Raw genomic sequence first — 57671 nt, forward strand, 5'->3', positions numbered from 1 at the left:
GATGCGGGAGCACCCAAAAGTGACTCCGAATACATTAGCGCAAACCAACCCCGTCATTAGAAATTGTAGTTGCAATAACGGGGCGGACCATACATTTTTTATTCCCGCCAGATCCCAACGAGGATACACTACCGGTAGGAAGAAAAAGGAGAATGCCCTGATGGGATGTCAAGCCTGTACACGTTCTGCCTTCTGGCAGAAATTAGGCCGATGCCGACGCTGTATCCGCCAATTGTCGGTCCTGAGCCCGCTTAGCTGGATTGCTTGGTTCATTTTCTACCGCCACCAATCCACAACCATCGAGGCCATCACCCTTTTTGTCGCGGCAGGCAGTATGACCCTGCTGCTGCTTGCCCATGGCCTACGTGCCTGGCAACTCAGGACAACTGACACATCAGAAGCGAAAAACGGATAAAAAAAGCCCGACATAGAGCCGGGCCAATAGACTAAGAGATTTCACTTGTTATTCGGAAGTTCACACGGAGGTTCACCCTCGGTGGCTTATGCCACGTTGACTGTTGGGATGACCTGCTCCTGATCCATCCGGACTTCCAATGCCACTTCATCACAAGCATGCTGGCGTGGACAACGGTCACAATCTTTCATCACCTTCTCAGGCAGCAGTGACTTCGAGGTCGGGACAAAGCCTTGTTTCATAAAGAATTCCGGCACACGGGTTAGCACAAACACTTTCTTGATGGCCATCTGCCCGGCTTTCTCTATCAAATGCTCGACAATCGCCTTGCCCTGCCCCTGATGCTGCCAGCCGGCTTCCACACCCAACGAGCGGATTTCGGCGAGGCCGGAATCGTAGACATACAGTGATGCACAACCGGTGACCGTACCGTGGTGCTCGGCTACAGCAAAGGAGCCGATATCGCGCACCAACTCGTTACGCATCCGAGGTAGGTTCTCACCCAGACCAGACCAATAGGCCACCATCCCTTCGATAGCATCGAGGTCGGTCAGGCGAGCGCCACGTACCTTGACCACCGGTGAGTAGCGTTTCTCGAGACGTTTCTCCGCCTGGTCAATGGCAAAATCAACCTGGTTTGGCGCGACCCCACCGAGGGCACAACGTTTTTCAAGGCATGACTCGATTGTCAGGATCGGATAAACATCCTCATCAATCACTTCGGAGAAGGCCTTCATTTCGGCCAGCGACAACTCTTCAAGTGCACACCCTTTCTCTATCGCGGCGACAACAGCGACACCGACGATATGGTGGGCTTCACGGAACGGGATCCCTTTAGCCACTAGGTAATCCGCTAACTCGGTAGCATTGGAGTAACCTTGCATCGCCGCTTCAAGCGTCCGGTCCTTGTTAACCTTGATTCCTTCAAAACACAGTGCAGCCATTTCCATACACTCGTACCAGCTGTCGAGAGCATCGAACAGGCCTTCCTTGTCTTCCTGCATGTCCTTGTTATAGGCCAGCGGCAGCGCCTTGACGGTCATCATCATCCCGGTCATCGCACCGTAAACCCGACCGCATTTACCCCGGATCAACTCCAGTGCATCCGGGTTTTTCTTCTGCGGCATCAGGGACGAGCCAGAAGTTACCGTATCGGCCAGCTCAATAAAGTTAGACTCACCGGAGTTATAGAAGATCAAATCTTCTGCCATCCGGGACAGGTGCAGCATAGAAATCGATGCCGTCGACAGCAATTCCATCACATGGTCACGGTCCGACACCGAGTCCAAGCTGTTGCGTGTCGCACGCTGGAAGCCAAGGCTATGGGCCAATACCTCACGGTCAATCGGGTAAGCAGTACCTGCTAGCGCACCGGAGCCAAGCGGACAGGTATCTAGCCTATCCAGCGCATCAGACAAACGTGAGTAGTCACGCTCGAACATCTCAACATATGCAAGGCACCAATGGGCAAAAGTCACCGGCTGTGCCCGCTGCAAGTGGGTATAACCCGGCAAAACCGTCGCCTGGTGCTGGCGAGCTACAGTCACCAACTGATTCTGAAGCTGGTCGAGCATCAGCAGAAGTTGCTGCCCCTGCTGACGACACCATAGTTTGAGGTCTGTCGCTACCTGGTCATTACGCGAACGACCGGTGTGGAGCTTCTTGCCGAGGTCCCCGACCTTGCCAATCAGCTGCTGCTCGACCCAGCTATGGATATCTTCAGCATCGGAGCGCAGGATCTGTTTCGGATCCTCCATCACCGCCAACTTGAGCTCATTGAGTGCCAACTCGAGGCGCTGCTGCTCCTCGTCAGTCAACACATTGACCTGGCGCAGCGCCTTCGACCAGGCGATCGAGCCGACGATGTCCTGCTCCGCCAAACGGTAATCAAAACGCAATGAGTCGTTGAACTGCTTAAACCGTGTGTCAGCCGCCTGACTGAACCGTCCGCCCCATAGTGCCATGGCCTTTCTCCTATGTATCTTGCTCGACTTGCTCGTTATTTATAATGTCGTGGTCCGGGTTATTTCTTTTGTTCGTTCAGCGCACGGATACGGCTTGCCAACGAGTAAAGGCGGATAAAGCCACCTGCATGGCTGTGATCGTAGACCTCGTCCTCACCGAAAGTCGCGAACTCTTCGGAGTACAAGCTATTGGCCGAACGCTTCTGTACCACCGTAGCTTGGCCTTTATACAGTTTAACGACAACCTCACCGCTCACATCTTGTGACAGCTCTTGCGCCGCAGCCAGCAAAGATTTGCAAAGCGGCGTGAACCAACGGCCATCGTAGATCAGGTGCGATGCTTTCAGGCCAATGCTCTCGCGGAACTCAAACGAGTCTTTGTCCAGTACCAACTGCTCTACCGCACGCAGGGCTTCATTCATGATAGTGCCACCCGGGGTTTCGTAACAGCCACGGGATTTGATGCCAACAAGGCGGTTCTCGACGATGTCGATACGGCCAACACCGTGCTCGGCCCCTTTCTCGTTGAGGTAAACCAGCGCGTTGTAAGGTGACATGGCTTCACCGTCTACAGCCACAATCTCGCCTTTTTCGACCAGGATAGAAACCTGCTCAGGTTTTTCCGGCGCATCTTCAGGATCCTTGGTCCAGACCCAACACAGTTCATTCGGCTGGTTCCATGTCTCTTCTAGCACACCGCCTTCAGTAGAGATATGCCAGGCATTGGCATCACGAGAGTAAATTTTTTCCAGCGAAGCAGTACAAGGGATATCACGCTCGGCTAGGTAATCAAGCAGGGCTTCACGGCTACGCAGGTCCCATTCACGCCATGGTGCAATCACTTCTAGCTGAGGGGCGAGTGCCGCGTAGGCGCTTTCGAAACGGACCTGGTCATTACCTTTACCGGTACAGCCATGGCAAAGGGCATCAGCACCGACTTCAAGTGCACACTCAACCTGCGCCTTGGCAATAATAGGACGGGCCATCGAAGTACCCAGCAGGTATTTGCCCTCGTAAACCGCACCAGTCTTCAAGCTTGGATAGATATAATCCTTAACCATCTCTTCTTTTAGGTCGGCGATGTAGCAAGCCGATGCACCAGAAGCCAAGGCTTTCTCCTCGATGCCTTCTAGCTCTTCTTCACCCTGACCGACATCGGCCACGAATGCCACGACTTCACAGTCATAGTTTTCCTTTAGCCAAGGAATGATTGCCGAGGTGTCCAGACCGCCGGAATAAGCCAATACCACTTTATTTACTTTGCTCATAACTCTCTCCTGATTGCCTGTTCGACGGTCTTCCCGCTCAGGCGTTATCTCAATCCGTGTGTACTAATGTGTGTCTTAATTGGTTCTTTACCGCAGGTACTAGGCCTGCGGAGAAAATTTGGTCCCGATGCTCTGGCCATCAAACAGTGCCGCCAGCTTGTCCGGGTAACGCCAGGTCGCCACTTCAATCGAGCGCCCTAGGGCATTGGCTGCTTCGAAGGCAGCGCGTACCTTGACGACCATGCCATCGGTAATCACCGCCTGGGCAATCAGCGCTTCAGCCTGAGGCTCAGTGAGTTCGCTGATCAGCTTGCCCTTACCATCCAATACCCCGCTGACATCGGATAGCAGTACCAATTCGCCATCAAGTGCTGCCGCAACGGCCACTGCTGCCTGATCGGCATTCACATTCATCAACTGGCCGTTGGCATCAAGGCCAATTGAGCTGACAATCGGTAAGAAACCCGATGCCATGATTTGGCTTACCAAGCTGCTATCACCCGGCTCCGCATTGCCCACAGAACCCAGTTCAGGGTCCAGCTCAGTGACTTTGCATAGGCCTCCGTCAGCCAAGCTCAAGCCGACAGCAGGTACACCTGCTTTTTGCGCCTGCCCTTGTAGCAATTTATTAGCTGTACCTGCCAAGGCTCCTGCGATGTAGGGAATTTGGTCAGCCGGTGTAACCCGCAACCCTTCTTTTTTCACTGTTTCTAGTTGCAACTTGGCCATCAGATCATCGACCAGGTAGCCGCCACCATGTACCAGTACCAAAGGACGCTGAGCTTGTTTCTGGTAGGCACTGATTGCGCCGAACAATTTCTCCAGGGTCTCACCGCAAGACAGTACGGCACCACCGAGCTTTATAACCAAAGGGACCTGACTCATCGCTATTCTCCTAACCTTTATACCAACGCTGTAAGCTGAGGGAAACCATTTCGAATATTTATGCACTGCATCGCTTGCGACGAGGCACCTTTTAATAAGTTATCAATCGCAGACGTTAAAATAATGTGTCCACCCTGTATCTGCCAGCCAATATCGCAGAAACACGTACCGACCACACTTTGTAGTTTCGCGGCCTGCTGGCCCAACAAACGCACCGCATGCTTGTCGCCATTACCGGCATAAGCTGCTTGCATCGCAGCTTCAACCTGCACGGCGCTAACACCGTCAGCCAACTTGGCTGTGATGGTCGCCAGGATCCCACGCTTAAAGTTGCCTAGATGAGGGGTAAAAATAACGTCCTGCCCCAGATGGGTAGCGATTTCAGGTTGGTGGCGGTGGTTGAAAATGCCATAGGCCTGCAAGCTGACTTCACAGAAACTGTTGGTCATCGACGCCTTGCGGCCAGCACCAGACACCCCGCTTACCGCATTGATCACCGGCCACTGCTGGGTATCCAATAGCCCGCTTTCAATCAAGGGCTTCAGGGCCAGTTGCGAAGCGGTAGGGTAACAACCAGGAACCGCAACCAGCTGGGCACTGGAAATAGCATCATGGTTCCATTCGGCAAGGCCATAAACCGCTTTTTCCAACCACGCCGGGAATTGGTGGTCAAAGCCATAGAACTGGGTATAAAACGCGTCACCCTGAACCCTAAACGCCCCCGACAAATCAAACACCTGACAACCAGAAGCCAAAAAGACCGGAGCCAAGTCATGGCTCACTTCATGTGCTGTTGCCAGCAATACAATGTCACCGGCCTGAGCCACATCTTGCGGCGAGCAAAGTGGTTGCAGCGGCAAATCAACAATGCCTTTTAGCTGGCCATGCAAATCACTGATAGACTTGTTGGCATCAAGGCTATTGGCAGAAACAAACAACCCCGCTAGGTTGAGTTTTGGGTGTAGGTGTACCATTTTCGCCAGTTCTGCGCCGGTGTAGCCGCTGGCACCGATAATATAGGTGTTCAACATAATCAATCCGTGTATTTAGGTTTTGGGTGCTTTGATTTAGGGGTGTAGCTAGCAGCAGGGCTGCCTCGGGATGGGGTGCGCAGAGGCACCAAGCGAAACTCAGCGTCGTCGGAGGGCGTGTTGTGATTGGCTATTCGCTTGGTTCATGGGGCTTCGTACCTATTTCAGTTCCGTTACAATTCTTGATACCACTTGGTTAACATTCCTAGTTTGCTAACCGTTTTACGATATAAATATTTTTATTCACATCTTTTGAATTAATATGTTTACCGACATTTGCTACCTGTGTCAACTCCTGAACGGCAAAAAATAATAAAAGGTGTCATCCCCAACGGCTTTACACTGCCCGGGCCCGTTCTTGTACAGCACAAAGCACTAAATCACACCGAAAATGAAAACTTTCTCGACATATTGCACAGCAAGCACACAGTTTTTGTGCCTTATCAGACCATTTTCAAGAAACTTTGTTACACCCTCCGTTTCATAACATGATAAAAATCAATGCACTGTCGTTTTCTTACTAGTTATGACGATCAATGTTGACCTCAAAGGCTGAACACGGCTAGATTGTTGTCTAATGAGTTAATTGGATGTAATAAATTTACGAGATGGATGCGATATGAACGAAAAGTACAGCGCGCTTAGAAGCAACGTCAGTATGCTCGGTCACATGCTGGGTACGACAATTAAGGATGCGCACGGTGAAGAACTACTGGGTAAAGTAGAAACCATCCGCAAACTGTCCAAGTCCGCCCGTGCTGGCAACCAGGACGATCGGGCCAAGCTGATCGACGAACTGCAGAACCTGCCGGATGACCAGTTGTTGCCTGTTGCCCGGGCCTTCAGCCAATTCCTGAACCTGACCAATATTGCCGAGCAGTACCATACCGTCTCGCGCCACAGTGAAGAGCATATCTTCAGTCCAGACTCCATCGATGCCCTGTTTGCCAAACTGGACGATCAGGACATCAGCAAATTCGATTCGATCCAGGCAGTCCGCGACCTTAACATTGATTTGGTTCTTACTGCCCACCCGACGGAAATTGCCCGTCGTACCATGATTCACAAGCTGGTACAGATCAACAAATGCCTCTCCAAACTGGAACTGAGCGAACTGTCCAACAGCGAGCGCCAGCGTGTTGAGCGCCGCCTTGAGCAACTTATCGCCCAGGCTTGGCATTCCGATGTTATCCGTAAACAACGCCCGACCCCGCTTGATGAAGCCAAATGGGGCTTTGCGGTGGTTGAGAACTCACTATGGCAAGCCGTTCCTGAGTTCCTGCGCCAGTTTGACGAAAAGCTTACAGCCCACCTGGGTGAAGGCCTGCCAATTGATGCCGCACCCGTCACCTTCTCGTCATGGATGGGGGGTGACCGTGACGGTAACCCGTTTGTGACATCAGAAGTGACCCGTGAGGTGCTATTGCTATCTCGCTGGAAAGCTGCGGATCTTTACCTGCAAGATGTCAAAGAGTTGGTCAGCGAACTGTCGATGGTCAAGTGCAACGACGAGGTCCGCGATCTCGCCGGTGACGAACACGAACCTTACCGCGCTATCTTGAAAGACCTGCGTACCAAGCTGACCCATACCCGTGATGTGCTTGATGCCAAAATCAAGGGGTTGGATGCACCAAGCTACGGCATCATTGATGATATCAGCCAGCTTTGGGACCCACTTTACGCCTGCTACCGCTCACTCCACGACTGCGACATGGGCATCATCGCCGACGGCCTGCTGCTAGACGTGCTGCGCCGCATCAAATGTTTCGGTGTCCACCTGGTTCGCTTGGATATCCGCCAGGAAAGCACCCGTCACTCGAACGTTATCTCTGAGCTGACCCGCTACCTGGGCCTTGGTGACTACGATCAGTGGAGCGAGCAGGACAAAGTCGCCTTCTTAGTCCGCGAGCTGTCCTCCAAACGACCATTACTGCCACGTGATTGGGAACCTTCTGACGAAGTCAAAGAAGTGATCGATACCTGCAAGGCGATTGCCGACCAGCCGCGCGAAGCCTTGGGTGCCTATGTTATTTCAATGGCCCGTACCGCTTCTGATGTACTGGCCGTTCACTTGTTGCTACAAGAAGCTGGCTGCAAATTCCGTATGGATGTGTGCCCGCTGTTCGAAACCCTGGAAGACCTCAACAATGCCGAGAGCGTCATCAAGCAGTTGATGAACATCGACTGGTACCGTGGCTACATCCAGAATCACCAGATGGTCATGATCGGCTACTCTGACTCCGCCAAAGATGCCGGTGTCATGGCGGCGGGCTGGGCCCAGTACCACGCCATGGAGTCATTGGTTGAAGTGTGTGAAGAGGCCGGCGTCGAGCTGACCCTGTTCCACGGCCGTGGTGGCTCAATTGGCCGGGGCGGTGCACCAGCACATGCTGCCCTATTGTCCCAACCGCCACGCAGCCTGAAAGGCGGCCTACGTGTGACAGAACAAGGCGAGATGATCCGCTTTAAGCTGGGCCTACCAGAAGTCGCGGTAAACAGCCTGAGCCTGTATGCCAGTGCCATTCTGGAAGCCAACCTGATGCCGCCACCGCAGCCAAAGGAAGAATGGCGCGAGCTGATGGATGTGTTGTCTGAAGTGTCCTGCGACGCTTACCGTGACGTGGTACGCGGTAATGAAGAGTTTGTCCCTTACTTCCGTGCAGCAACCCCTGAGCTAGAACTGGGCAAACTGCCGCTGGGCTCACGTCCGGCCAAACGTAACCCGAAAGGTGGCGTAGAGAGCCTGCGTGCGATCCCATGGATTTTCGCCTGGAGCCAGAACCGCCTGATCCTACCTGCCTGGTTGGGCGCCGGCGAAGCGATCCAATTCTCGATTGACAAGGGCCATGCTGCCCAGCTTGAGGAAATGTGTCGCGAGTGGCCATTCTTCTCAACCCGCCTAGGTATGCTGGAGATGGTATTTACCAAGACCAATATCGGTATCGCAGAATATTACGACCAGCGCCTGACTGATAAGTCGCTGTGGCCGATGGGCCAGAAGTTGCGTGATCAGCTGCAAAAAGACATCAAAGCAGTTCTGAACGTAGAAAACAGCGCTCACCTAATGGAGCAAAACCCTTGGGGTGCCGAATCAATCCGCCTGCGTAATATCTACGTCGAGCCATTGAACATGCTTCAAGCCGAGTTGCTTTACCGTACCCGCCGACAGGAAACCCCGTCGCCGATGATGGAAGAAGCCTTGATGGTTACCATTGCCGGTATTGCCACCGGTATGCGTAACACCGGCTAACAAATACGTAAAATAACCACAAAGGGCTAGCGTTTACCTGCTAGCCCTTTCTTTTTTCCGCAAAATTCCCCTCTTGCCTCACTTTTGAGACAGCCCCGCCAACCCTCGGTTAACTAAACTAAATCACATGCAGTGAAATCATTTGATGAAAAACCATTTGCATCAAAGAATGAATAGGAAATAACAGGCAATATATAGACCAGCATCACAAGACGGGCAATTGGTTGCACCAGTTTTCGTCGATATCGCGCTCCGATGTCGAAAAATAGTCCATTGATGTGTATGCTACGTGATCTCGATCAGGCACTGCAACAGCACGATTATAAAAACGCCAATGAGCGATGGGTACGTTGCGGCCGTCTCAGGCCATGCCGGTTGAGTTATTTTTTTGTAGTATTTTAACGGATAGAAGAGATGTCACTACCACACGTTATTTTAACTGTGTTGAGTAACCGCGATGCCACCGGTTACGATATCACCAAAGAGTTCTCCCATAGCATCGGTTATTTCTGGAAAGCCAGCCACCAGCAAGTATATCGCGAGCTGAACAAGATGGCCGGCAACAACCAGGTAACCTGTAAACTTGAACCGCAAGAGGGTAAACCGGATCGCAAGGTATACTCTATTACCGATCTGGGCCGTCAGGCGCTGTTTGAGTGGTTCCAGGAGCCTGCACGCAACCCAACCATCCGCGATGAGTTTTCTGCCAAGCTGGTAGTTTGCGGTGTGCACAACTCCGAGCCAATGCAGCAGCAGCTGGAAGGCCTGATTGAAGAGTCACACACGCTGATCAACCACTACAACGAAATGGAAAAAATCCATTTTGCTGACCACAAGAGCCTAGATCGCCAATCCCGTCTTGACCGTCTAACCCTTCGCCGCGCGATCCACAACCGCCAGGCTTGGATTGACTGGGCAGAGGAAGTATTGGCCGAGCTCAAGGATATGGATTCGGCAGGTAGCCCAGTTGCCCTGTAAGCCGTAACCAAAGAACATAAAAAAAGCCGCTTAAAGCGGCTTTTCTTTTATCTGTGTGATTATGCTTTGGCACGAACCCCTAGCGTGTGGCAGATAGCATAGGTCAGCTCGGCACGGTTTAGGGTATAGAAGTGGAAGTCCTTCACCCCTTCCCGGCTCAGCACCCTTACCATGTCGATGGCATTACTGGCACCCACCATCTGGCGGCTCAGCAAATCATCGTCCAGTCCTTCATACTGCTTTTCAAGCCAGCCTGGAATTTTAACATTGTTGGCATTGGCAAATCGTTTGGCCTGCTTCATGTTGGAGACAGGCAGGATCCCCGGCACGATTTCCACATCAATACCCGCCGCCACACAGCGGTCACGGAAGCGTAGGTAGCTTTCCACATCAAAGAAAAACTGGGTGATAGCACGGCTGGCACCGGCATCGACCTTGCGCTTGAGGTTGATGAGATCAGCCTGCGCACTCTTGGCCTCCGGGTGGACTTCAGGATAGGCCGCAACCGAGATGTCGAAATCAGCTTCCGAGCGCAGCAGTTCAACCAAGTCCGCCGCATACATATCTGGTTTGACACCTTGCTCAGGGAGGTCGCCACGCAGGGCAACGATATCACGGATGCCGTTGTTCCAGTAATCACGGGCAATGCTTCGCAATTCGTCACGGGTCGCATCGATGCAGGTCAAGTGTGGCGCAGCCACCAAACCGGTTTGATCCTTGATGTCCTTGATGATCGAGTGGGTACGGTCACGCTCACCCGAATTGGCACCGTAGGTCACTGAGACAAATTTAGGCTGCAGCGTTTTCAGGCGGTGAATGGAATTCCACAGCGTCTGCTCCATCTGCTCACTGCTTGGTGGAAAGAACTCAAAAGACACATTGATGTTACCGTCAATGTCTGCAATGTTCTGGTTCAGTGAATCCAAGTGGCTTGCGTATGAATACCCCATAATCCATTCCTTACTCTTGTTGGCGCTCGGCCGCTCCCTAAACTGATGACATCTGAAATAACCGTTTAGACGTCTATATGTCTACAGAATGTCTTGTAACCAATTTAATGTCAACATGATGATCATGAATATTTTTCAACTTCAAATTGCATGATCTTCAACATTGGCAGGCCATAAAAAAGCCCGCTGATAGCGGGCTTTATGGTATTTCGGTATTTTTTTGGCAACTTGAACTGGGTGGTTTTGCATAACTAGTGAATTACACCAATTACCAGCATCACCATTAGCCAATTTCACTTGCATTCATCGCCCGTAGTCCTCGGCAAAGGCTTACAGCATTGCCGCTAGACGGTTAATATCTGAGAGCAGCGCACCAGCCGTCACATCACGGCCTGCACCCGGCCCGCGGATCACCAATGGGTTGTCACGGTACCAGCGACTCTCGATGGCAAAGATGTTGTCACAAGGGAGTAAATTGGCCAGGGCATGCTCACGAGACAACGCCTCGATACCAACAACGGCCTTGCCATGGCGATCCAAGCGGGCTACATAGCGCAGTACCTTCTCTTCTTTCTGCGCTTTTCGCAGGCGCTCATGCAATAACTCATCAAGCTCGACAGATTGCTCGAAGAAATCATCGACCCCAAGTGATGCCAATGCGTCTGGTACCAGTGTTTCCACCTTGACCTGCTCAGGCTCCAATGACAAGCCTGACTCACGGGCTAGGATCACCAGCTTGCGCATCACATCACTGCCATCCAGATCATGGCGCGGATCCGGCTCGGTCAACCCCTGTTGCCAGGCCAGCTCAACCAGCTGGGAGAATGGCACTGAGCCATCATATTGCTGGAACAGCCAAGACAGGGTGCCGGAGAAGATCCCCGACAAAGCGATGATTTCATCCCCGCTTTCACGTAAGTCACGTACCGTGTGGTTAACAGGCAAGCCTGCCCCCACCGTTGCATTGTAGAGCCAGAAGCGGCTGCTCTTGGCAAAGGCATCAATCACCTGGTGATAAGCTTCTCCCGAAGCCGAACCCGCCACCTTATTAGCAGAGATCAGGTGCAAACCAGACTCCGCCACTTGTGGGTAACGCGCTGCCAACTCACTGCTGGCCGTCACATCAAGCACGATGACATCGTCATAGGTATTGTGTGCCAGCACCGACAACCATTGATCACCGCTATATTCTACTGACTCATCGTCAAAGGCATGTTGGGCACGGCTAACATCAATACCGTCAAAATCAATCCAATGACGGCGGCTATCGACGACACCAATCAGGGTAAAGCTCATACCGTGGCGCTTTTCCAATGTGGCTTTCTCGGTTTCGAATAGCTCCAGCCACCGGCTACCGATATTGCCCTTGCCACAAAGCACCAGACCAATCCGCTTCTGGGCTTGGAACAAGTTCTGGTGAATCCCCTGGATCAAGCTATCGGTATCGGCCTTTCGCAATACCGCGACCAAACTCAACCCCGATTCAGACTCAGCTATAAACTCTAGCGCCTGCCCCTTAAGTTGCTGGTAGAAGCCATAGCAATGCACCGCATTATTCACCACGCCGGCCCCTACCGCAGCGACCAGAGAGAAACCCTCGCGCAAACGCAGTTCGGCGGCAATGCCGCTATCCTGAAGCTGGGCCAGAACGCTGTTAACGACCTCGGCAGTATAGGCCAGTTGCACCCGGCCTTTATCAGGCTCAAAGCTGCTGGCAAGCGGCTGTAGTTGGGTCCGCTGCAGGAAGCGCTCGATATCTGTAGCAATAGGGGCAAAATCATGGGCGCGGGTCACCGATAGTTCGATCAGGCACACCTCATCAAGTGACGTGATGATCTTGGCCCCGCGTCCTGACGCAAGTACCCGTTCCACCCGGGTCGAGCCTTGCTCCGGTTGGTGGCTGCAACGCAATGTCAGGTCAATCGCACTTTGTGCAACGGGCTGTAAGGTACGGCTATGCAAAACAGGCGCAGCCAAGCGGGCCAGTTCACTGGCCTCATCCAAGCGTAGCAAAGGCAGTAGGCAAGCATCTGCAACCTTACGCGGGTCAGCACTGTAAACCCCAGCCACATCACTCCAGATTGTCACCCTATCAACATCAGCCAGGGCGCCAATCACGGTTGCCGAATAATCCGAACCGTTACGGCCGAGTAGTACAGTCTCGCCCGCGCCATTTTGTGCCATGAAGCCGGTGATCACGACACGCTGTTGACTGTACTGAGCGAGCTGCTCCTTGAGCAGCGGCCAAGATAGCGCACGGTCAACTTCCGGCTGTGCGGCCCGCTCGGCCCGAAGGAACCGGCGAGAATCAAGGTTGGCTGCAGGTAGTTGTTGTTTAGTTAGCAAAGCGGCCAACAAACGGGCTGACCACTGCTCACCGTGACCAAGCACCTTGGCTTGTTCAGCCTCTGACTGTGGCTTTTCGGCCATACCCGACAGAACACCTAACTCAAGGTGCAACTGGGTCAACAGTTCATCCGCTACCTCACCGTCAAGCAGCGACTCAATCAGCCCCTGCTGAAAACTACGCAGAGACTGCAAAGCCTCATGGGCCTGACGGCCATCCTTGTCCAGTAGTTCAAGCCATTCGATCAGGCAGTTAGTGGTTTTACCTGCCGCCGATACAACGACCAAATCATTTTCGCTGGAATACTCACGCAAGATCTCGGCCACCCTTAGGTAGCACTCTGGATCAGCTAAGCTGCTGCCGCCAAACTTGTGCAATTGACGCGTAACAGGATGACTCATTTACGCTACCTCCGCCGCTTTGTTGAAAGCCTGCTCCAGATCGGCAATCAAATCTTCCGGATCCTCAAGGCCAACCGATAGCCTCAGCAGGGACGGTTTCAGTCCAGCCTCGGCTTGGGCTTCATCCGACATAGCACGGTGGGTCATACTTGCCGGGTGACAAATCAAGCTTTCCGTGCCACCGAGTGATTCCGCCAATGAGAAACAGTTTAGCGTTTTAACAAATACTTCAAGCTGCGCCATACTACCGGCAATCTCAAAGCTCAGCATTGCACCGAAGCCCTTTTGCTGCTTGAGTGCTATCGCATGGCCAGGGTGCTCTGGTTGGCTTGGATGGTAAATATTCCCTACCAACGGTTGCTGCTGTAGGTAAGCCAGGATCTGACGGCTGTTTTCTTCATGCATTCTCATCCTTGGTGCCAAGGTACGCAGGCCACGCAAGGTCATATAAGCATCAAACGGCGCACCGGTGGCACCAATACAATTTGCCCACCAGGCGATCTCCTCGGCATGCTCCGCCTGCTTGGAAATCAATACCCCACCGACGACATCTGAATGACCATTGATGTATTTCGTCGTGGAATGGACAACAAAATCGGCACCAAGGGCAATCGGCTGCTGGAGGATCGGAGACAGGAAAGTATTATCAACCGCCACCAGCGCACCCACTTGCTTGGCCGCCGCACAAATCTCGGTAACATCGACAATACGTAGCAATGGGTTTGACGGGGTTTCGACCCAAATCAGCTTAGGCTTTAGGGCCAGTGCTTCGGCGACAGCTTCTGGATCCGTCTGATCAATGAAACGTACTTTGAAATCACCCTTGGCCGCACGGGTATTAAACAGGCGGTAAGTGCCGCCGTAGCAGTCATGAGGGGCAATAATCAAGTCGTCCGGGCCAATTAACGCTGAAGCCAATAGGTTGATTGCCGCAGTCCCGCAGTTGGTCACCACAGCACCCGCTCCCCCTTCCAGCTCTGCCAACGCATCAGCCAGTGTGTTACGGGTCGGGTTACCTGAGCGGGAATAATCAAATTCTGGTACCTCACCTAATTGCGGAAAGCTGTAGGTCGAGGTTAAATAGAGAGGGGGTACCACAGCGTTGTACTGGGTATCAGATTCGATGCCGGTGCGAACAGCGACGGTAGCTAGCTTCTTGTCACTCATGTTTACTTTCCTTGTCAGGGTGGCCCTGGCGAATAACTTTTATGCAACAACATAACGATAAACACCGAAGACGTCAACACTTCTAGACGTCTATATGTCTTTGCTTATGGCGGTAAATCCCGCTAAAATTCAGGCATACTATATTTCATCACTTTTATATCGCTGAGAAGGTAAAAAATGGCAGAGTGGAATGGCGAATACATTAGCCCTTACGCGGAACACGGTAAGAAAAACGAACAAGTAAAAAAAATTACAGTTTCGATTCCATTGAAGGTTCTAAAAATCCTGACCGATGAGCGTACCCGCCGTCAGGTCAACAACTTACGCCATGCTACCAACAGTGAGTTGCTGTGCGAAGCCTTCCTGCACGCCTACACTGGCCAACCGCTTCCAACCGATGATGACATCCGTAAAGACCGCCCAGACGATCTTCCAGCAGAAGCGAAAGCGCTGATGGAAGAGATGGGGATCACCTACGAAGACATCAACGAATAATCGCCGGCGACTGGGTCACCATGATGTCAGCGTAATATGACAATAAAAAAACCAGCCTTGTGGCTGGTTTTTCTTTGCTTGGCTTAATACGAAACTTATTTTGCTTCCATGTAACCAATCGGCATCTCAATTTGGGCAACGCCAGAATCTACAGCAGCCTGGGCAACGGCCTTAGCAACGCGTGGAAGCAGGCGTGGGTCCATTGGCTTAGGAATGATGTATTCCGGGCCAAATTCAAGCTTGTCTGCACCAGCGGCAGCAACCACTTCGGCCGGTACCGGCTCTTTGGCCAGCGCACGGATAGCATCAACCGCCGCCAGTTTCATTTCATCATTGATTTCACTCGCACGCACATCGAGGGCACCACGGAAAATGAATGGGAAACAGATAACATTGTTGACCTGGTTCGGGTAATCCGAGCGGCCGGTACCCATAATCAAATCATCACGTACCGCATGGGCTAGCTCTGGCTTGATTTCAGGATCAGGGTTAGAACACGCAAAGACCACAGGCTTGTCAGCCATCAGTTTCAGCGCTTCAGGTGCAAGCAGATCAGGGCCAGAGACACCAACAAAGATATCCGCACCTTCAATCACATCTTCCAGGGTACGTTTGTCGGTGTTATTGGCAAACAGCTGCTTGTACTCGTTGATATCGTCACGGCGGGTATGGATCACACCCTTACGGTCCAACATGTAAATCTTCTCGCGCTGGGCACCACACTTGATAAGCAGTTCCATACAAGCCACAGCCGCTGCACCCGCGCCCAAGCAGACAATCACCGCTTCGTTGATGTTCTTGCCCTGAAGCTCCAGGGCATTGAGCATACCCGCAGCCGTCACAATCGCCGTACCGTGCTGGTCATCATGGAATACTGGAACGTGGCAGCGCTCAATCAGGCGTTTTTCGATTTCGAAACAGTCAGGGGCTTTGATATCTTCGAGGTTAATACCACCGAACGTATCAGCAATATTGGCAACCGTATCGACAAACTCGTCAATAGTACGGTGCTTCACTTCGATATCAATAGAGTCCAGGCCAGCAAAACGTTTGAACAGCAGCGCCTTACCTTCCATTACCGGCTTAGAAGCCAGCGGGCCAAGGTTACCCAAGCCAAGGATAGCTGTACCGTTGGTAATCACGGCAACCATGTTGCCCTTACCGGTGTACTTGTAGACATTTTCTGAGTTCTGAGCGATTTCACGTACTGGCTCAGCCACACCTGGGCTGTAAGCAAGGGCGAGATCTTCTACGGTATTAGCTGGCTTGGTGAGCTCGACAGCAATTTTTCCCGGTACTGGGTATGCGTGGTAATGAAGGGCCTGTTGGCGAAAATCTTCAGACATAGTGTTCGAAATCCTGGCTGGAGGTGACTTTATTTTGGAATTTGGACATAGATCATATTCTATGGCAGCACAAAATCCTAGCACCGAACATCTGGTCGATCCAATGATTCCCGGACCGAATGTTCAACATCAATGGGGAATATTGCGGTTCAAGTATTCACTTTAAGAGGGAATCGCCAATTTACCTGAAATAGGGATACAGATAGGGAATGGAGCAAACGAAATGATGGAATAAAAGAAGGGTTCGGACAGGGATAAAAAAAGGGATGCTTGCGCATCCCTTTTTTCGAAATTCATCTGGCAAATTACTTGCTAGAAAGCGCACCGAAACGCTTGTTGAATTTGTCGATACGACCACCAGAGCTAACCTGACGCTGCTTACCAGTGTAGAATGGGTGACACTTGTCGCATACATCAAGGTTGATGTCTTTACCCATAGTAGAGTTAAATACGAAAGTGTTGCCGCAAGAACAACGAGCGTTTACTGCAGTGTACTCTGGGTGAATACCTTGTTTCATGGGATAACCTCAAAAGTAAGGCCGTGTCGCTCTCCCGATCCTAAGCCGGGCACCACACGTCGTTAATATCAAAAACGTAACGGCAAGACCGCCAATACGTCAAATTCAGGCGGCGTATAGTAATCAATCATTCTGCCCAGATCAACCAATATGCGCCTTTTTTCGCCGCTTTGCCGCCCGAGGCTGGGCAAGGTACACTTCTCTATCTTAGTACATGCGGATTTAGCGGTTAGATATGACGCCCAACATCGCCCGAGTGGCCCTTCCTGTCCCCCTGGACAAGCAATTTGATTACTTGGTCAAAGCTGACCAGCAGCCAGTGATCGGTGGCAGAGTCAAAGTACCTTTTGGGCGACAGCAACTGGTTGGGATAGTCATGGCTCTGACCGATAGCTCCGACTTTCCCCTCAACCAGCTCAAACCTATCCACCAAGTATTGGATGCTGTACCTTTGTGGGGGCCAAGCCTATTCAAGTTGCTAACCTGGGCAAGCCAATATTATCAATACCCCCTGGGTGACAGCCTTGCCAATGCGATGCCTGCCCTATTGCGAAAAGGGCGGGAGGCTGCGCCTTCTGCACTGAAAATGTGGCAACTGACCGAAGCAGGCCACAATCAGCCTTTGACCGCCCTCAAGCGAGCTCCGCGTCAGGTTCAGGTGCTGACCATGCTACGCCAGGGGACGCTGAGCCATGAGGCCTTGTTGGCCGAAGAAGTCAGCAGCGCAACACTGAAAACACTGGCAGACAAAGGCTGGATTGAAACACTTGAACAAGCGCCGACTAACCGCAGTTGGAAGGCTGGGTTTGCCATAAATGAAGAAAAGCCCCGCCTGAATGAAGAGCAGGCGCTGGCAATTGCCAGTGTCAACGCCAACCCTGAATTTGGCTGCTACCTGCTCGAAGGGGTGACAGGCTCAGGCAAAACCGAAGTTTACCTCAACCTATTGGAGCCTGTTTTAGCTGCCGGTAAGCAAGCGTTGATCCTGGTACCGGAAATTGGCCTCACGCCACAAACCATCAACCGCTTCCGCCGCCGCTTCAATGTCCCGTTGGAGACAATCCACTCCGGGCTTAATGACACCGAACGGTTGTCGGCCTGGCTCGCTGGACGCGATAACCAAGCCGGGATAATCATCGGTACCCGCTCGGCGTTGTTCACCCCGTTTGCCAACCTCGGCATCATCATTGTCGACGAAGAGCATGATGCCTCCTACAAACAGCAGGACAGCCTACGCTACCATGCTAGGGATCTGGCCGTGATGCGTGCCAGCCAGGAAAATATCCCGATCATTCTCGGTTCGGCAACACCGGCACTGGAAACCTTACATAACGCCAAAAGCGGAAAGTACCACCACCTTATTTTGTCCCGCCGGGCGGGTAGCGCCCAGTCTGCGCGCCATGGCGTGCTGGACGTTAAAGGACTGTACCTCGAAGCGGGGTTATCTGCGCCACTGATCGCCCGGATGCGCAAGCACCTTGATGCGGGCAACCAGGTCATGCTGTTCCTCAACCGGCGGGGATTTGCCCCTGCCGTGATCTGCCATGAGTGTGGTTGGCTGGCTGAATGCAAGCGCTGTGATGCCTACTACACTTTCCACCAGCAAAGTGGCGAACTGCGCTGCCACCATTGCGGGACCCAGCGCCCGATGATGCACCAGTGCGGCCAGTGTGGTTCAACCCAACTCAATGCGGTGGGAGTCGGTACCGAGCAGCTCGAGCATCAGCTCGAGACCCTGTTCCCAAGCTACAAAACAGTGCGTATTGACCGTGACAGTACCCGCCGTAAAGGCAGTTTGGAAAACTACCTCGAGGCGATCCGCAACAATGAATACCAAATACTGATTGGCACCCAGATGCTGGCCAAGGGGCACCATTTCCCCGATGTTACGCTAGTCGCCTTGCTCGATGTCGACAGCGCACTCTTTAGCAACGACTTCCGGGCCAGCGAGCGCTTGGCCCAACTGTTTATTCAGGTTGCCGGTCGCGCCGGCCGCGCCAGCAAACCCGGTGAAGTGGTATTGCAAACCCACCATCCAGAACACGCCTTGCTACAAGCGCTGCTGTACAAGGGCTATGAGCACTTTGCAAAGGGCGCGCTGAGCGAACGCAAACAGGCATGGCTTCCGCCATTCACCTACCTAGCCCTGCTCCGTGCCGAAGCCAACCAAAGTGAACTGGTCGAACAATTCCTCCAGCAGGTACGCGGCATTTTCGAAACCAGCCCGATAGCCAGCGAGGACACGATGGTTATGGGTCCCAACCCTGCCCCGCTCTCCCGCCGGGCAGGCCGCTACCGTTGGCAATTGTTGCTGCAAGCACCTAGCCGCAAGGCCCTGCAGCAGTGGTTGTCCGTTGCCAAGCCAGCAATTGCTTTGCTTCCGCTCGCCAAGAAGATTCGCTGGTCAATTGATGTTGAACCGCAAGATTTAACTTAAAATGAACAATGCGACGTACGTCACATATTGGATGTAATTTATGCTGTTTAAAGCATGTTTAATCCCCGGCGGACAGCCTACAATAATAGGCTCGCTGGCTCAGGTTTCGGCCGTTTTGGCTATGATCCCCCAGCGGCAAAAGAGAGAAAAATAATAGAGAGGAACCTTAACTATGGCGACAATGAAGGATGTTGCCCAGCTCGCCGGCGTCTCGACGGCCACGGTTTCCCGTGCCCTGATGAACCCGGAAAAAGTGTCAGCCTCAACCCGTAAAAAGGTCGAACAAGCTGTCATGGATGCTGGCTATTCACCCAATTCACTGGCTAGGAATCTTCGTCGCAACGAATCAAAAACCATCGTCACTATCGTACCTGATATCTGTGATCCCTATTTCACCGAAATCATCCGGGGTATTGAAGAAGCGGCAATGGAACATGGCTACCTTGTCCTGCTTGGCGACAGCGGACAGCAAAAAACCCGCGAAAATTCGTTTGTAAACCTGGTTTTCACCAAGCAAGCCGATGGTATGCTGCTACTCGGCACCGACCTGCCCTTTGATGTCAGCAAACCCGAGCAGAAAAACCTACCGCCGATGGTCATGGCCTGTGAGTTCGCCCCTGAACTCGAGCTACCTACTGTCCATATCGATAACCTGACAGCCGCTTTCGAGGCAGTCAATTACCTAACCCAGATGGGCCATAAGCGCATCGCCCAAATCGCAGGGCCAGATACTGCCGCCTTGTGCCAATTCCGCTCACAAGGTTACCAGCAGGCCCTACGCCGTGCCGGTGCCGAGCTCAATCCAGCCTATACCGTCAAGAGTGATTTCAGCTTTGCCGGCGGCGCACGAGCCGTCACATCACTGCTGTCACTGCCCGAGCCACCCACGGCACTGCTATGCCATAACGATGTCATGGCCATCGGTGCCATGCAACAGGCTAAGCGCCTTGGCTTCCGCGTTCCACAGGACCTGTCGATTGTCGGCTTCGATGATATCCAGTTTGCTGAGTACTGCGATCCACCACTCACCACGGTTTCCCAACCGCGCTATGAGATTGGCCGCCAGTCAATGCTGATGCTGCTTGATATCCTCAAGGGTAAAGACATTGCCTCAGGATCGCGCCTGCTTGATGCCAAGTTGGTGATCAGGGAAAGTGCTGCGCCACCGGCTAACTAGCCCGACTGCAAGCCAATGCCCTCATTTTGGGGGTAAGCTCACAAAACCCATGCCTTACGGTGCAACCTGAAAGTCAGGATGCATCGCAAGGTCTGGTCAGCGCTGACGCAAATTTGTACCATAGGTTAATCCTACTCACCTTATACTGAACGACACCGTGGCTACCAAAGATTACGTCAAACGCGGCCGAGCCGCCGCCAAGAAACCCCGTGGCAACCGCAATCAAGCCCCAAGCAATGGGTTCCCATTCAAATGGGCCACTATTGCCGTATGTTTGGTTGGAGCGCTAGGTTATGGACTGTATTTCCTATCCTCGAACCCAGCCCCGCAATCACAGCCACCAACGAGTACGCCGGCAACCAAGCCCGAGCCAGTAAAACCGGTAAAACCCGCGCCTGTTACGCCGCCGAAGGCCGCCAAACCGCTACCGCCTAAACCGGAAGAGAAATGGCGCTATATCGAAGAGCTGGAAAACAAAGAAGTACAGGTTGAGGCGAAGAAAGAACAAGCCCCTACCCGACCATATCTGATGCAGTGCGGGGCCTACCGCAGCCAAAGCCAGGCCGAAGAGCGCAAGGCAATGATCGCCTTCCAGGGACTAACCAGCCAAATCAAGGTCAGCCAAGGTGAAAAAGGCAACTGGTACCGGGTGGTACTTGGCCCTTACCCGCAAAAGCGTAAGGCTGAAAGCGACCGTAACCAGCTACGCCGTGCCGGTATCGAACCGTGCGCCATCTGGTTCTGGGAGTAGTTAAGCAATAGAAATATTAATAATCTCCCTATCTTTTTCTGCTTGTTCGCAGGGTTAAATTTCAAAGCTTACTCACCATGGATGGTCCGGGCTGGCGATCCAGAGTTAGAGCTACATGGATGTATTTATGCGTCTTTGAAATTTAATTCTGTGTTCAAGCGAGTATTACAGCCACTCCCTTATTACACCGCAGCATCCTTTTCTTTTCCCCCTTGAAACTTCTTCATCCCGTCCCCAGATCTGCAATATATCGAGACCGGCACATTGGCCGGAGCAGACCAAAAGAGGTAAGACCGTGACAACTATCGTATCTGTTCGTCGAAACGGTAAAGTCGTTATCGCTGGTGATGGCCAGGTTTCCCTAGGCAACACCGTCATGAAAGGTAACGCCCGCAAAGTGCGCCGTTTGTACAACAACAAAGTTCTGGCTGGCTTTGCCGGCGGCACAGCGGACGCCTTCACCCTATTCGAACGTTTCGAGCGCAAGCTGGAAATGCATCAAGGCCACCTGCTAAAAGCAGCAGTGGAACTGGCAAAAGACTGGCGTACCGACCGTATGCTGCGCAAATTGGAAGCCCTACTGGCCGTTGCTGATGAAACGGGCTCGCTGATCATCACGGGTAACGGTGATGTGGTTCAGCCTGAGAACGATCTGATCGCTATCGGCTCTGGCGGCAACTTTGCCCAAGCAGCGGCCACCGCCCTGCTAGAGAATACTGAACTGAGCGCCCGTGAAATTGCTGAGAAGTCACTGACCATTGCCGGTGATATCTGCGTATTCACCAACCAGTTCCACACCATTGAAGAGCTTGAAGAATAAGAAGGAATGGCTATGTCTGAAATGACTCCTCGCGAAATCGTCCATGAGCTTGACCGCCATATCATCGGTCAGGATAAAGCCAAGCGTGCGGTGGCCATTGCCCTGCGTAACCGCTGGCGCCGTATGCAGCTGCCTGAAGAGCTGCGCGTCGAAGTGACCCCGAAAAACATTCTGATGATCGGTCCAACCGGTGTCGGTAAAACCGAAATCGCTCGCCGTCTGGCAAAACTGGCTAACGCGCCGTTCATCAAGGTTGAAGCGACCAAGTTCACCGAAGTGGGCTATGTGGGTAAAGAAGTCGAAACCATCATCCGCGACCTGACCGATGTGGCGATGAAAATGACCCACCAGCAGGCAACCGAGAAGGTACGCTTCCGTGCCGAAGAGCTTGCTGAAGACCGCATCCTAGATATCCTTCTGCCACCGGCACGCGATGCTTGGGGACAAAATGAAGAAGCCGACAACAACTCGTCAGCTCGCCAGTCATTCCGCAAGAAACTGCGCGAAGGCAAACTGGACGACAAAGAGATCGAGATTGATGTGGCTGCGCCGCAGATGGGCGTAGAGATCATGGCGCCTCCTGGCATGGAAGAGATGACCAACCAGCTTCAGGGTATGTTCCAGAACCTTTCTGGCAACACAACCAAGAAGCGCAAGATGAAAATCAAGGACGCGATGAAAGCCGCGACCGAAGAAGAAGCAGCGAAACTGGTTAACCAGGAAGAGCTAAAAGAGCAAGCTATCTTCGCGGTTGAGAACAACGGTATCGTATTCCTAGACGAAATCGACAAGATCTGTAAGCGTGGCGATACGTCGGGCCCTGATGTGTCTCGCGAAGGTGTCCAGCGCGACCTACTACCACTGGTTGAAGGCAGCACTGTCTCGACTAAACACGGTATGGTTCGTACTGACCACATCTTATTTGTAGCATCTGGTGCTTTCCAGGTTGCCAAGCCATCGGATCTGATCCCTGAGCTACAAGGCCGCCTGCCAATCCGTGTTGAGCTAGAAGCCCTGACCAGCCATGACTTCAAGCGTATCCTTACCGAGCCGAATGCGTCTCTAACCGAGCAGTACAAGGCCCTGATGGCAACCGAGTCTGTGGACATCGAGTTTGCCGAAAGCGGTATCAACAAGCTGGCCGACGCCGCCTGGCAGGTCAACGAGCGTACCGAAAACATCGGTGCCCGCCGCCTGCACACTGTAATGGAGCGCCTGATGGAAGAGTTGTCTTACGACGCTTCCGAAAAATCCGGTGACAAGATTGTGATCGACGATGCCTACGTGACTTCTCGCCTAGGCGAATTGGTCGAAGACGAAGATCTAAGCCGCTTTATCCTGTAATCCGGCCCAAATACCTTCCGCAAACGGCACCCAATCGGGTGCCGTTTTTTTGTTCTTAAACAAACAAAGTGGCGATAAAGTTGCCCCCTGCTACAGTTACGCCATAATAGGCAACTACTCGTTTATCGGTTTAAGATCACATTATGAAATCATCTTCTCTCGCAATTTGGCTCGATGCAGCAAGACCGAAAACCCTGCCTCTAGCCATCGCCTCAATTGTTTGCGGCAGTGCAGTAGCAGGATGGCAAGGAAGTTTCTCCGCAGTTATTGCAGGCTTGGCCCTGCTGACCGCTCTGTTATTGCAAATTCTATCTAACCTCGCCAATGACTACGGTGATGCGGTGAAAGGTACGGACAACGATCAGCGCCTGGGTCCCCAGCGTGCGATCCAGTCAGGCCTCGTCACCCCGACCGCCATGCGCAAGGCGATGGTCCTCAATATTATCCTCACGGCAATCAGTGGCCTGAGCCTGATTTTCATTGCCACCAACAACCTGCAGGATATGGTGGGCTTTATGCTGCTCGGCCTAATGGCGATTGCAGCGTCAATTGCCTACACCGTGGGTAACAAGCCTTACGGCTACCGTGGCTTAGGCGACCTTTCGGTACTGATGTTCTTCGGTTGGCTGGGCGTTGCCGGTACCTATTACCTGCAAGCCGGACAGATTGATTCGATCATTATGCTACCGGCAACCGCCTGTGGCCTATTGGCCGTCGGTGTGCTCAACATCAATAACCTGCGCGATATCGACAATGACCGTGAATGCGGCAAGCTGACCCTCGCCGTTCGCATGGGACCGGAATGGGGCCGCAAGTACCACCTATTCCTACTGGTTGGCAGCGTGCTCTGCCTGGCGCTGTTTGCCATGCTGGAGCTGCATTCTCCGTTCGGCTGGCTATTTATTCTCAGTGCCCCGTTGCTGTTCAAGCACGGCAAGCAAGTCCTGCACTCGGCTGACGGTGCGGCACTGCGTCCGATGATGGCGACCATGGTCAAATGCGCATTGTTGACCAACCTGCTGTTCGCCGCTGGTGTCGTTTTGGCAGCAGCCTAATTAACCCTGACCTTCACAGGGATATATCCTTGTGCGAAGGTTAAATAACTGGTTATACTTTCAACAAGTTAAGTTTGGCCGTTGTTATTAGCGGCCACAACACCCCTTTTCAATTGCCACAGAAGAACGCGCTTATGGAATACAATACGTCCGAGTTATGCGATATCTACCTCGATAAAGTTGACGTCGTCGAACCCATGTTCAGCTCCTATGGCGGTCGTAGCTCCTTCGGCGGCCAAATCACTACCGTTAAATGCTTTGAGGATTGCGGTCTGATCCGCACCGCTCTGCAAGAAGCGGGAGCTGGCCGGGTGTTACTGGTCGATGGTGGCGGGTCGCTGAGACGAGCTTTGGTGGATGCCGAGCTAGCTCAACTGGCCGCCGACAACGAATGGGAAGGGTTGATCATCTATGGCTGTGTCCGCCATGTTGATGATCTTGACGAATTGGATATCGGCATCCAGGCCATGGCCTCTATCCCGGTCGGCGCCGATGAAAACAGCATTGGTGAAGTGGATGTTGCCGTTAACTTCGGTGGGGTGACCTTCCTGCCGGAAGATCATATCTATGCCGACAACACCGGTGTGATCCTCTCCCCCGATCCGCTGGATATCGATTAGCCTAATCGCAACAGCACCTATATACAGACATAAAAAAACAGAGCCAGCCGGCTCTGTTTTTATTTTTACTGGCAGACACTGTGGCTGCCAGAAAAAAACACGCTTATTCCACGTGTTCCATTTTGCCCAGTAGCGCGCGTACGCGTTCCTGCCAAGCCTGGTGGTCGTGGCGCAGTTTGTTGTTCTCTTGCTCCAGCTCCTCACGGCCAGAACGCAGTGCCTGTGCTTCACCAGCCAGGCTATCATTTTTTTCTTTTAGTTCTTCAATTTCCATCTGTAGCAGAGAAATTGTATCAACAGCCATTTGTACTTTGGCTTCCAGCTTTTCCAACATTTCTAATGACATATTGTCCACCTGTATTCAGCCTATCAGTTTGCCCTAACCGTTTAAGGCAACGTCCCACAGGCACGTTTACGATTAATTACCACCTATTCTAACGAGGCAGCCGTGTTCTGACATCTAGAAATAACATGCTTTGTCGTAAATGGGGAATTTTTGCACGAATTTAATCAAATCCTTGCTTTCCTTGCCTTTGCAGGCGCCTAAGGCAACACCGCTGATGCGTTTGGCGAAAGAAATGTGCAAGCCGTGCAAAAATCAATCGGCCTCACCGCCAAATGCGTAGAATTGCGATCAAACTCTATTTTAATGCACCAGCGGCATGCTAATTTTTATCTTGATCGTATCTCTCTTGGAATTTTCCAAGAATTTGCCCCTCTGGCACATCCGACCTTTTTAGGTCGGATTTTTTATTCTATAAACAAACACATACCACCAAAGCACATTTTTACCCCGCCCCAACCCGTACGCAACCAGTAGCAATGGGAAATTTTCCCGCAAAATGGCAACCGTTTGCGCGAACGCTCAAAAAATAAAATCATTTTATGCTCGAACGCACACTTTTCGCTCGGTCCAATTTTATTCTTTGTGGATTCGAGTACATTAGCCACACATAAATACAAAAAAAGCTATACCCCTACGACATTGACAAAAGGACTGAATATGACTACCCAAAAACAACATACCCTGCTCGGCGAATGCCTGGCCGAGTTTATCGGTACTGGGCTGCTGATCTTCTTCGGCGTCGGCTGTGTCGCCGCCTTGGTGCTCACTGGCGCCGAGTTCGGCCAGTGGGAAATCAGTATTATGTGGGGCCTTGGCGTTGCCATTGCCATCTACTGCACTGCTGGTGTTTCCGGTGCCCATATCAACCCTGCCGTAACCATTGCATTAGCCCTTTTCCACGGATTCGATAAGCGCAAAGTGTTGCCATACATTGTGGCCCAGATGCTCGGTGCATTCTGTACCGCGGCTCTGATCTACACCCTATACAGCAACCTGTTTGTTGAGTTCGAGGCTGCCAATGGCATTATCCGAGGTAGCGAAGCCAGCCTGGCAACTGCCGGTATTTTCTCTACCTACCCACATGCTGCACTGTCATTTGCCGGTGCCTTCGCCGTGGAGTTTGTGATCACTGCTGTACTGATGTTCGCTATCCTGGCGATTGGTGATGAGAAGAATGGCGCGCCACGCGGCGCAATGGGCCCACTGCTGATCGGTATCCTGATTGCAGTTATCGGCGGCTCACTAGGTCCACTGACCGGTTTTGCGATGAACCCTGCCCGTGACTTCGGCCCTAAATTCTTCGCCTTCCTAGCTGGCTGGGGTGATATGGCCCTGACTGGCGGTAAAGATATCCCGTACATGATTGTACCTATCCTTGCCCCTATTATGGGTGCCGCCTTCGGTGGTTGGTTATACCCGAAAGCTATCGGCGCCTACTTGCCAGGCAACCGCTGCACCCTGCCTAACCAGTGCGAAGACACTGCAGAAGAAGCCGCAAACGCCTAGTAACCGATTTATCAAATTGGAACATTATCGGCCTGTCCCGCACAGGCCGATCTGAACACCACACTCTACTACCCTTATATAATGACAATGAGAGGAAACCGTTATGACTACTGAGCAAAAGTACATTGTTGCACTCGATCAGGGTACGACCAGCTCCCGTGCCGTGGTGCTTGATCACAACGCCAACATTGTGTGCTCGTCACAGCGTGAATTCACCCAAATTTATCCAAAGGCTGGATGGGTCGAGCATGATCCCCTGGAAATCTATGCGACCCAGAGCTCAACATTGGTTGAGGCACTGGCCAAAGCAGGGATCCGCTCAGACCAAGTCGCTGGTATCGGTATTACCAACCAGCGTGAAACCACCATTGTCTGGAACAAAAACACAGGTAAGCCGGTTTACAACGCCATCGTGTGGCAGTGCCGCCGTACTGCCGATACCTGTGAAGAGCTGAAAAAAGCCGGTCTGGAAGAATACATTCGCGAAAATACCGGCCTGGTTGTCGACCCTTACTTCTCTGGTACTAAAATCAAGTGGATCCTCGACAATGTCGAAGGTGCCCGCGAAGAAGCAGAAGCCGGTAACTTATTGTTCGGTACCGTTGATACCTGGTTGATTTGGAAGATGACCCAGGGACGTGTACACGTTACTGACTTCACTAACGCCTCACGTACCATGGTGTTCAATATCAACACACTAGAGTGGGACGAGAAACTTCTCAAGGCGCTCGATATTCCGCTATCTATGATGCCGGAAGTGAAATCGTCGTCTGAAGTCTACGGTGAAACCAACATCGGTGGTAAAGGCGGTACCCGTATTCCAATCGCCGGTATTGCCGGTGACCAACAAGCCGCCCTATTCGGCCAAATGTGTGTCGAACCCGGCCAGGCCAAAAACACCTACGGGACAGGCTGTTTCCTTCTGATGAACACCGGCAAGGAAAAAGTAACCTCGCACAACGGCCTGCTGACGACTTTGGCTTGTGGCCCTACCGGTGAAGTCGCCTACGCGCTTGAAGGTGCGGTCTTTATGGGTGGTGCCTCTATCCAGTGGCTACGCGATGAAGTGAAACTACTTGATGATGCCAAAGACTCCGAATACTTCGCCGAGAAAGTCGGTAGTGCCAATGGTGTCTATGTCGTTCCTGCATTTACCGGCCTTGGCGCGCCATACTGGGACCCATATGCCCGTGGTGCCATCGTCGGCCTGACCCGTGGCGTGAACAGCAACCACATCATCCGTGCAACACTGGAAAGTGTCGCCTACCAGACCCGAGACGTCTTGGATGCGATGCAAGCTGACTCCGGCATCAAGCTAGGTACCCTGCGTGTCGATGGTGGTGCCGTTGCCAACAACTTCCTGATGCAGTTCCAGTCAGACATCCTTGATACCGAGGTACACCGTCCAGTAGTAACCGAAGTCACCGCGCTGGGTTCAGCCTACCTGGCAGGCCTGGCGGTTGGCTTCTGGGGCAGCATTGATGAACTGAAAGACAAAGCGGTATTGGATCGCAAGTTCATTGCCTGCAACGATGATGGCAAGCGTAACCGCCGTTACAACGGCTGGAAGCGCGCGGTCGAGTGTGCCAAAGGCTGGGCGGTCGAAGACGACATCTAATATACAGCTCAACGTTACCCAAGTTCCCCATCAAGGCCTGCGTAAGCAGGCCTTTTTTCGTCGACTGGTGGCGAACCGTCAAGAAATAAACATTTTTGCGCTAACGCAAACGTTTCCTTGCAACCTGTGTTAGAATCGCCGCCAGATTTATTCGGGCCTGTAGCCTACAGGCCCTAGCCCACTGATTTCTATTTCTGGAGTAATCATGAAACGCGATTTGGCGATGGCATTTTCTCGTGTCACTGAAGGCGCTGCACTGGCTGGCTACAAATGGCTTGGCCGTGGCGACAAGAATGCAGCAGACGGTGCTGCGGTTGAGGTTATGCGCTCTCTGCTTAACCAAACCGAGATTGAAGGTGAAATCGTAATCGGTGAAGGCGAAATTGATGAAGCGCCTATGCTTTACATCGGTGAGAAAGTCGGTACCGGCGGTGATGCCGTTGATATTGCGGTAGACCCAATCGAAGGTACCCGCATGACAGCTATGGGCCAGAACAACGCCCTAGCGGTTCTAGCAGCCGGTGAGAAAGGCTCTTTCCTAAAAGCGCCTGACATGTACATGGAAAAGCTGGTTGTCGGCCCTGGTGCCAAGGGTGCGATCGACCTGAACAAGCCATTGGCAGAAAACTTGGAAGCAACCGCTGCTGCCCTTGGCAAGACGCTGGACAGCCTAGTCGTGATCACGCTGGCAAAACCACGCCACGACGCCGTTATTGCTGAAATGCAGGCGATGGGTATCCGTGTCTACGCTGTGCCAGATGGTGACGTAGCCGCCTCTATCCTGACTTGTATGCCTGACAGCGAAGTCGACATCATGTACTGCATCGGCGGTGCTCCGGAAGGCGTTGTTTCAGCAGCTGCCATCCGCGCATTGGGCGGTGACATGCACGGCCGCCTGCTGCCTCGTCACGAAGTGAAAGGCGATACACCAGAAAACCGCGATCACGGCCAGATGGAAATCGACCGCTGCCGTGAAATGGGCATCGAGCCAAACAAAGTGCTGCGTATGGAAGACATGGCCCAAAGCGACAATGTGATCTTCGCTGGCACAGGTATCACCAAAGGTGACTTGCTCGACGGTATCAGCCGCCAGGGCAACATCGCGACCACTGAAACCCTGCTGATCCGTGGTAAGTGCCGTACTATCCGTCGTATCAAGTCGACCCACTACTTGGATCGCAAAGACGACTCCATCAAAGGCCACATCCTTTAAGGCCTTGAAAATACTCTCTAGCGCGCCACCTGGCGCGCTTTTTTTATCCCGGCTGTTAACCCCTGCTGATTTCGCTACGTCTATTTCCCCTCAACAAGCCTTGCACATTTTGACTTTGTAAAGTTGTTGCTTTATTTAGCAAGCTGGCTACATAATTAACTAAGCCAACTTGTGACCATAGGTAACTATGAAAACCATCGACAAAATACTCTACCGGATGAAACGCGAAGGCCCGGTCACTGCCAAGATCCTGGCCGAGGAGTTCCAACTCACGACCATGGGGGTCCGCCAGCACCTACAGGGGCTGGAGGAAGATGGCCTGGTGGATTTTGAAGACATCAAGGCTAAGGTCGGCCGGCCAACCCGCCACTGGCACCTGACCCAGAAAGGACACCGCCGCTTTGCCGACCGCCACGGCGATCTTATTATTCAAATGCTTGATTCTGTCGAGGAGTTGTTTGGTCAGGAAGGACTGGGCAAGGTTGTCGATCGGCGGGAGGATCAAACCTTTGAACAATACCAAACCCAACTGGCCGGGGTTGAAAATATCGCAGAAAAACTGCAGATCCTGACTACACTCAGGGAGCGGGAAGGTTATATGGCCGAACTCCACCAGGATGGCGAAGATTTCGTGCTGATTGAAAACCACTGCCCTATTTGCCACGCGGCCCAACGCTGCCCATCCCTTTGCCAGTCCGAGCTGGCGGTTTTCCAACGTTTGCTGGGCAACGAATACCAAGTTAATAGGCAAGAACACATTATTGCCGGAGAGAGGCGCTGCGCGTATCGAATAATAAAATCATAACGAGGAGACTATTATGGCTGACTGGATCCCTGCGAAAGTCATCAACAACCGACATTGGAACAATGACTTGTTCAGCCTGGTGCTGCAAGCCAACATCGAACCGTTCAAAGCTGGCCAGTTCACCAAGCTGGGGCTGGAAATTGACGGCAAGATGATCCAGCGTGCCTACTCTTTCGTTAACCCTCCCTCGAATGACCAAATCGAAGTCTATGCCACCCGGGTGGCCGATGGCCTCCTGTCCCCGCGTCTTCATGCCCTTGAGCCGGGCCAGGAAGTATTTATCTCTGCCCGTGCCAACGGGTACTTTACCCTTGAAGAAGTCCCCGAGGCCGAGCAACTCTGGTTATTGGCTACAGGCACAGCTATTGGGCCTTATCTTTCTATTTTACGCGAATCAGACGCCTGGAAGCGTTTTCGCAAAATAGTACTGGTCCATGCGGTGCGCTATTCGGCCGATTTAAGCTACCAGGGCGAAATCAACGCACTCAAAGAGCAATACCCGGAACAGTTGATTGTCCAACCTTTTGTCAGCCGTGAACCCGCACCGCCGGCACTACCGGGCAGGATCCCCCATGCTATCGAAGATGGGATGCTAGAACGCCATGTTGGCCTGACCCTGTCGCCAGAGCAGAGCCAAATCATGCTGTGCGGTAACCCCGAGATGGTCAGGGAGACCAAAACCGTATTGGAACAGAAAGGCTTCACCAAAAACCTGCGCCGCAAACCGGGGCAAATCACCATGGAGCACTACTGGTAATCTAGCTAGCTGTTCACCCTATGCAGGCCCAATCTTGGGCTTGCATTTGTCCTGCTCTCAATTGCCCCTACCCAAGTTAACTTCATTCTGTCTCATTCCTGAGCCAGCTTTCTGAGCTTGTTGGCAACTAACTTTATTGCATGGCGTTTTTACCTAATGCCATCAGTTTGAGAGAGGTTGGGATATGGGGGAAGCACGATGCAAACACTGCCACCGTTTGATGAGTTAAAAGCCATGGCCGAAAACGAGCCAGAGAAGCTCGATGCATTGCGGCTGTCAATGAGCGAGGAGATCATCAGCAATGCCAGCGCCGAAATGCAACCACGATTGCGGGCACAGATGAGCCATATCAATCAAGTCATTGCCAAAGGAAAGAATCCAAACCACACCAACATGATGTTGATGGCCGAGTTGCAACAGCAACTCAAGCGGTTTGCCCAGGCCCTGAATGCGCCAGAAACCCTGACCGAGCACCAGGCCGAAATAAAGCCTTTTGCCCGGCCTGAGTCACAGGATAAATCAGCCTAGCAGCTGACCTTGAGAAAACAGTCATTGTCCATATCACGGATATCAATGGTCAGGCTGTTGATGGTGCTGGCATGCTGCTCTAAGACCGTCATCAAGGCGCGGGATAGTTCACGCTTCACCTCGGCGCTTCGACCTGAAAGCATACTCAGTTCAATATGGATAAAGGTATCGAGATCGCGGTTTTCACCCACCAACCAATTGTGGCAGCGGTAGCTCCGGGATTTCACTGAATCGGGCTCGAAAATCCCGCACTCAAGCAGAACTGTATGTAAATCATCCAACAAACCGGGGATATTGACCCGCTCGACGACGGGTTCGGCATACTCCATCACTAAGTTAGGCATCCGCTCCTCCTTGGGCCTTATACTTCACTTATTTTTATTGGAAAAAGCCATGCTCAGCATAGCTTTATCCTAAAATTGGCCTCAACCTTAGCGGATCTTATCCCACAGCGCCAAAGATACAGGCTATATTTCAATCACGGATCACTGTCTTTTTTCCCTTCTCTCTGGTGTGAATAGCATCAAGATGAAAAAAATTCCCCCGTAGCGGTTCACTTTTGCCGGGGAAAAGGGTACAACCGAGCACAGATATGATTTCGGACAGGAAATTAATTTCCTAAGCTGTGGTAATGTTGGCGCTGTAAACGGGACAAACTGATACAGTATCAAGGTCAAACTGTCCGGAGATACTTTATAGCCTAGTGTTCCGCCCCGCCTAACGGGTTATGCCCAAGAGCGGTATACTAAGCTATTGAGTATTTTTTAAGTCAATTTGATATGGAGAAAAGCTATGCGCCATCCTGTGGTTATGGGTAACTGGAAGCTTAACGGTAGCAAAGAAATGGTATCTAACCTTCTTAAAGGCCTTGATACTGAACTTAAAGGCGTTGAAGGTGTAGACGTTGCCGTTGCGCCACCAGCTATGTACCTTGACCTGGCTGAGCAACTGATCGGCAAAGGTGAGAGCAAAATCATCCTAGGTGCACAGAACGTTGACGTTAACGCGAGCGGTGCATTCACTGGTGACATCTCTCCAGAAATGCTGAAAGACTTTGGTGCAAGCCACATCATCATCGGCCACTCTGAGCGTCGTGAATACCACAACGAATCAGACGAGTTCGTTGCTAAGAAGTTCGCGTTCCTAAAAGAGCACGGCCTAACACCTGTACTATGTATCGGTGAGTCTGAAGCACAGAACGAAGCTGGTGAAACAGTCGCTGTTTGTGCTCGTCAAATCGACGCTGTGATCAACACTCAAGGCGTTGAAGCGCTTGAAGGTGCGATCATCGCTTACGAACCAATCTGGGCTATAGGTACAGGTAAAGCAGCAACTGCTGATGACGCACAGCGCATCCACGCTGCAATCCGTGCTCACATTGCTGAGAAGAGCGAAGAAGTCGCTAAGAAAGTTGTGATCCAGTACGGTGGTTCTGTTAAGCCAGAAAACGCTGAAGCTTACTTCGCACAGCCAGACATCGACGGCGCGCTAGTAGGCGGTGCTGCGCTTAACGCTGAAAGCTTTGCGGCTATCGCAAAAGCTGCTGCTGAAGCGAAGAAGTAATTCACAGCTTCAACTAACACAGTTAGGAAGAAATAAAAGCTACCCTAGGGTAGCTTTTTTATTGTCGCTTTCCTGCTGCTTCCGATGAGGCCATGGAAAACGGCACAAAAAAACCGGCAAGACGCCGGTTTTTTTACTTCGAGGGAAATATCCCTTAGAACAACTTGTCCGCCAATGCGTAAAGATCTTTACGAACTGGGCGCTTCATGTTCTCGATAGCGTCGATGATATCGTGGTGAACCATCTTCTCGTTCTGGATACCCACACAACGACCGCCATGACCTTCCATCAGAAGCTCAACCGCATATGCACCCATGCGAGATGCCAAGATACGGTCGAATGCTGTCGGTTGGCCGCCGCGCTGGATGTGGCCCAGTACGGTTGCACGGGTTTCACGGCCGGTTTCGTCTTCGATGTACTTCGCCAGTTCGTTGGCATCTGTCATCAGTTCAGTCAGGGCAATGATCGCATGCTTCTTGCCTTTGTAGATCCCTTCTTTGATCTTCGCCAGCAACTCTTCTTTGTTCAGGCCAGTTTCCGGGGTGATGATGTATTCACAACCACCAGCAATCGCAGACATCAGCGTCAGGTCACCACAGTGGCGGCCCATCACCTCAACAATAGAGATACGCTGGTGTGAAGAAGACGTATCACGCAGACGGTCAATCGCATCGATGACAGTGTTAAGCGCTGTCAGGTAACCGATAGTGTAATCAGTACCTGCAACGTCGTTATCGATCGTGCCCGGCAGACCGATACATGGGTAGCCCATTTCAGTCAGCTTCTTCGCACCCATGTACGAACCGTCACCACCGATAACAACAAGTGCGTCGATACCGTGGATCTTCAGGTTTTCAATAGCCTGCTGACGCACTTTCTCTTCTTTGAACTCAGGAAAACGCGCAGAGCCCAGGAATGTACCACCTTTGTTGATGACGTCTGATACGCTTGAGCGAGTCAGTTTTTCAATACGGTTCTGGTGCAGGCCCTGATAGCCGTCGTAAACACCGTAAACTTCAACGCCTTCAGACAATGCTGCACGAACAACACCGCGAACTGCCGCGTTCATACCAGGTGCGTCACCACCACTGGTCAATACACCAATCTTCTTAATCATGGTTACCCTCTGACTTTGGGAAATGAAAATTCAAATCCGACATGAGCGGCCGGGGTTCCCCTCCCGGCTCATGGGCCATCACCGGCCCGAACTCACGAAACTGTAACTTTCCTACTAATGTAGGAGTATTACAATTTTGATAAAAAATTTTGTTGATTCATATCACGATAGACTGCAACTTCATCATGACGCGGGAATGATCACCACATCAACGGCTATCGGGATTTACAAAACAGTTAGCCTATAGGTTGGTGCCGCAAGCAGTACTGCGCTTGGCCAAATACCCTACTTATTCAGTATAACGGCTGGCACCAGAGCCTCCAGTTGTGCTAAGTGAGGAGGAAGACCGCGGGTGGTTGTGAACTCATCCATGATAATCACACCTGACATAACGCACAGGGCTGGGCAATACCCCGCAGTATAGCTGTTTTATGACGAAAATTAATAACAAAATCATTCAAATCGATGTTTTACCAGCCCACTTCTCAAGCAACAGGTAATAAAAAAGCCGCCAGGTACACCGGCGGCTTTCGTAAATCGATTGTCAGCAATTAGTTAGACTGCTTGCGCTCCATACGCTGCTCCATCTTGGCCTGGCATTTCTCAGCACGTTCAGCTCGCAGCTCCTGCAGTTTGGTTTTCTGCTCGGCAGTCAACACCTGCATCATTTCGTGGCGCTGTTTTAGCATAGCGACGCGGCGTTCCACTTGCTGCTCGGTCATTTCTTCAGCCAGGGCACGAACCTCAGCTTCATTAAAGTCTTCACTCAGCACAAGTTGCTGCATTTTCTGGTGTTGGGCCTGCATTTCAGCATGACGCTCACCCATCTTGCCACGCATGTTTTCTTTGTTGGCTTGGCGCAGCTCTTTAAGCTCAGTCTTTTGTGCATCAGTCAGGTCAAGCTGGCGGAACATACGGCTGTCATCCATACCGCAGCCACCTTTACCACCGTGGCCGTTGTGGTGTTTGCCGCCACCGTAAGCAAGCGCTGAGGCTGAGCCCAAAGCTAGAGGAAGGGCAATTGCTAGAGCCAATGTTTTCTTGAAAGTCATCATTATGTTCTTCTCCAATAGAGGCTGCAGTTGCAGCGCCGTAATCTCAGGTACGGATATAGCTTACCCCCTGCAAGGTAAAGGGCTGTCTGGTAAACGTAAAACTGCGTAAAGCTAAACCACTTTTACTTGGCGACCCTGCAACGATTAGGGATACTTACCTTATCGCTGTTGCTTATTAAAGGTAGACACTATGGCCAAAATCCTTCTTGTTGATGATGATACCGAACTGACTTCCCTGCTTTCCGACATTCTCGATATGGAAGGCTTTGAGGTGGTCGAAGCCAACAATGGCGAGCAGGGTTTGGCGAAAGTCGATGACAGTATTGATCTGATCTTACTGGATGTAATGATGCCGGTAATGAATGGCACCGAGATGCTGCGCCGCCTGCGTGAGAAGCATGAGACCCCGGTATTGATGCTAACGGCCAAGGGCGAAGAGATTGACCGGGTGCTCGGGTTGGAACTGGGTGCCGATGATTACATGCCAAAACCTTTTAGCGACCGCGAGTTGCTGGCCCGCATCCGTGCCATCCTGCGCCGGACCCAAAGCAAGGGGGCGACGACCAAAGCCGGCCCTGAATGCCTGACCTACCAAGAAATCGAGATTTACCCAGGCCGCCAGGAAGTGCTGTGCCACGGCACCCCTATCGAGATGACGGGTACCGAGCTCGCTTTGCTGAGCTATTTCGTCCAGCATCCCGGCAAAATCATCGCCAAGAATGATCTTAGCCTGGAGGTACTCGGCAAGCGACTAGCACCATTTGACCGGGCTATCGATATGCATGTGTCGAACCTACGCAAAAAGCTGCCCGAGCGTGACGACGGCAAGCCGTGGATCAAAACCCTACGAGGCAAGGGCTACCTGCTAGTCGAGGACGTGTAATGAAGCTGCCACGCTTTTCCAGCCTGTATGGCCGCATCTTCGCGGTGTTCTGGCTCACCCTATTACTGGTGGTGTTGATACTGCTATTGCTGCCCAACCTGGATCCGCGTACCCAGCATACCATCCCCCAAGCCCAACAGGAGCGATTCCAGGAATCCGCGGCCAGTATATCCAAACAGATATCCCACGATGTCGGGCCGCTGGAAAGGAAACTCAGCCGGTTTACCGACCATAACCGCCACAAGGGTTTCCAGCTCTATTTTACCACCACCGATGGGGACGTGATCTCGCCACGACGCAAGAGCAAGGCGCTGCGTAACTTCATCACCATGGCCGATAGCCCCAGCGAGCCCAAACAGAAACTCTACGACCGCTGGATGATGGCGGGGCCATTCGAAGTCAAGCACAAGGGCGATACCCTACTGATGTATATCGGTCGGGTTGTCAGGGAGCCGCCGCCGTTTTTCATCCAAATCCTGGACAAGCCTTTCCAGCTCCTGCTGCTGACCATGCTGGTTAGTACACCACTGCTGTTGTGGTTGGCATGGGCGATTTCACTGCCTGCCCGCCGGCTGCAAAATGCCGCCGAGCGTGTAGCCAAGGGTGAATTCGAGGCTGATCCCAAGCTCGAATCTGGCTCCAAGGAATTCAAGCAGGCCGGTGCCAGCTTCAACCAGATGGTCCAGGCTATCAACCACATGATAGGCGGCCAGCAACGCCTGTTGTCTGACATAAGCCACGAACTGCGCTCACCACTGACCCGTTTGCGCATGGCCACAGCACTAGCCAAACGCAAGCAGGGGGAGAGCAACGAACTAACCCGCATCGATACCGAGGCCGAGCGACTTGAGCAGATGATTGGCGAATTGCTGGAGTTGTCACGGATGCAGGTGAATAGCCATGAGCAACGGGAACAAACCGATGCAGCTTCGCTATGGTATGACATGCTCGAAGATGCCCGTTTCGAGGCTGAGCAATGCGGCAAACAGCTGGCCTACACCACCTTGGAAGAGTGGCCGCTGCATGGCAACCCGAACTTACTGATCAGCGCCCTCGAAAATGTCGTGCGCAATGCTATCAAGTATGGCGACGATAATATCAGTATCCGCTTTACGACTCAGGCAATGCGCCTTTGCATCACGGTTGAGGACAACGGCGAAGGCGTCCCTGACAATGAACTGGGGGATATTTTCCGTCCTTTCTACCGGGTATCAACCGCAAGGGACCGAAGCAGTGGCGGTACCGGCCTGGGCTTAGCCATCACCGAAAGCGCTATCCGCCAGCACAGCGGTACTATCAAGGCATCACGCAGCCAGCTGGGTGGCCTGAAAGTGACTATCACCCTGCCCCTGTCAAACTAAATCCATGTGTGGCCCTCAATAGCCAGAACAATGGTTCTTGAGGGCCGCTTTGTTGATCCCTTACAGGCTGCTGTGCTCTTGCGGCATCTTTTCCGCTACAATAGCGCGATTGTCACCACGGATTGTCTACTATGTTTGATATCGCCCTTTACGAGCCGGAGATCGCCCCGAACACCGGCAACATCATCCGCCTCTGTGCCAACTGTGGGGCTAACCTCCACTTGATTGAGCCACTCGGCTTTGATTTGGAAGAGAAAAAGCTCCGCCGAGCTGGCCTCGACTACCACGATCTGGCCCACGTCCACCGTCACGCCAACTTCGAGGCATTCCTTGCCCATATTGGGGAACGCCGGATCTTCGCCTGCACCACCAAGACGACCAACTTCCACACCAACGCCAAATTCGAAGAAGGCGATGTGCTGCTGTTCGGCCCGGAGACCCGTGGCCTGCCCAGCGACTTGATTGACAGCCTGCCACTCAAACAGCGCCTGCGCATCCCGATGCACCCGGACAGCCGCAGCCTGAACCTCTCCAACGCCGCTGCAATTATCGGCTACGAGGCCTGGCGCCAGTTTGGCTTCAAAGGGGCGGTGTAGATGAGGCTTGAGGCTTGAGGCTTGAGGCTTGAGGCTTGAGGCTTGAGGCTTGAGGCTTGAGGCTTGAGGCTTGAGGCTTGAGGCTTTTCAATATTATTGCGATAAAAAAGCGAGAGGGTTACCTCTCGCTATTTTAATTTAAACAAAATATTACTTCCTGGCGTCTCTAGCCCATAGCCTCTGGCCTGATTTAAATCCCATCCCCAGCCGTAAACGTCTGACTGGTACCATTGAACTGCTGGTCCATATCCATCGACGGCTTGTCGCTGCTTGGGCGGCCGACGATTTTGGCCGGAACACCAGCCACAGTAGTATGTGGCGGTACGGGGTTGAGCACCACGGAACAAGAGCCAATCTTGGCACCCTGCCCCACTTCGATGTTGCCCAAAATCTTGGCACCGGCACCTATCATCACGCCCTCGCGGATTTTCGGGTGACGATCGCCCCCTTCCTTACCGGTACCACCTAGGGTAACGTCCTGCAGGATAGAGACATCATTATCGATAACCGCCGTTTCACCAATCACTATCCCGGTGGCATGGTCGAACATGATCCCCTGGCCAATACGCGCTGCCGGGTGGACATCTACCTGACAGGCCACCGAAATCTGATTCTGCAAATACACCGCCAGTGCAACGCGGTTCTGCTTCCACAGCCAGTTGGCGACCCGGTAGCCCTGCAGGGCATGGAAGCCTTTGAGGTAGAGCAAAGGGATAGAAAACATCTCTACCGCCGGATCTCGTTCGACAACCGCGCGAATATCGCACGCTGCTGACTCGGTGATCAGGCAATCGGCGGCAAAAGCCTCTTCTATCACTTCACGTACTGCCATTGCCGGCATCGATGGCGTAGCCAGTTTGTTGGCCAGGATATAGCTCAGCGCCGCGGCCAAGTTATCGTGTTTGATAATGGTGGCATGGTAAAAGCTCGCGAGCATTGGCTCCTGTTCCGACTGCTCCCGTGCTTCCTGCTTAATTGCCTGCCAAACGGCATATTGTTGACATTCCCTCACATTACCCTCGGTATTGTTACTGTTAGTATCGGCTTGCTTTAACTTTAACGCGCTCTGAAAAAAAAACAACGCAGGCTGTAGCAGCCCGCGTTGCATGATTAGTTCACAATTTGGATGCCCTTGGCGTCCAAGCTGTTACTCGTCTTTTTTCTCGCGAGCCAACAGATCCTTGGCTGCTTCACGGGCATCTTTGCCCTGATACAGCACCTGATAGATCTGCTCGGTGATCGGCATTTCGACCCCCATCCGCTGAGAAAGAACCCAGACTTCCTTGGTGTTGCGGTATCCCTCGACCACTTGGCCGATTTCTCCCTGGGCTTGGTCAACGTCTTTACCCTGACCTAGCGCCAAGCCAAAACGGCGGTTGCGAGATTGGTTATCGGTACAAGTCAGCACCAGATCACCAAGGCCGGCCATCCCCATAAAGGTTTCCGGCTGCGCACCCAGTGCAGCTCCCAGGCGTGACATTTCAGCCAAGCCACGGGTGATCAATGCGGTACGGGCGTTGGCACCAAAGCCAATGCCATCCGACATCCCTGCACCAATGGCAATCACGTTCTTGACCGCACCACCCAACTGCATTCCGGTAAAGTCACTGTTGCTGTATACTCGGAAGGTTTTGCTACAGTGAATTTTGTCCTGCAGGTCGCGAACAAACTCGTCGTCCGGTGAGGCCACGGAAATGGCTGTCGGCATGCCAGCGGCAAGCTCCTTGGCAAACGTTGGCCCTGACAATACAGCCAGCGGCACCTGTTCGCCCAGCGCTTCAACGGCTACGTCTTTAAGCAGACGGCCGGTTTCCGGTTCTAAGCCTTTGGTTGCCCAGCAAATACGCGAATCATCACGTAAATGGGCTTTGACATTGCCTAATACCTCACCGAACACATGGCTCGGTACAACGACCAACAAGTCACGGCTGGCCTTAACCGCCTGCTCTAAGTCAGTAGTGACAATCAGGGAATCGGGGAAAGCGACCCCCGGCAGGAATGCCTCGTTGGCACGATCCATTTCCAGTTGCGCCATATGCTCCGGCTCGTGGCCCCATAGGATCACATTGGCACCATTACGGGCCAAGGATATAGCCAATGAGGTACCGTATGAGCCGGCACCTAGTACCGCCATGGAAATTGCTTGTTCTGAGCCTGGATTCATTGTGTCCACCCTAAAGCTTAAGCTTCAGTGTTTTCTGGGTTAGCTTGTGATTGGTTCTGAAGGTAGTTCATGAACAATGCATCGAAGTTAACCGGCGCTAGGTTCAGTTGAGGGAAGGTACCCTTAACTACTAGGCTTGAAATCGTTTCACGAGCGTATGGGAACAGGATGTTCGGGCAGAATGCGCCTAGGCAATGTGCAAGCTGTGGTGCTTCCATACCAGCAACAGAGAAGATACCGCCCTGCTGAACTTCACATAGGAATGCAGTTTCTTCTTCATTCTTCACAGTCACAGTCAGACGAAGAACAACTTCGAAAACACCTTCACCCAACTCACGGCTCTGCGTGTCCAGGTCAAGTTTCACATCAGGGTTCCACTCTTTCTGGAACATCTGTGGTGAGTTAGGCGCTTCGAAAGACACATCTTTCAGGAAGATACGCTGGATTTGGAAGTTCTGCTGTGCTTCGTTGTTTGCTGCTTCAGCCATGTTAGAGTCCTTTTTCTCTCGTGCCCACGGGTGGGCCAATCAATATCGCAACCATGATAACTATCACAACTGCACAAAATTCAATGGTCTCCCGCTGCAGGGCAAAGCACACAGCGGGATGGCGGTATTACTTTCTCGCCTTGCCTGATTTGCTGCGGATCAGCGGCAGATTTGCCTCGTTCCATGAAATCAAGCCATCTTTAAGCAGGTTTACGTTTTCGAAACCGGCCTTGCTCAGCAGGTTGGCACTCTCTTGCGCCGTTTGACCTGTCTTGCATACTACGATGATTGGGGCTTGCTTGTATTTTTCAAGATCTGCCAGGTTCTGTTCTTTGATTTGGCTTGGCAAAATGTGAAGTGCGCCTGCAATATGGCCGCCACGGTACTCATCACGGCTACGGATATCGACAAACACACCTTCTTCACGGTTGACCATCACGGTCGCTTCATTCGGGGTGACAATCTTGTAGCCTGCCGTCTTTTGCTTGACGTAAGACGAAATGATAGCCACCACCAAGCCGACCCATACCAATGACAAAATAGGGTTACTTGTTACAAAATCAATGTATTGCTGCATGACCTTCGCTCTATATTCCTAATATCAGCCTGCTATAACCCAGGCTCAAGTCGACAAAATTCAAAGACCCCGAGTATACCCGCGACAGTTTAGTTGTACAGCAAGATACAAGAATTACCCGCTGTGGCTCACTGCATTTGGCCTTAACAGTATAAACAAGGTGTCATCACCGTTACCGGTTTTCCCTATTACAATAAGTGGGAAAAACTATCCTGGTGCTCTTACACTTAGACGGAGAAAACATTATATTGCTGTAGGAAGATAACAATCTATTTACAGCTTTGTTTGATCTTGGCCTACAGTTTTCGGCTTAAACTGTAGTAAAATTACGGCCGCTGCGATCAATTACCTTAACCTTTGCCCATGATGGTTAAGGTAATTGTTCGAAATTTCATTTCAGGTATTAACACACGAGGGACAGCATATGTCTGCTAAGAAGCCACTGGCTTTGGTTATCCTAGATGGCTGGGGTTACCGTCAAGACAACGCCAACAACGCTATTGCTAACGCCAACACGCCGGTACTTGACGGCCTGATGGCAAACGAAGCAAACACCCTGATCTCAGCATCAGGTATGGACGTTGGTCTGCCTGATGGCCAGATGGGTAACTCTGAAGTAGGTCACACCAACATTGGTGCCGGCCGCATCGTTTACCAAGATCTAACCCGTATCACCAAGTCAATTGCTGACGGCGACTTCTTCGAAAACCCAGCGATGACAGGCGCTATCGATAAAGCTGTTAACGCAGGCAAAGCTGTACACATCATGGGCCTTATGTCTCCAGGCGGTGTTCACAGCCACGAAGACCACATTGCAGCTGCTGTAGAAATGGCAGCCAAGCGTGGTGCTGAGAAGATCTACCTACACTGCTTCCTAGACGGCCGTGACACACCACCTCGTAGTGCACAGGCATCTCTTGAGCGTTTTGATGCCCTGTTTGCTGAGCTGGGTAAAGGCCGCGTTGCCTCTCTGGTTGGTCGTTACTACGCCATGGACCGTGACAACAACTGGGATCGCGTTGAAGTAGCCTACAACCTACTGACAGCAGCTAAAGCAGAGTTCAGTGCAGCTTCGGCTGTAGAAGGTCTTGAAGCCGCTTACGCCCGTGATGAGAACGATGAGTTCGTAAAAGCCACTGAAATCCGTGCTGAAGGCCAGGACGTTGCGGCAATGGAAGATGGCGATGCGGTTATCTTCATGAACTACCGTGCAGACCGTGCGCGCCAGATCACCCGTGCTTTCGAAGTTGACTTCGCAGGCTTCGAGCGTGCTCAGTTCCCTGCTCTTGCTGATGTTGTAATGCTGACCCAGTACGCAGCAGACATTAACCTGCCAATCGCTTTCCCACCGGCAGACCTAGTCAACACCCTGGGTGAGTGGCTATCGAAGAAAGGCAAGAAACAGCTACGTATCTCTGAAACAGAAAAATACGCGCACGTGACCTTCTTCTTCAACGGCGGTGTTGAGAACGAGTTCGATGGTGAAGAGCGTCAGCTAGTGGCTTCGCCAAAAGTAGCGACCTACGACCTTCAGCCTGAGATGAGTGCGCCTGAACTGACTGACAAGCTGGTTGCTGCAATCAAGAGCGGTGAGTTCGACACCATCATCTGTAACTACCCTAACCTTGATATGGTTGGCCACACTGGCGTTTACGACGCTGCAGTACAAGCAACCGAAGCGGTTGACGGCTGCATCGGCCGTGTAGTGGAAGCTATCCGTGAAATGGACGGTCAGCTACTTATCACTGCCGACCACGGTAACGCAGAAATGATGGTTAACCCTGAAACAGGTGGTATCCACACTGCACACACCAGCCTGCCTGTACCGCTTGTGTACGTGGGTAACAAAGCAGTCACCTTGAAAGACAACGGTAAACTGTCTGATCTAGCGCCAACTATGCTGGCCCTAACAGATATGGAAATCCCTGCAGAGATGACTGGTCAGGTGCTGTTTGATCTGAAATAATCTCCCCTATGCGGGAAGTTATCAAACACCTACACCATAGTCTTCGCGCCAGTGCATTTTGCACTGGCGCTTTTCTATGCCTGTTATTTAGCGCCGGTACCCAAGCCGATGAAGGTCAGCTGAAAGGAGTGAAACAGGAGATCTCACGCCAGCAAGACCAAGTCGCCACTAACCGCAAGAAAGTCGACCAACTGCAGAAAAGCTTACGCCAACAAGAAGTCGGTATTGCCGATACCGCCAAGGCTATTCACCAAGCAGAGCAACGCTCCAGCGAATTAGAAACCTCTATCCGCTCGCTGAGGCAGCAGCTTGAACAACTGCGCCAGCAACAACTCGGCCAACAAGAGTTGCTCAAAGAGCTGCTCAATGCCCACTACAAGCAAGGCAAGCAGAGCCAGCTGGCCCTGATGCTCAGCGGCGAAGACAGCAGCCAACTTGACCGTTTTACCGTCTATGCCGAGCGCCTCAGCCAGGCCCGTAGCCATGCGCTTGACGAACTCGCGGCCACCACCACTGAATTACAGCTCAAGCAACACCAGTTGGGTGAGCAGCAGAAAGAGCAGCAGGCATTGCTGGCAAAGCTTATTGAGCAAAAGCAAAAGCTGGAGTCAGAGCGTAGCCAACGGCAAAAAACCGTTAAAAACCTACGTAGCCAGCTGACAACAGATAACCAATACCTCGCTGAACTCAAAGAAAACGAACAACGGCTAGTCAAAGAAATCGAAAAAGCCCGGGCAGCAGCCGAAGCCGCACGCCGAGCAGCTCCGATGGATGGTTTAGCCAAGCAAAAAGGCAAACTACCATGGCCGGTCAAAGGCAGGATCCTGCATAACTATGGCACCAGCCAGCAAGGTGAGCTGCACTGGAAAGGCATGGTCATTGCTCAGTCGGCGGGTAGCCCAGTTAAAGCCATTTATCCCGGCAAAGTAGTGTTTGCAGACTGGCTTCGAGGTTACGGGTTAGTGCTTGCCGTCGATCACGGCAAGGGCGATATGAGCTTCTACGGCTACAACCAGACCTTGCTCAAGAAGGTTGGCGACACGGTACAAGCGAATGAAAACATCGCCCTGATTGGTGATAGTGGCGGGCAGGAACAGTCCTCACTCTATTTTGAGATCCGCCGCAAAGGTTCGCCGACCAACCCGCGTGCTTGGCTCGCAAGATAACCAATAAACATATTTTTACCATACACTTATACAGCACGCTTTCATTGCAACGGATTAGCAAGGGATCGCTTTGGCAAAAAGTCGTAGATTAAAGGAATGGGCTTACGGGCTAGCCCTCATTATCAGCCTTGGAGCACCAAGTTTAGCCCAAGCAGCCAAATTGGCGATTGTCATCGACGATCTGGGCTACCAGCGTATGCCTGCAGCCCTTTCGGCCCTCCCGCCACAGGTCAGCATCTCCATCCTGCCTGACACCCCCTATGACAGAGCCACCAGCAAACTGGCCCATAAGCAGCAACGAGATGTGCTACTCCATATGCCAATGGAGCCCCTTCACCGCGCCCCACTGGAGATGGCTACCCTGACCAGGGAAATGGACCAGCAGACGCTACAGCATGTTTTGCGCTGGGGGCTGGAGCGGGTACCTGACGCCATTGCCGTCAACAACCACATGGGCAGTGCCCTGACCCAGAGCCCACAGGCCATGGACTGGGTGATGGAAGTCCTTTCCGAACAAGGGTTATTTTTCCTCGATAGCCGCACTAGCGCCAAATCTGTTGCCCTTGAACGAGCCCAACAACAAAACGTCCCAGCCCTTCGCCGCCATATTTTCCTCGACCACCTTAGCACCGAGAAATTCGTCAACCAGCAACTTTCAAGGGCAATCCAACAGGCCAAGAAACGGGGATATGCCATAGCCATCGGCCACCCCTACCCGGTCACCCTGGAGATGCTCAGCCAAGTCATCCCGACCCTAGAGCAACAAGGCGTTCAATTAGTCAGGATCTCCGAGCTTACTCCCCCCTCTTAAGCTAAGGCTTTTGAGTGGTTAGATATCTTTTTCAATCTGCTCACGGTAGTGGGCTTTGAGCTGCAGCACTTGTGCTTTGCCTTCCGCCGTTGTCAACGGCCTCACAATCCCCAGAATGTGCAATACCCCCTGGTAGAGAACAGCTTTGGTGATCTTGGCTCCCGGAGCCTGGGTGGTCTGATAGAAGATCCAGCTCGACGCCACCAGCTTGAGGGTCGTGGCCAGGTTCTCCAGTTCGTCATCTTCGATATCTAATAGGCCGCCGCTTTGGAAGCTAGCCATCATCGCCATGATGTCCTTGTGTAGCCCTTCCTGAGCAGCAAGGTATTTCTGCTGCAATTCCGGGTCGCGCTGGAGGATATCTGGCAAATTGGCGTAGAAGAAACGGTAACGCCACATCAGCATAAAGACCGAATCGAGATAAACTAGTAAGTTGTCAGCAGTTATTTGAACATGTTCAAGGGGTTGGAAGTGAATACTGAGATCATGCGCGTATTGATCGAAAATACTGTGTATAATCTCTTCCTTATTGCGGAAATGGTAATACAGGTTACCAGGGCTAATCCCTAGATGGGCAGCAATATGGTTAGTGGTTATATTCGGCTCACCGCTTTCATTGAAAAGCTCCAGTGCAGCCAGGATAATTTTGTCACGGGTTTTCATTTGCTTCTCACTTCTCTGCCCAGATAATTTGGCAATCTGCTAATACTATCATAAACCTATTCTATAACAGCGGGTCTAACCCTTGTTATCCACCTAACAGACTGGAAGAGCCATGATTATAGTAACTGGTGGTGCCGGTATGATCGGCAGCAACCTCGTAAAAGCACTCAACGAGCAGGGCCGCAACGATATTCTCGTGGTCGACAACCTCAAAGACGGCACCAAGTTCACCAACTTGGTCGATTTGGATATTGCCGACTACATGGACAAGGAAGATTTCATCACCCAGATCATGGCTGGAGATGACTTCGGCCCGATTGACGCCGTTTTCCACCAAGGTGCCTGCTCATCCACTACCGAGTGGGACGGCAAGTACATGATGCTCAACAACTATGAGTATTCCAAGGAATTGCTTCACTACTGCCTAGAGCGCGAGATTCCTTTCCTGTACGCATCCTCGGCGGCAACCTATGGTGGTCGTGACCACGATTTCATCGAAGCCCGTGAGTACGAAGGCGCACTCAACGTCTATGGCTACTCCAAACAGTTGTTCGATAACTATGTCCGCCGCCTATGGCAAGATGCCGGAGAGCACGGCGAAACCCTGTCGCAGATCACCGGTTTCCGTTATTTCAATGTCTACGGCCCACGTGAGCAGCATAAAGGCAGCATGGCCTCGGTCGCCTTCCACCTCAACAACCAAATCACCCAGGGCGATAACCCAAAACTGTTCGAAGGATCGGATAACCTCAAGCGCGACTTTGTGTTTGTCGGGGATGTTTGCAAGGTCAATCTGTGGTTCTGGCAAAACGGCGTCTCGGGGATCTACAACTGTGGTACAGGCAAAGCCGAGCCATTCAGCGAAGTCGCCAAGGCGGTGATCAAGCACCATGGCAAAGGTACGGTTGAAGAAATTCCCTTCCCTGAGCATCTCAAAGGCCGCTATCAGGCGTTTACTGAAGCCGACCTTACCCAATTGCGTGCCGCAGGTTACACAGACTCATTCAAGTCTGTCGCTGAAGGCGTGGCCGAGTACATGGCAAGTATCAACCAGACAAAATAATAGATGAAAGACCATTACGATAAACAAGCTTATAACCCGGAATTCACCAAAGCCTTCCTGCACCCTAAATACTGGGGAACATGGCTGGCTGTCGCTTTTTCAGCCCTACTTTGCTTGCTACCGCACCGTACCCGCCGCACTCTGGCAAGCCTGTTTGCTAAACGGGCGGTAAAGTTCAACAGCAAGGCCAACCGCCGTGCGAGGGTTAACCTCCTGATGTGCTTCCCAGACAAAACAGAGGAAGAGCGTGAGGCCATGTTGCTTGAGAGCTACATAACAGCAGGCAGTTTCCTGATGGGGTTTGCCGCCCTTAGTGTGCGCAACCGCCAATGGTTGGAAGACAACACCATTGTCCGGGGTGAAGAAAACCTGACAGCACTGAAAGAAAATGGCGACAGTGCCATTTTGCTGGTCCCCCACACCTGGGCCATTGATATCCCAGCAGTTTTGCTCGCATCCCGCGGATTGCCCGTTTCCGCGATGGCGAAAAAACAGAAAAACATCGTGTCAGACTGGTTAATGCATAAACAGCGTGTACAATACGGCGGCCGCGTTTATGAGCGCAGTGGCGGGATCAAACCCTTTATCAAGTCTATTCGCGAAGGCTATTTAGGCTACTACTTACCGGATGAAGACCTGGGGGCAGAGCACAGTGTGTTCGTTGATTTCTTCGCCACCACCAAGGCCACCATCGCTGGGCTGGGTCGCCTGGCAAAACTGAGCCGTGCCAAAATTGTCCCGCTGTACTCCATTTACAACAGCGAGACCGGCAAATACGAGATAGATATCTATCCACCGCTCTCCCCGTTTCCGCTAGAGACCGAGGAGCAAGATGCCCGTTTGATGAACCAGTGTATCGAGCAGTACGTCACCGAACGCCCTGAACAATACATGTGGATTTTACGTTTGTTGAAAACCCGGCCGGAGGGCGGGGCTAATCCATACCGTAGTTAGTGTTGGAACAATGAAAGAAAGTATGAAATTTGATAAAGGCTTGATTATACATTCAATTGTACTGTTGCCGTTGATTTGGGTTTTTAGTGGCGTTTTTGCTTTTGCAAATGGCGACAAAATATTAAATGTTCTCGTGCCGTTAGTTGTCATTGCCCGTGTTTACTTTCTTGGGTACAGAGACATCATAGCCAACTTCAAGCAAAACAAGTTTCTGTGGCTGCTGCTGCTGAACTTACTCTTTGCGATTATCGCCTTTTTTACCTATGGCGTATCTTCCAGTCGCTTTCGGATTCTCGGCTTAAGTTTTCTCTACCTCTCTATTCTTCCCCCAAGTTACCTGAAACATATTAGCTTCAGAAACTTAGTCTGGCTCTTATCAGGCAGCCTGGTAGGCTTCCTGTTACTCCAGCACCTTGACGGCAATATGTTTAACCGGTTCTGGTCGATTAACCCGATCCGTATTGGTATCGTTAGTGCCTTCCTGGCCAATGCAAACTTATACTATGCGATGACTGAGCAAGATAAGAAACTGAAGTATATTTCCCTACTTTTTGCAACTATTGCACTCTTCCCATTGATCCTATCGGTGTCTAGGGGCCCATGGTTAGCATTTGCTGCAGGCATGCTTGTACTCCTTGCCCGTACTGTCAATTTAAAAGCACTGAATTATAAAGTCGTCTTGGGCTCCATCCTTGTCCTACTATCGGTTACCTTGATGCTAAAGCAACCAATTGCAAAAAGGATTGATACGACTATCGAAGAAGTGCAACAAATTCAGTCTGACAACATGGAAACCTCTATTGGTTTAAGGCTGCAAATGTGGAAAGCCGGTGTCGAGATCATCAAATCTCACTGGTTACTTGGGGTTGGCGATACCGGTCAGCAAGAAGTAAAAGAACAAATGGCTAATGAAAACTTCATTTCACATGAAGCGGCTAGATATGCGCATTTGCACAACCAATGGGTGGATGACTTGGCCAGTTATGGTGTCTTCGGCCTTTTTGCTATATTACTTTTTGTCATATACCCTCTTTGTTCATCGAAAGGTGTAGACAACAAAACATTGATCTGGCTATTGATCAGTGTTTATTTAACGGTCAGCTTAACAGATGTGCCGCTTGAAAGATCTCATCCTTTCCTTTTTTATATATTCTGCATGTACATGCTACTTAGCAAACATGACGTCATGGACGCAACAAACAGAAAAGAGTGTAAGTAACAATGAAGTTTATAGTAATTAGTGCTGTCTACAATATGTCAGAGCACCTTAAAGAGAATATTGACGTATTGAAAGCGCAAACTTACGCAAACTTCGAGGTGTATTTTGGTGATGATCTGTCTACCGACAACAGTTGTGATGTCATAGAACAGAACATTCAGGGTGATGACCGCTTTCGCTTAGTACGCCATCAACAAAAACTGTACTCAATGGGCAATATTGCTGAAACAATCAAACTCGCCCAACCTGCCGACGACGATGTGATTGTGCTAATTGATGGCGATGATAAGCTTGCTGATGCGACGGCGCTGGAGTACCTAAAAAACACCTACTCGAATGAACAATGTTTGATGACGTTTGGTTCGTATACTGTTAATGGTAAGACAGGGTCGAAATGCTCAGCATATCCAAGTATTGTGCAAAAATTAAACCTTTTCCGATACGCAAAGTGGCGAGCAAATCATCTGAAAACCTTCAAGTATTCGTTGTGGAAACAGGTAAACCCTGCCTCCCTAACCCTAACAAGGGAAGAAGTAGAAAAAACGCTTAACTTCTATTTGTATACCGGAAGGATCAGAGCGTGGCTTGAATGCAGAAAAATCAAATATGAAGATTTAGTCACGGAAGATAACAAATACGTTAGGCGGTGCAGCGATAAATATATTACCTCGCCACTGTTAGAGATGGCTGGTGAGAGAGCACACTATATCGATAAAGTCCTCTACCATTATTTGGGCCCCCAAGGGCCGCATAATTTCGGGAATAGCAGCAAAAAGTGGTCTCAACGCCTTCTGCGCCAGGCTATAAGCCTAAAACCTAGATACAAAAATATTGCCAAATAAAAAAGTGGTGTCTGAGTGACAGGGACAAAAAAAACACTAGATTCAGGAAGAGTAATTCTTAGCCAATCATTGGTAGAGTACGCTTTCTTTGACTATAGCAAACCTGTAGTGGTGTGCTTCAACCCTGCAGGCATGTTGCTCACCAAAGAGCAGGTTAATACTAACAAGCATGCCTGGTGTTATAACTTTTTGGTCAAACAGGGCATTAATGTCCTAGCCATCAACACGATCGATGACAACCACTGGTTTTTATGCTCGGAGTTAGAGGAATACCTTAAGGGTATTGCCCCACAGCTACAAAAATTTCCAGAGAGATTAGGATACGGTGCAAGCATGGGCGCTTATGGCATCTCTTGCTTCTCATCTACCCTTAACCTAGACAGGGCTTTAATATTTTCACCATTACTCCCACCAGATTCTGATTTTACGCAGGATTTCCGTGATATTGTCGGTAGCCAGTTCACCATTGTCTATGATTCTTTTGATGCCCAAGATAAAGAGATTGCTTCACGGTACCCCTTAGGCACTCAGTATCTTAACTTTCATGGCGTAGGCCACCAGGTCATTGAATCAATGGCAAAAATAGGTTATTTAAAAACTTTTTTCCTTGCTTTTTACGACAATAAATTAAACCGGAAAGAGTTTTATCAACAACAAAAAAACAAACGGAATCTTGTCCGCTACTATAGCTACCTGGATAGAAATCCAACAAGAAAAAATACCAAGAAACGCCAATTGATCATCAAAAAGCATAAGCTTTTATATATGATGAAAAATACAGATCAGGTATTAAATAAAGTGACCAATAAGCTTTCTAAAAGCCTCAAAAAACGCATTAGATTGCTCAAAAGGTCATAGAAAGAAGGGAGCGACTGCTCCCTTCTACTTATCAACTCTAGCTAAGTAACTCTCTATAGCACTCCAGCGTTGCCTCAACACCCTGCTCGACATTAAATTTGTCAATAACACGCTGTTTGGCAGCCTCGCCATATTGTTTGCACAACTGACGGTCGTTATAGAGCTTAAGTATCGCATCAGCCAAGGCTTTTTCATCACTTGGTGGTACCACAATTCCGGTTTCACCATCAGCCACCAACTCAGCATTGCCACCGGTATCAGACACGATAGAAGGCACGCCGTAAGAGTTTGCTTCCAGCACAGCGCGGCAAAGCCCTTCTCGTTTGGTGGTTGGAAGAATCGTTAAGTCGGAGGCGGCTGCAACTTCCGGCGCATCTTCACGATAACCCAAGGCATGAACCCTTGCCGGCTTCCCACTGCGGGCGATCATCTGCTGAATTTTCTCAGACTGAGGATCTGCCCCAACAAGCAATACGTCAATATTGATGTCATCTGGCAATAGTTTCATGGCATCCATCAATACATGGAGGCCTTTTCTCGGTCTTAAATTCGCGACTAAAGATAACTTGAAACTGTCTTCTGGCAGGTTGAGCGATCCCAAATTAGCAGGCGGATTTTGGTACCAAGATTGATCATGGCCTTTATAAACAGTGACAGCCTTGGTCTTATCTCCCCAAATATAGTTTTGCAGATCAACCTCGATCGCTTTGGCAACACAAATGATTTTATCCAGGCGAGGGTTTAGCATGGTTAGATAACTCGTCGGATCAATTCGGCTGATATTACCGGTCTGCCCACGGTAGGCAATGACCTTTGCTTTTGTACCAACCGCAGCAAAGCATCCATTCGAGCAAGCGATATTATTGTAAAGGTGCAAAATTTGAATATCGTTTTCAGTGATAAACTTGCGAATCGCCTTAATGGTATCAATGCTTACTTTTTTGTCTAAAGGATCTGTCACCACCTTGATCCCTTCTGCTTCAAGAAACGGAATCAAGGTCGACCCAGGGTTACACATCACTGTGACATCAACCTGTCCTGACTTATGCATGCCTATTATCTGAGACGCTTCTGGGCGAATAGGGTTGATGTTTTTTCTTCCATGGTGTGTCACCGCAAGAACTTTAATTTTCTGACTCATCTCAAATTACCATATCTATACAATACTGAATGCACTCACACAAAAACATGATCAAACGATTAATCAACTACGAGCCCTATAATTTCCAGTAGCCCAGTTTCTTGCGCATCTTGAATTGGCGCAAAAAGTTAAGCGGCTTGGGTTTAAGCCCCGACCGACCATCAGCCAGCATCTGATTTGCCGCTTCTAATACACGTAAGCTTGATTGGCCATCCTGATAAGGGTGTAACTCCTGGCAGTATTGTTCAATTTCTGCCATCAGCGCACTTGGTCGTTGCAACGCCTGTTCCAAAGCAGGTTCAACCTGCTCAACTTCCGTCACATTCAATAAATGACCGCTCGGGATCTGATTGCGAAACGTTACCACCGGTTTGCGCTGCAATAAGAACATCAACAATATCGAAGAGGTGTCACATAGCATGACATCAGCCGCTTGCAGCAAAGGCAGCACATTATCAGTCTCGACAAACTGCAAGTGCTCACCCTGCAGTTGCTTGTATTGCTCAACGACAGCGGGATCCATTTTCGGGTGGAATTGGATCAACCAACGCCATTTTCCCGTTGCCGCCAACGCCTTTATCTTATCGTAAAGGATAGGCGCACAAGTCAAATTACGGGAAAACGTCGAGCACATGAGTACTGTCGGCCTGTTATCTTGGGGGGCTAGGTAAGGGTTATCCCCAGCGGTAGAAAATAACGGGTCCAGAGCAGGCCACCCCGTTTGGGCTATACGGAAGTAACCATGTTCGGCAGCCAACTGCTCGAACCGCTCAGTGGTGTTAGGTCCTTGTGTACAGTAGAGGTCAAAGCAGCCACGGATCTGGAAATGGCCATTACGGGCCCTTTTTCCGGAATTGAAACCATGGAAAACACCAACTTTGATCCCGGGAATGAAACTTGGCACCACATTGCCTGGCACAAAAACGATATCTGGACGCCAGGCTTTTACCTCATCGATTGATGTCAGTAGTGTTTCGTCACCTTTAATATAGCTAGGGTCGGCCTCATGCCCTTCGATGAACCAGCATACTTCGTCCCCCTGCTTTAAAATGGCTTCTTGCAGCGGGCGCAACATTGCATAGGCATAGTTTTGGGCAATATACATCAAATAGCGTTTGCTCTGTTGGCTCACGACTTCACCCTCGGCATCAAATTACAAAATAACGTGTATTCTATCGCAATCATGCCCAAGATTGGGAAATATCCCAACCTGTAATCAAGCATATATGCCGTTATAATAGGCTGATAACCCAAGACCCTAATCTATCGTATGTTTATCCGAGCACTCTACACCTTGCTGCTGGCGACCGCTTCTCCTTTGCTATTGTTTGGCCTCTACCGCCGCCGGCCCAACAAGCCCGAGTTCGGCCCGCGCTGGAAAGAACATTTTGGTTTAACGCCTCCACTGGCAGAGACAGGCAAACAGCAGCCTATTTGGATCCATGCCGTTTCTGTTGGAGAATCAATTGCCGCCATTCCGGTGATCAAAGCGATTAAGAAAAACCATCCCGAGCAGGCAATTGTTGTCACTACCACTACCAGCACCGGGGCGGAGCAAATCAGCAAGTTGGGTGATTTGGTCGAACACCGCTACATGCCGATAGACTTTGCTTGGTGCGTTCGCGGTTTCCTCAAAACCATCAAGCCTTCAGCCATGCTGATCATGGAAACCGAGCTCTGGCCAAACACGCTGGCTACCGTTCACCAAGCAAATATACCTGTCGTGGTGATGAATGCCCGCTTGTCGGAACGTTCGGCTAGGCGTTATGCCAAGTTCCAGCCCGTTTTCGATATGATAGCAGTCAACCTTGATCACCTGCTGTGCCTCCACCGTGACGATGCCGACCGTTTTGCGCAATTGGGTATACCGCCTGAGCGCCTCAGCGTTACCGGCTCGGTCAAATTCGATATCCAGATAGAGCCAGCTCTGATAGAGCAGTCCCAACGACTGCGCCAGCAACTGGGAGAATCGCGCCCGGTATGGATTGCAGCCAGCACCCACAACGGCGAGGACGAGCAAATTCTCGAGGCTTTCAATACGGTCAAACAGCAGCACCCCGAGAGCCTGTTGATTTTGGTACCTCGCCATCCTGAACGCTTCGACAGTGTTGCCGAGCTGTGCCAATCACAGGGATTGAGCTGCGTTCGCCGCACCCTAGCACAAGACGTTGAAGAAGCAACGAATGTGTATCTGGCCGATACCATGGGAGAGATGTTGCTATTGATGGGAGCGGCAGATGTCACCGTGATGTGCGGTAGCTTTATTGGCGACAAGGTCGGTGGCCACAACATGCTTGAGCCAGCCGCCCTAGCCAAACCCATTTTGACCGGACCAAGCTACTACAATTTTGCCGACATTACCCAGCAACTAGAAGCTGCCGGGGCTCTGGAAGTCTGTCACAATGCAGGCGAGATAGGCGAGCGACTCAGTGCCCTGCTGTCCGACCCGGCAGAATGCAAGCGCATGGGTGAAGCCGGCTGCGAGGTAGTGAAGAATAACCAGGGGGCGGTTGCCAAAACGCTGGCTGTTCTAGACCAACAACTGGCAGGGCCTAACCGGTAAGGGACAAAAACTGGGAACCCCTAGATTAGCCAGCCTGATAGCCGCTCAGTAACCAGTCCCAACATTGCGGTTCAAACTGTATTCCCCGCTTGCCCTGCTCTTTGACAAAAGAGCGGTGCAGGCGGGACAGGTTATCTTCCTTCCAGTCCTCACCTTCTTGTTCATAGCACTTATCAAAGTCGATCAGCCAGACCTGATGTTGGTTATCCAACAGGATATTGTGGCTATTGAGGTCGGTATGGCAGACTTGGAGATCATGCATCTTTCTGATCATCACCCCGATTGAGCGCCAGTTTTGCTCCGGCAAAGCGTTATGCTCGAGCAGGGCGACTAGATCTTTCGCCTCGGAGATTTTTTCCACAAGGATATCAGCCTGGTAGGTCAAACCCTGTTTAACTGCGCGTGCGGCAACCGGGCGCGGCACCCTCACCCCACCACGGGCCAATTTATCCAGCAGCATAAATTCCTCGGCCGAGCGGGTCTTTCCCCACCCGTTGAACCAATAAGCGTCCTCAACCAACTTGCCGAACAATCCACCCCGGCGGTAGTGGCGCAGTGCCATCTCTAGGTGGGCCCCTTTGACAAACCAAGTCGTACCGCGGCCTTGGGCCGAGCCAATCACCAAATTTTGCTGCTGCCAGAAGGTAGGATCGAAGCACTGTTGCGGGTCTTCCGCCAATAATTCCGGGGTAAACCAAATCCGCTGGTTGCGGCTTGCTAATTCTTGCACGCTTTATCTCCAAACTTGAGGGACAGAGTATTTTACAATCACTTACCTGAACTGCATAATTTCATCTCTGATTGATTAACAGGACTTTGTCATGGCGTTATTTACCGCCCCGCCACGCTCAATTTGTATTCTCAGGCTATCTGCTATCGGCGATGTCTGCCATGCCATTTCTGTGGTGCAGGCGATCCAGGCCCATTGGCCGTCTACCGAGATCACTTGGGTAAGCGGGAAAATCGAAGCCCAGCTGATCGGCGATCTGCCCGGTATAAAAGTGGTGGTATTTGACAAAAAAGCCGGATGGGCCGGGATGAAGGTGGTATGGCAAGCATTGAAAGGACAAAAGTTCGATGCCCTGCTCCATATGCAAGCCGCCCTGCGGGCCAGTGCCCTATCCCTTGGGATAAAGGCGAGATACCGCATCGGATTTAGCAAGAACCGGACTAAAGAAGGCCAGTGGCTATTCACCAACCGCCACCTCCCTAGCACTGAAAGTTTCCACGTACTGGATAACTTTGCCGACTTCGCCCGCTACCTTGGTGTCCCATTTGATGCCCCGCACTGGAATATTCCGCTAAGCGACGATGACAGAGCCTTTGCCCAGCAGCAGGTCAATGGCAAACCAACTCTTATTATCTCGCCAGCCGCGAGCAAGGACGAGCGGAACTGGCTAACCGAGCGATACAGCCAACTTGCTGACTATGCCGTGGAAAAAGGGCTGCAGGTGATCCTGTGCGGCTCACCGGCACCGCGCGAAATCGCTTTAGGTGAAGCTATCAGCCAGCATTGCCAGCACGCCCCAGTGAACCTGATCGGTAAAACCAGCCTCAAGCAGCTGACTGCCCTACTTGGTGCAGCCGACGTCGTTGTGGCTCCCGACACTGGCCCAGCCCACCTGGCAACGACCCAAGGTACACCTGTGATCGGCCTGTATGCCCACAGCAACCCGAAACGTACTGGGCCATACAACAGCCTAGCCTATGTCGCGAGCGTCTACGAGCAGCATGCAAAGCAACAACACGGCAAACCGGTAGCCGAACTGCCATGGGGGACCCGAGTCAAAGGCGACACCCTGATGCAAGACATCCAGCTAGATGATGTCACGGCCATTTTGGACCAACTGATTTCCTAATTTGATATTTACTGACTGGTATTCAATATGACAACCCGCGTTATTTACCCTGGCACGTTTGATCCCATTACCAATGGTCACCTCGACTTGATCGAGCGCGCGGCGGCCATGTTTGACCATGTAGTGGTTGGCATTGCCTATAGCCCAAGCAAGAAACCCCTTTTCGACCTCAAGGAGCGTGTTGATTTGGCGCAGCAGATCACCCAGCATCTACCTAACGTCGATATCGTTGGCTTCTCCGGGCTACTAGTCGACTTTGCCAAAGAGTACCAAGCCAATGTATTGGTACGCGGCCTGCGTGCGGTATCGGATTTCGAATACGAATTCCAATTGGCCAACATGAACCGCCGCCTGATGCCAGAGCTGGAAACGGTATTCCTAACCCCAGCCGAGGAGAACTCCTTTATCTCCTCGACCATCGTCAAGGAAGTCGCCCTGCACAAAGGCGATGTTAGCCAGTTCGTTGATCCGGTGATCTGCGATGCGCTGCTTGAAAAGCTCAGCAAAAAATAACATCGGCTAACTAATAAAAAAGGAGGCTACCGCCTCCTTTTTAGTGATTCGCGCTGCTCCGGACAGCATTTAGCCTTAGCGTTGGTAGTACTCACGGTACCAGTCAACAAAGGCTTTCACGCCTTCCTTAACCTTCACTTCCGGCTTATAGCCTGTTGCTTCAAAGAGATCTTTGGTATCGGCGTAAGTGGCATAGACATCGCCGGGTTGCATCGGCATAAAGTTTTTCTTCGCCTCGATACCTAGCGCTTCTTCCA

Annotated in this window: 54 protein-coding genes (1 of these 54 running past the window's edge); 32 read left to right on the forward strand and 22 right to left on the reverse strand. The window is 51.5% G+C overall.

Features of this window, described 5'->3' with window-relative positions:
- Nucleotides 1-160: 160 nt before the first annotated feature.
- Entirely contained in the window at nt 161-415 is a 255-nt protein-coding gene (locus tag BIZ37_RS04570) for a DUF3624 domain-containing protein (RefSeq protein WP_187460503.1), read from the forward strand.
- Nucleotides 416-501: 86 nt separating this feature from the next.
- On the opposite strand, the gene argH is transcribed toward BIZ37_RS04570, so the two are convergent.
- The 4 genes from argH to argC all read right to left on the reverse strand — a co-directional run bounded on the left by argH (nt 502) and on the right by argC (nt 5563).
- A complete protein-coding gene (gene argH / locus BIZ37_RS04575) occupies nt 502-2379 on the reverse strand; it encodes an argininosuccinate lyase (RefSeq protein ID WP_107299015.1) in 1878 nt (625 codons plus the stop codon).
- A 59-nt stretch (nt 2380-2438) separates the two neighbouring features.
- The gene (locus BIZ37_RS04580; RefSeq protein ID WP_187460504.1) at nt 2439-3647 is read right to left on the reverse strand and encodes an argininosuccinate synthase; all 1209 of its coding nucleotides are present in this window, start codon (nt 3645-3647) and stop codon (nt 2439-2441) included.
- 99 nt (nt 3648-3746) lie between these two features.
- Nucleotides 3747-4538 (reverse strand): acetylglutamate kinase, encoded by a 792-nt coding sequence (gene argB / locus BIZ37_RS04585; RefSeq protein WP_370577308.1) that lies wholly within the window; start codon nt 4536-4538, stop codon nt 3747-3749.
- A gap of 11 nt (nt 4539-4549) precedes the next feature.
- Complete coding sequence (gene argC / locus BIZ37_RS04590; protein ID WP_187460506.1) at nt 4550-5563, reverse strand: N-acetyl-gamma-glutamyl-phosphate reductase; 1014 nt, start codon at nt 5561-5563, stop codon at nt 4550-4552.
- A gap of 619 nt (nt 5564-6182) precedes the next feature.
- Here argC and ppc point away from each other — a divergent pair.
- Both ppc and BIZ37_RS04600 read left to right on the forward strand, forming a co-directional pair.
- On the forward strand, nt 6183-8813 hold the full coding sequence (ppc, locus tag BIZ37_RS04595) for a phosphoenolpyruvate carboxylase (RefSeq protein ID WP_187460507.1): 2631 nt from the start codon (nt 6183-6185) through the stop codon (nt 8811-8813).
- Nucleotides 8814-9227: 414 nt separating this feature from the next.
- Nucleotides 9228-9791: a PadR family transcriptional regulator gene (locus BIZ37_RS04600; protein ID WP_187460508.1), complete on the forward strand. Its 564-nt coding sequence runs from the start codon at nt 9228-9230 to the stop codon at nt 9789-9791.
- A 59-nt stretch (nt 9792-9850) separates the two neighbouring features.
- On the opposite strand, the gene metF is transcribed toward BIZ37_RS04600, so the two are convergent.
- The 3 genes from metF to BIZ37_RS04615 form a co-directional block, all read right to left on the reverse strand.
- Nucleotides 9851-10741 (reverse strand): methylenetetrahydrofolate reductase, encoded by an 891-nt coding sequence (metF, locus tag BIZ37_RS04605; RefSeq protein WP_187460509.1) that lies wholly within the window; start codon nt 10739-10741, stop codon nt 9851-9853.
- A gap of 330 nt (nt 10742-11071) precedes the next feature.
- Nucleotides 11072-13489, reverse strand: coding sequence for a bifunctional aspartate kinase/homoserine dehydrogenase II (locus BIZ37_RS04610; protein ID WP_187460510.1), 2418 nt, complete (start codon nt 13487-13489; stop codon nt 11072-11074).
- A complete protein-coding gene (locus BIZ37_RS04615; protein ID WP_187460511.1) occupies nt 13490-14656 on the reverse strand; it encodes an O-succinylhomoserine (thiol)-lyase in 1167 nt (388 codons plus the stop codon).
- 177 nt (nt 14657-14833) lie between these two features.
- Between BIZ37_RS04615 and metJ the strand changes: the two genes are divergently transcribed.
- Nucleotides 14834-15151 (forward strand): met regulon transcriptional regulator MetJ, encoded by a 318-nt coding sequence (metJ, locus tag BIZ37_RS04620; protein ID WP_068330548.1) that lies wholly within the window; start codon nt 14834-14836, stop codon nt 15149-15151.
- 95 nt (nt 15152-15246) lie between these two features.
- Here metJ and BIZ37_RS04625 read toward each other — a convergent pair whose 3' ends face one another.
- Both BIZ37_RS04625 and rpmE read right to left on the reverse strand, forming a co-directional pair.
- Nucleotides 15247-16497, reverse strand: a complete 1251-nt coding sequence (locus BIZ37_RS04625; RefSeq protein ID WP_107299006.1) for a malic enzyme-like NAD(P)-binding protein — start codon at nt 16495-16497, stop codon at nt 15247-15249.
- 305 nt (nt 16498-16802) lie between these two features.
- Nucleotides 16803-17015 carry a 50S ribosomal protein L31 gene (rpmE, locus tag BIZ37_RS04630; RefSeq protein WP_008988141.1) on the reverse strand — a complete coding sequence of 71 codons (213 nt, stop codon included), beginning with the start codon at nt 17013-17015 and terminating at the stop codon, nt 16803-16805.
- A 235-nt stretch (nt 17016-17250) separates the two neighbouring features.
- On the opposite strand from rpmE, the gene priA reads away from it, so the two are divergent.
- From priA to rraA, 7 genes are all read left to right on the forward strand, one after another.
- The gene (gene priA, locus BIZ37_RS04635; protein ID WP_187460512.1) at nt 17251-19452 is read left to right on the forward strand and encodes a primosomal protein N'; all 2202 of its coding nucleotides are present in this window, start codon (nt 17251-17253) and stop codon (nt 19450-19452) included.
- 172 nt (nt 19453-19624) lie between these two features.
- Entirely contained in the window at nt 19625-20629 is a 1005-nt protein-coding gene (gene cytR, locus BIZ37_RS04640; protein ID WP_187460513.1) for a DNA-binding transcriptional regulator CytR, read from the forward strand.
- Nucleotides 20630-20786: 157 nt separating this feature from the next.
- A complete protein-coding gene (locus BIZ37_RS04645; RefSeq protein WP_187460514.1) occupies nt 20787-21380 on the forward strand; it encodes an SPOR domain-containing protein in 594 nt (197 codons plus the stop codon).
- 295 nt (nt 21381-21675) lie between these two features.
- Nucleotides 21676-22200, forward strand: coding sequence for an ATP-dependent protease subunit HslV (gene hslV, locus BIZ37_RS04650; RefSeq protein ID WP_187460515.1), 525 nt, complete (start codon nt 21676-21678; stop codon nt 22198-22200).
- 12 nt (nt 22201-22212) lie between these two features.
- On the forward strand, nt 22213-23544 hold the full coding sequence (gene hslU / locus BIZ37_RS04655; RefSeq protein ID WP_107299001.1) for an HslU--HslV peptidase ATPase subunit: 1332 nt from the start codon (nt 22213-22215) through the stop codon (nt 23542-23544).
- A gap of 143 nt (nt 23545-23687) precedes the next feature.
- Nucleotides 23688-24599, forward strand: coding sequence for a 1,4-dihydroxy-2-naphthoate polyprenyltransferase (locus BIZ37_RS04660; protein WP_187460516.1), 912 nt, complete (start codon nt 23688-23690; stop codon nt 24597-24599).
- A 134-nt stretch (nt 24600-24733) separates the two neighbouring features.
- Nucleotides 24734-25219, forward strand: a complete 486-nt coding sequence (gene rraA / locus BIZ37_RS04665) for a ribonuclease E activity regulator RraA (RefSeq protein WP_107298999.1) — start codon at nt 24734-24736, stop codon at nt 25217-25219.
- 103 nt (nt 25220-25322) lie between these two features.
- On the opposite strand, the gene zapB is transcribed toward rraA, so the two are convergent.
- Nucleotides 25323-25565 (reverse strand): cell division protein ZapB, encoded by a 243-nt coding sequence (gene zapB / locus BIZ37_RS04670; protein WP_039458641.1) that lies wholly within the window; start codon nt 25563-25565, stop codon nt 25323-25325.
- A gap of 657 nt (nt 25566-26222) precedes the next feature.
- On the opposite strand from zapB, the gene BIZ37_RS04675 reads away from it, so the two are divergent.
- The 6 genes from BIZ37_RS04675 (at nt 26223) to BIZ37_RS04700 (ending at nt 31992) form a co-directional block, all read left to right on the forward strand.
- The gene (locus BIZ37_RS04675; protein WP_187460517.1) at nt 26223-27071 is read left to right on the forward strand and encodes an MIP/aquaporin family protein; all 849 of its coding nucleotides are present in this window, start codon (nt 26223-26225) and stop codon (nt 27069-27071) included.
- 103 nt (nt 27072-27174) lie between these two features.
- Nucleotides 27175-28689, forward strand: coding sequence for a glycerol kinase GlpK (gene glpK, locus BIZ37_RS04680; protein WP_107298997.1), 1515 nt, complete (start codon nt 27175-27177; stop codon nt 28687-28689).
- A gap of 205 nt (nt 28690-28894) precedes the next feature.
- Nucleotides 28895-29902 carry a class II fructose-bisphosphatase gene (glpX, locus tag BIZ37_RS04685; protein ID WP_107298996.1) on the forward strand — a complete coding sequence of 336 codons (1008 nt, stop codon included), beginning with the start codon at nt 28895-28897 and terminating at the stop codon, nt 29900-29902.
- A 187-nt stretch (nt 29903-30089) separates the two neighbouring features.
- Complete coding sequence (locus tag BIZ37_RS04690; protein WP_187460518.1) at nt 30090-30707, forward strand: metalloregulator ArsR/SmtB family transcription factor; 618 nt, start codon at nt 30090-30092, stop codon at nt 30705-30707.
- A gap of 13 nt (nt 30708-30720) precedes the next feature.
- The gene (locus BIZ37_RS04695; protein ID WP_187460519.1) at nt 30721-31464 is read left to right on the forward strand and encodes a ferredoxin--NADP reductase; all 744 of its coding nucleotides are present in this window, start codon (nt 30721-30723) and stop codon (nt 31462-31464) included.
- Nucleotides 31465-31662: 198 nt separating this feature from the next.
- Nucleotides 31663-31992 (forward strand): DUF3135 domain-containing protein, encoded by a 330-nt coding sequence (locus BIZ37_RS04700; RefSeq protein WP_107298993.1) that lies wholly within the window; start codon nt 31663-31665, stop codon nt 31990-31992.
- Here the strand turns inward: BIZ37_RS04700 and BIZ37_RS04705 are convergent.
- The gene (locus tag BIZ37_RS04705) at nt 31989-32336 is read right to left on the reverse strand and encodes a 5-carboxymethyl-2-hydroxymuconate Delta-isomerase (protein WP_187460520.1); all 348 of its coding nucleotides are present in this window, start codon (nt 32334-32336) and stop codon (nt 31989-31991) included. The genes BIZ37_RS04700 and BIZ37_RS04705 overlap by 4 nt on opposite strands.
- Before the next feature lie 448 nt (nt 32337-32784).
- On the opposite strand from BIZ37_RS04705, the gene tpiA reads away from it, so the two are divergent.
- A complete protein-coding gene (gene tpiA / locus BIZ37_RS04710; RefSeq protein WP_187460521.1) occupies nt 32785-33555 on the forward strand; it encodes a triose-phosphate isomerase in 771 nt (256 codons plus the stop codon).
- 154 nt (nt 33556-33709) lie between these two features.
- Here the strand turns inward: tpiA and pfkA are convergent, their stop codons facing one another.
- Both pfkA and BIZ37_RS04720 read right to left on the reverse strand, forming a co-directional pair.
- Complete coding sequence (gene pfkA / locus BIZ37_RS04715; RefSeq protein WP_107298990.1) at nt 33710-34672, reverse strand: 6-phosphofructokinase; 963 nt, start codon at nt 34670-34672, stop codon at nt 33710-33712.
- 551 nt (nt 34673-35223) lie between these two features.
- Complete coding sequence (locus BIZ37_RS04720; protein ID WP_187460522.1) at nt 35224-35727, reverse strand: CpxP family protein; 504 nt, start codon at nt 35725-35727, stop codon at nt 35224-35226.
- Between the two features lie 190 nt (nt 35728-35917).
- Between BIZ37_RS04720 and BIZ37_RS04725 the strand changes: the two genes are divergently transcribed.
- The 3 genes from BIZ37_RS04725 to trmL all read left to right on the forward strand — a co-directional run bounded on the left by BIZ37_RS04725 (nt 35918) and on the right by trmL (nt 38567).
- Nucleotides 35918-36610 carry a response regulator gene (locus BIZ37_RS04725; RefSeq protein WP_187460523.1) on the forward strand — a complete coding sequence of 231 codons (693 nt, stop codon included), beginning with the start codon at nt 35918-35920 and terminating at the stop codon, nt 36608-36610.
- The gene (cpxA, locus tag BIZ37_RS04730; protein WP_187460524.1) at nt 36610-37971 is read left to right on the forward strand and encodes an envelope stress sensor histidine kinase CpxA; all 1362 of its coding nucleotides are present in this window, start codon (nt 36610-36612) and stop codon (nt 37969-37971) included. The genes BIZ37_RS04725 and cpxA overlap by 1 nt, the downstream gene beginning before the upstream one ends.
- Before the next feature lie 131 nt (nt 37972-38102).
- Nucleotides 38103-38567 carry a tRNA (uridine(34)/cytosine(34)/5-carboxymethylaminomethyluridine(34)-2'-O)-methyltransferase TrmL gene (gene trmL, locus BIZ37_RS04735; protein ID WP_187460525.1) on the forward strand — a complete coding sequence of 155 codons (465 nt, stop codon included), beginning with the start codon at nt 38103-38105 and terminating at the stop codon, nt 38565-38567.
- 190 nt (nt 38568-38757) lie between these two features.
- Here the strand turns inward: trmL and cysE are convergent, their stop codons facing one another.
- The 4 genes from cysE to BIZ37_RS04755 form a co-directional block, all read right to left on the reverse strand.
- Nucleotides 38758-39579, reverse strand: a complete 822-nt coding sequence (gene cysE / locus BIZ37_RS04740) for a serine O-acetyltransferase (RefSeq protein ID WP_107299087.1) — start codon at nt 39577-39579, stop codon at nt 38758-38760.
- Nucleotides 39580-39714: 135 nt separating this feature from the next.
- On the reverse strand, nt 39715-40731 hold the full coding sequence (gene gpsA, locus BIZ37_RS04745) for an NAD(P)H-dependent glycerol-3-phosphate dehydrogenase (RefSeq protein ID WP_187460526.1): 1017 nt from the start codon (nt 40729-40731) through the stop codon (nt 39715-39717).
- Nucleotides 40732-40748: 17 nt separating this feature from the next.
- Nucleotides 40749-41219 (reverse strand): protein-export chaperone SecB, encoded by a 471-nt coding sequence (gene secB / locus BIZ37_RS04750; protein WP_107298984.1) that lies wholly within the window; start codon nt 41217-41219, stop codon nt 40749-40751.
- Nucleotides 41220-41346: 127 nt separating this feature from the next.
- The gene (locus BIZ37_RS04755) at nt 41347-41796 is read right to left on the reverse strand and encodes a rhodanese-like domain-containing protein (protein ID WP_107298983.1); all 450 of its coding nucleotides are present in this window, start codon (nt 41794-41796) and stop codon (nt 41347-41349) included.
- Between the two features lie 424 nt (nt 41797-42220).
- Here BIZ37_RS04755 and gpmM point away from each other — a divergent pair, with 424 nt between their 5' ends.
- From gpmM to BIZ37_RS04770, 3 genes are all read left to right on the forward strand, one after another.
- Nucleotides 42221-43762 (forward strand): 2,3-bisphosphoglycerate-independent phosphoglycerate mutase, encoded by a 1542-nt coding sequence (gene gpmM, locus BIZ37_RS04760; protein ID WP_107298982.1) that lies wholly within the window; start codon nt 42221-42223, stop codon nt 43760-43762.
- Nucleotides 43763-43770: 8 nt separating this feature from the next.
- A complete protein-coding gene (locus BIZ37_RS04765; RefSeq protein ID WP_187460527.1) occupies nt 43771-44928 on the forward strand; it encodes a peptidoglycan DD-metalloendopeptidase family protein in 1158 nt (385 codons plus the stop codon).
- Nucleotides 44929-44998: 70 nt separating this feature from the next.
- On the forward strand, nt 44999-45739 hold the full coding sequence (locus BIZ37_RS04770; protein ID WP_187460528.1) for a divergent polysaccharide deacetylase family protein: 741 nt from the start codon (nt 44999-45001) through the stop codon (nt 45737-45739).
- An 18-nt stretch (nt 45740-45757) separates the two neighbouring features.
- Here the strand turns inward: BIZ37_RS04770 and BIZ37_RS04775 are convergent, their stop codons facing one another.
- Nucleotides 45758-46402 carry a TetR/AcrR family transcriptional regulator gene (locus BIZ37_RS04775; protein ID WP_187460529.1) on the reverse strand — a complete coding sequence of 215 codons (645 nt, stop codon included), beginning with the start codon at nt 46400-46402 and terminating at the stop codon, nt 45758-45760.
- 112 nt (nt 46403-46514) lie between these two features.
- On the opposite strand from BIZ37_RS04775, the gene rfaD reads away from it, so the two are divergent.
- From rfaD to BIZ37_RS04800, 5 genes are read left to right on the forward strand one after another with little or no spacing between them, the layout of a single operon-like run.
- Nucleotides 46515-47465 carry an ADP-glyceromanno-heptose 6-epimerase gene (gene rfaD, locus BIZ37_RS04780; protein WP_187460530.1) on the forward strand — a complete coding sequence of 317 codons (951 nt, stop codon included), beginning with the start codon at nt 46515-46517 and terminating at the stop codon, nt 47463-47465.
- A 3-nt stretch (nt 47466-47468) separates the two neighbouring features.
- Nucleotides 47469-48419 (forward strand): lauroyl-Kdo(2)-lipid IV(A) myristoyltransferase, encoded by a 951-nt coding sequence (gene lpxM, locus BIZ37_RS04785; protein WP_187460531.1) that lies wholly within the window; start codon nt 47469-47471, stop codon nt 48417-48419.
- Between the two features lie 22 nt (nt 48420-48441).
- Nucleotides 48442-49638, forward strand: a complete 1197-nt coding sequence (locus tag BIZ37_RS04790; RefSeq protein ID WP_187460532.1) for an O-antigen ligase — start codon at nt 48442-48444, stop codon at nt 49636-49638.
- Nucleotides 49639-49640: 2 nt separating this feature from the next.
- The gene (locus BIZ37_RS04795) at nt 49641-50480 is read left to right on the forward strand and encodes a glycosyltransferase (RefSeq protein ID WP_187460533.1); all 840 of its coding nucleotides are present in this window, start codon (nt 49641-49643) and stop codon (nt 50478-50480) included.
- Nucleotides 50481-50495: 15 nt separating this feature from the next.
- Nucleotides 50496-51338 (forward strand): hypothetical protein, encoded by an 843-nt coding sequence (locus BIZ37_RS04800; RefSeq protein ID WP_187460534.1) that lies wholly within the window; start codon nt 50496-50498, stop codon nt 51336-51338.
- 37 nt (nt 51339-51375) lie between these two features.
- Here BIZ37_RS04800 and BIZ37_RS04805 read toward each other — a convergent pair whose 3' ends face one another.
- A complete protein-coding gene (locus tag BIZ37_RS04805) occupies nt 51376-52479 on the reverse strand; it encodes a glycosyltransferase (RefSeq protein ID WP_187460535.1) in 1104 nt (367 codons plus the stop codon).
- Nucleotides 52480-52555: 76 nt separating this feature from the next.
- Nucleotides 52556-53611, reverse strand: coding sequence for a CDP-glycerol--glycerophosphate glycerophosphotransferase (locus BIZ37_RS04810; RefSeq protein ID WP_370577307.1), 1056 nt, complete (start codon nt 53609-53611; stop codon nt 52556-52558).
- A 138-nt stretch (nt 53612-53749) separates the two neighbouring features.
- On the opposite strand from BIZ37_RS04810, the gene waaA reads away from it, so the two are divergent.
- Nucleotides 53750-55042: a lipid IV(A) 3-deoxy-D-manno-octulosonic acid transferase gene (waaA, locus tag BIZ37_RS04815; RefSeq protein WP_187460536.1), complete on the forward strand. Its 1293-nt coding sequence runs from the start codon at nt 53750-53752 to the stop codon at nt 55040-55042.
- A gap of 25 nt (nt 55043-55067) precedes the next feature.
- Here the strand turns inward: waaA and BIZ37_RS04820 are convergent, their stop codons facing one another.
- Nucleotides 55068-55772: a 3-deoxy-D-manno-octulosonic acid kinase gene (locus BIZ37_RS04820; protein WP_187460537.1), complete on the reverse strand. Its 705-nt coding sequence runs from the start codon at nt 55770-55772 to the stop codon at nt 55068-55070.
- A gap of 91 nt (nt 55773-55863) precedes the next feature.
- Between BIZ37_RS04820 and BIZ37_RS04825 the strand changes: the two genes are divergently transcribed.
- Together BIZ37_RS04825 and coaD are read left to right on the forward strand one after the other, a co-directional pair.
- Nucleotides 55864-56901 (forward strand): glycosyltransferase family 9 protein, encoded by a 1038-nt coding sequence (locus BIZ37_RS04825; protein ID WP_187460538.1) that lies wholly within the window; start codon nt 55864-55866, stop codon nt 56899-56901.
- A gap of 27 nt (nt 56902-56928) precedes the next feature.
- Nucleotides 56929-57414 (forward strand): pantetheine-phosphate adenylyltransferase, encoded by a 486-nt coding sequence (gene coaD, locus BIZ37_RS04830; RefSeq protein ID WP_187460539.1) that lies wholly within the window; start codon nt 56929-56931, stop codon nt 57412-57414.
- A 75-nt stretch (nt 57415-57489) separates the two neighbouring features.
- On the opposite strand, the gene BIZ37_RS04835 is transcribed toward coaD, so the two are convergent.
- Nucleotides 57490-57671, reverse strand: the end of a protein-coding gene (locus tag BIZ37_RS04835; protein ID WP_187460540.1) for an NAD-dependent epimerase. 826 nt of this gene lie beyond the right edge of the window; the window shows 182 of its 1008 coding nt (coding positions 827-1008); the start codon falls outside the window, past its right edge; its stop codon occupies nt 57490-57492.

It is taken from the genome of Photobacterium sp. BZF1 (genome assembly GCF_014349205.1).
Lineage (GTDB): Bacteria > Pseudomonadota > Gammaproteobacteria > Enterobacterales > Vibrionaceae > Photobacterium.

Bases quoted from the DNA above. Each gene is read 5' to 3' on its own strand.
- rfaD (WP_187460530.1), top strand. From the start codon at position 46,515: ATGATTATAGTAACTGGTGGTGCCGGTATGATCGGCAGCAACCTCGTA.
- BIZ37_RS04720 (WP_187460522.1), bottom strand. From the start codon at position 35,727: ATGATGACTTTCAAGAAAACATTGGCTCTAGCAATTGCCCTTCCTCTA.
- metF (WP_187460509.1), bottom strand. From the start codon at position 10,741: ATGGGGTATTCATACGCAAGCCACTTGGATTCACTGAACCAGAACATT.
- BIZ37_RS04600 (WP_187460508.1), top strand. From the start codon at position 9,228: ATGTCACTACCACACGTTATTTTAACTGTGTTGAGTAACCGCGATGCC.
- BIZ37_RS04805 (WP_187460535.1), bottom strand. From the start codon at position 52,479: ATGAGTCAGAAAATTAAAGTTCTTGCGGTGACACACCATGGAAGAAAA.
- BIZ37_RS04610 (WP_187460510.1), bottom strand. From the start codon at position 13,489: ATGAGTCATCCTGTTACGCGTCAATTGCACAAGTTTGGCGGCAGCAGC.
- glpX (WP_107298996.1), top strand. From the start codon at position 28,895: ATGAAACGCGATTTGGCGATGGCATTTTCTCGTGTCACTGAAGGCGCT.
- BIZ37_RS04765 (WP_187460527.1), top strand. From the start codon at position 43,771: ATGCGGGAAGTTATCAAACACCTACACCATAGTCTTCGCGCCAGTGCA.
- BIZ37_RS04570 (WP_187460503.1), top strand. From the start codon at position 161: ATGGGATGTCAAGCCTGTACACGTTCTGCCTTCTGGCAGAAATTAGGC.
- argH (WP_107299015.1), bottom strand. From the start codon at position 2,379: ATGGCACTATGGGGCGGACGGTTCAGTCAGGCGGCTGACACACGGTTT.
- cpxA (WP_187460524.1), top strand. From the start codon at position 36,610: ATGAAGCTGCCACGCTTTTCCAGCCTGTATGGCCGCATCTTCGCGGTG.
- BIZ37_RS04705 (WP_187460520.1), bottom strand. From the start codon at position 32,336: ATGCCTAACTTAGTGATGGAGTATGCCGAACCCGTCGTCGAGCGGGTC.
- waaA (WP_187460536.1), top strand. From the start codon at position 53,750: ATGTTTATCCGAGCACTCTACACCTTGCTGCTGGCGACCGCTTCTCCT.
- BIZ37_RS04700 (WP_107298993.1), top strand. From the start codon at position 31,663: ATGCAAACACTGCCACCGTTTGATGAGTTAAAAGCCATGGCCGAAAAC.
- BIZ37_RS04795 (WP_187460533.1), top strand. From the start codon at position 49,641: ATGAAGTTTATAGTAATTAGTGCTGTCTACAATATGTCAGAGCACCTT.
- BIZ37_RS04690 (WP_187460518.1), top strand. From the start codon at position 30,090: ATGAAAACCATCGACAAAATACTCTACCGGATGAAACGCGAAGGCCCG.
- BIZ37_RS04625 (WP_107299006.1), bottom strand. From the start codon at position 16,497: ATGTCTGAAGATTTTCGCCAACAGGCCCTTCATTACCACGCATACCCA.
- argC (WP_187460506.1), bottom strand. From the start codon at position 5,563: ATGTTGAACACCTATATTATCGGTGCCAGCGGCTACACCGGCGCAGAA.
- BIZ37_RS04675 (WP_187460517.1), top strand. From the start codon at position 26,223: ATGACTACCCAAAAACAACATACCCTGCTCGGCGAATGCCTGGCCGAG.
- BIZ37_RS04615 (WP_187460511.1), bottom strand. From the start codon at position 14,656: ATGAGTGACAAGAAGCTAGCTACCGTCGCTGTTCGCACCGGCATCGAA.
- lpxM (WP_187460531.1), top strand. From the start codon at position 47,469: ATGAAAGACCATTACGATAAACAAGCTTATAACCCGGAATTCACCAAA.
- BIZ37_RS04790 (WP_187460532.1), top strand. From the start codon at position 48,442: ATGAAATTTGATAAAGGCTTGATTATACATTCAATTGTACTGTTGCCG.
- hslU (WP_107299001.1), top strand. From the start codon at position 22,213: ATGTCTGAAATGACTCCTCGCGAAATCGTCCATGAGCTTGACCGCCAT.
- priA (WP_187460512.1), top strand. From the start codon at position 17,251: ATGACGCCCAACATCGCCCGAGTGGCCCTTCCTGTCCCCCTGGACAAG.
- secB (WP_107298984.1), bottom strand. From the start codon at position 41,219: ATGGCTGAAGCAGCAAACAACGAAGCACAGCAGAACTTCCAAATCCAG.
- trmL (WP_187460525.1), top strand. From the start codon at position 38,103: ATGTTTGATATCGCCCTTTACGAGCCGGAGATCGCCCCGAACACCGGC.
- metJ (WP_068330548.1), top strand. From the start codon at position 14,834: ATGGCAGAGTGGAATGGCGAATACATTAGCCCTTACGCGGAACACGGT.
- BIZ37_RS04695 (WP_187460519.1), top strand. From the start codon at position 30,721: ATGGCTGACTGGATCCCTGCGAAAGTCATCAACAACCGACATTGGAAC.
- glpK (WP_107298997.1), top strand. From the start codon at position 27,175: ATGACTACTGAGCAAAAGTACATTGTTGCACTCGATCAGGGTACGACC.
- gpmM (WP_107298982.1), top strand. From the start codon at position 42,221: ATGTCTGCTAAGAAGCCACTGGCTTTGGTTATCCTAGATGGCTGGGGT.
- BIZ37_RS04755 (WP_107298983.1), bottom strand. From the start codon at position 41,796: ATGCAGCAATACATTGATTTTGTAACAAGTAACCCTATTTTGTCATTG.
- BIZ37_RS04660 (WP_187460516.1), top strand. From the start codon at position 23,688: ATGAAATCATCTTCTCTCGCAATTTGGCTCGATGCAGCAAGACCGAAA.
- BIZ37_RS04580 (WP_187460504.1), bottom strand. From the start codon at position 3,647: ATGAGCAAAGTAAATAAAGTGGTATTGGCTTATTCCGGCGGTCTGGAC.
- BIZ37_RS04725 (WP_187460523.1), top strand. From the start codon at position 35,918: ATGGCCAAAATCCTTCTTGTTGATGATGATACCGAACTGACTTCCCTG.
- cytR (WP_187460513.1), top strand. From the start codon at position 19,625: ATGGCGACAATGAAGGATGTTGCCCAGCTCGCCGGCGTCTCGACGGCC.
- pfkA (WP_107298990.1), bottom strand. From the start codon at position 34,672: ATGATTAAGAAGATTGGTGTATTGACCAGTGGTGGTGACGCACCTGGT.
- BIZ37_RS04775 (WP_187460529.1), bottom strand. From the start codon at position 46,402: ATGAAAACCCGTGACAAAATTATCCTGGCTGCACTGGAGCTTTTCAAT.
- coaD (WP_187460539.1), top strand. From the start codon at position 56,929: ATGACAACCCGCGTTATTTACCCTGGCACGTTTGATCCCATTACCAAT.
- gpsA (WP_187460526.1), bottom strand. From the start codon at position 40,731: ATGAATCCAGGCTCAGAACAAGCAATTTCCATGGCGGTACTAGGTGCC.
- rpmE (WP_008988141.1), bottom strand. From the start codon at position 17,015: ATGAAACAAGGTATTCACCCAGAGTACACTGCAGTAAACGCTCGTTGT.
- zapB (WP_039458641.1), bottom strand. From the start codon at position 25,565: ATGTCATTAGAAATGTTGGAAAAGCTGGAAGCCAAAGTACAAATGGCT.
- BIZ37_RS04825 (WP_187460538.1), top strand. From the start codon at position 55,864: ATGGCGTTATTTACCGCCCCGCCACGCTCAATTTGTATTCTCAGGCTA.
- tpiA (WP_187460521.1), top strand. From the start codon at position 32,785: ATGCGCCATCCTGTGGTTATGGGTAACTGGAAGCTTAACGGTAGCAAA.
- ppc (WP_187460507.1), top strand. From the start codon at position 6,183: ATGAACGAAAAGTACAGCGCGCTTAGAAGCAACGTCAGTATGCTCGGT.
- rraA (WP_107298999.1), top strand. From the start codon at position 24,734: ATGGAATACAATACGTCCGAGTTATGCGATATCTACCTCGATAAAGTT.